General features: G+C 61.3%; 45 protein-coding genes. 13 read left to right on the top strand and 32 right to left on the bottom strand.

The features are described 5' to 3' along the window. The 6 genes from E4M07_RS26385 to E4M07_RS26360 form a co-directional block, all read left to right on the top strand. A partial coding sequence (locus E4M07_RS26385) for a DUF2274 domain-containing protein (RefSeq protein ID WP_136661413.1) occupies nt 1–281 on the top strand: 281 nt, incomplete at its 5' end. A 3-nt stretch (nt 282–284) separates the two neighbouring features. Further along, nucleotides 285–602: a DUF736 family protein gene (locus E4M07_RS26380; RefSeq protein ID WP_136661412.1), complete on the top strand. Its 318-nt coding sequence runs from the start codon at nt 285–287 to the stop codon at nt 600–602. Between the two features lie 110 nt (nt 603–712). Further along, on the top strand, nt 713–1327 hold the full coding sequence (locus E4M07_RS26375) for a type IV toxin-antitoxin system AbiEi family antitoxin domain-containing protein (RefSeq protein ID WP_136661411.1): 615 nt from the start codon (nt 713–715) through the stop codon (nt 1325–1327). Further along, nucleotides 1324–2244, top strand: coding sequence for a nucleotidyl transferase AbiEii/AbiGii toxin family protein (locus tag E4M07_RS26370; protein WP_136661410.1), 921 nt, complete (start codon nt 1324–1326; stop codon nt 2242–2244). Before E4M07_RS26375 ends, E4M07_RS26370 begins: the two co-directional genes overlap by 4 nt. A gap of 155 nt (nt 2245–2399) precedes the next feature. Continuing rightward, complete coding sequence (locus E4M07_RS29680; RefSeq protein ID WP_246660625.1) at nt 2400–3467, top strand: three-Cys-motif partner protein TcmP; 1068 nt, start codon at nt 2400–2402, stop codon at nt 3465–3467. 87 nt (nt 3468–3554) lie between these two features. Next, nucleotides 3555–3839 carry a hypothetical protein gene (locus E4M07_RS26360; RefSeq protein WP_136661409.1) on the top strand — a complete coding sequence of 95 codons (285 nt, stop codon included), beginning with the start codon at nt 3555–3557 and terminating at the stop codon, nt 3837–3839. On the opposite strand, the gene E4M07_RS26355 is transcribed toward E4M07_RS26360, so the two are convergent. Beyond that, nucleotides 3785–6421: a hypothetical protein gene (locus E4M07_RS26355; RefSeq protein WP_136661408.1), complete on the bottom strand. Its 2637-nt coding sequence runs from the start codon at nt 6419–6421 to the stop codon at nt 3785–3787. The genes E4M07_RS26360 and E4M07_RS26355 overlap by 55 nt on opposite strands. A gap of 500 nt (nt 6422–6921) precedes the next feature. Between E4M07_RS26355 and E4M07_RS26350 the strand changes: the two genes are divergently transcribed. Beyond that, the gene (locus E4M07_RS26350; RefSeq protein ID WP_136661407.1) at nt 6922–9894 is read left to right on the top strand and encodes a cold shock domain-containing protein; all 2973 of its coding nucleotides are present in this window, start codon (nt 6922–6924) and stop codon (nt 9892–9894) included. Nucleotides 9895–10141: 247 nt separating this feature from the next. Here the strand turns inward: E4M07_RS26350 and E4M07_RS26345 are convergent, their stop codons facing one another. Continuing rightward, nucleotides 10142–12628: a S8 family peptidase gene (locus E4M07_RS26345; RefSeq protein WP_136661406.1), complete on the bottom strand. Its 2487-nt coding sequence runs from the start codon at nt 12626–12628 to the stop codon at nt 10142–10144. A 9-nt stretch (nt 12629–12637) separates the two neighbouring features. Continuing rightward, entirely contained in the window at nt 12638–13615 is a 978-nt protein-coding gene (locus E4M07_RS26340) for an AAA family ATPase (protein WP_136661405.1), read from the bottom strand. Nucleotides 13616–14094: 479 nt separating this feature from the next. Here E4M07_RS26340 and E4M07_RS26335 point away from each other — a divergent pair, with 479 nt between their 5' ends. The 4 genes from E4M07_RS26335 to E4M07_RS26315 all read left to right on the top strand — a co-directional run bounded on the left by E4M07_RS26335 (nt 14095) and on the right by E4M07_RS26315 (nt 20583). After that, nucleotides 14095–14949 (top strand): type IV toxin-antitoxin system AbiEi family antitoxin domain-containing protein, encoded by an 855-nt coding sequence (locus tag E4M07_RS26335; RefSeq protein WP_246660624.1) that lies wholly within the window; start codon nt 14095–14097, stop codon nt 14947–14949. Continuing rightward, nucleotides 14939–16405, top strand: coding sequence for a nucleotidyl transferase AbiEii/AbiGii toxin family protein (locus E4M07_RS26330; protein WP_136661404.1), 1467 nt, complete (start codon nt 14939–14941; stop codon nt 16403–16405). Before E4M07_RS26335 ends, E4M07_RS26330 begins: the two co-directional genes overlap by 11 nt. Nucleotides 16406–17019: 614 nt before the next feature. Continuing rightward, nucleotides 17020–18804 (top strand): recombinase family protein, encoded by a 1785-nt coding sequence (locus tag E4M07_RS26320; protein ID WP_136661402.1) that lies wholly within the window; start codon nt 17020–17022, stop codon nt 18802–18804. A gap of 90 nt (nt 18805–18894) precedes the next feature. Continuing rightward, a complete protein-coding gene (locus E4M07_RS26315; protein WP_169054412.1) occupies nt 18895–20583 on the top strand; it encodes a hypothetical protein in 1689 nt (562 codons plus the stop codon). Here E4M07_RS26315 and E4M07_RS26310 read toward each other — a convergent pair whose 3' ends face one another. The 28 genes from E4M07_RS26310 to E4M07_RS29215 all read right to left on the bottom strand — a co-directional run bounded on the left by E4M07_RS26310 (nt 20584) and on the right by E4M07_RS29215 (nt 49882). Continuing rightward, nucleotides 20584–21849, bottom strand: a complete 1266-nt coding sequence (locus tag E4M07_RS26310; protein ID WP_136661400.1) for a glycerate kinase — start codon at nt 21847–21849, stop codon at nt 20584–20586. It abuts the gene before it with no gap. After that, the gene (locus tag E4M07_RS26305; protein ID WP_136661399.1) at nt 21850–22866 is read right to left on the bottom strand and encodes a LacI family DNA-binding transcriptional regulator; all 1017 of its coding nucleotides are present in this window, start codon (nt 22864–22866) and stop codon (nt 21850–21852) included. Nucleotides 22867–22872: 6 nt separating this feature from the next. After that, nucleotides 22873–24036 (bottom strand): dihydrodipicolinate synthase family protein, encoded by a 1164-nt coding sequence (locus E4M07_RS26300; RefSeq protein ID WP_136661398.1) that lies wholly within the window; start codon nt 24034–24036, stop codon nt 22873–22875. 24 nt (nt 24037–24060) lie between these two features. Then, nucleotides 24061–24384 carry a Dabb family protein gene (locus E4M07_RS26295; protein ID WP_136661397.1) on the bottom strand — a complete coding sequence of 108 codons (324 nt, stop codon included), beginning with the start codon at nt 24382–24384 and terminating at the stop codon, nt 24061–24063. Next, nucleotides 24381–25973: a GMC family oxidoreductase N-terminal domain-containing protein gene (locus E4M07_RS26290; RefSeq protein WP_136661396.1), complete on the bottom strand. Its 1593-nt coding sequence runs from the start codon at nt 25971–25973 to the stop codon at nt 24381–24383. The genes E4M07_RS26295 and E4M07_RS26290 overlap by 4 nt, the downstream gene beginning before the upstream one ends. A 9-nt stretch (nt 25974–25982) precedes the next feature. Further along, nucleotides 25983–26741: a 3-ketoacyl-ACP reductase gene (locus tag E4M07_RS26285; protein WP_136661395.1), complete on the bottom strand. Its 759-nt coding sequence runs from the start codon at nt 26739–26741 to the stop codon at nt 25983–25985. Continuing rightward, nucleotides 26738–28222, bottom strand: coding sequence for a GMC family oxidoreductase (locus E4M07_RS26280; RefSeq protein WP_136661394.1), 1485 nt, complete (start codon nt 28220–28222; stop codon nt 26738–26740). The genes E4M07_RS26285 and E4M07_RS26280 overlap by 4 nt, the downstream gene beginning before the upstream one ends. A 3-nt stretch (nt 28223–28225) precedes the next feature. Continuing rightward, a complete protein-coding gene (ugpC, locus tag E4M07_RS26275; RefSeq protein WP_136661393.1) occupies nt 28226–29335 on the bottom strand; it encodes a sn-glycerol-3-phosphate ABC transporter ATP-binding protein UgpC in 1110 nt (369 codons plus the stop codon). Nucleotides 29336–29339: 4 nt separating this feature from the next. Continuing rightward, on the bottom strand, nt 29340–30260 hold the full coding sequence (locus E4M07_RS26270) for a carbohydrate ABC transporter permease (RefSeq protein WP_206057405.1): 921 nt from the start codon (nt 30258–30260) through the stop codon (nt 29340–29342). Beyond that, nucleotides 30260–31162, bottom strand: coding sequence for a sugar ABC transporter permease (locus E4M07_RS26265; RefSeq protein ID WP_136661392.1), 903 nt, complete (start codon nt 31160–31162; stop codon nt 30260–30262). The genes E4M07_RS26270 and E4M07_RS26265 overlap by 1 nt, the downstream gene beginning before the upstream one ends. A gap of 58 nt (nt 31163–31220) precedes the next feature. Then, on the bottom strand, nt 31221–32465 hold the full coding sequence (locus E4M07_RS26260) for an ABC transporter substrate-binding protein (RefSeq protein ID WP_136661391.1): 1245 nt from the start codon (nt 32463–32465) through the stop codon (nt 31221–31223). A 46-nt stretch (nt 32466–32511) separates the two neighbouring features. Continuing rightward, on the bottom strand, nt 32512–34044 hold the full coding sequence (locus tag E4M07_RS26255; RefSeq protein WP_136661390.1) for an aldehyde dehydrogenase family protein: 1533 nt from the start codon (nt 34042–34044) through the stop codon (nt 32512–32514). 2 nt (nt 34045–34046) lie between these two features. Further along, a complete protein-coding gene (locus E4M07_RS26250; protein WP_136661389.1) occupies nt 34047–34814 on the bottom strand; it encodes an enoyl-CoA hydratase/isomerase family protein in 768 nt (255 codons plus the stop codon). Continuing rightward, on the bottom strand, nt 34811–36385 hold the full coding sequence (locus tag E4M07_RS26245) for a CoA-transferase (protein WP_136661388.1): 1575 nt from the start codon (nt 36383–36385) through the stop codon (nt 34811–34813). The genes E4M07_RS26250 and E4M07_RS26245 overlap by 4 nt, the downstream gene beginning before the upstream one ends. Before the next feature lie 3 nt (nt 36386–36388). Then, on the bottom strand, nt 36389–37390 hold the full coding sequence (locus E4M07_RS26240; protein WP_136661387.1) for a Gfo/Idh/MocA family oxidoreductase: 1002 nt from the start codon (nt 37388–37390) through the stop codon (nt 36389–36391). A 152-nt stretch (nt 37391–37542) separates the two neighbouring features. After that, a complete protein-coding gene (locus tag E4M07_RS26235) occupies nt 37543–39495 on the bottom strand; it encodes a tetratricopeptide repeat protein (RefSeq protein ID WP_136661386.1) in 1953 nt (650 codons plus the stop codon). A 142-nt stretch (nt 39496–39637) separates the two neighbouring features. Continuing rightward, a complete protein-coding gene (locus E4M07_RS26230) occupies nt 39638–40315 on the bottom strand; it encodes an HAD family hydrolase (RefSeq protein ID WP_136661385.1) in 678 nt (225 codons plus the stop codon). Next, on the bottom strand, nt 40299–42212 hold the full coding sequence (locus E4M07_RS26225) for an NAD-dependent epimerase/dehydratase family protein (protein WP_136661384.1): 1914 nt from the start codon (nt 42210–42212) through the stop codon (nt 40299–40301). Before E4M07_RS26225 ends, E4M07_RS26230 begins: the two co-directional genes overlap by 17 nt. Then, the gene (locus E4M07_RS26220) at nt 42209–42865 is read right to left on the bottom strand and encodes a GNAT family N-acetyltransferase (protein ID WP_136661383.1); all 657 of its coding nucleotides are present in this window, start codon (nt 42863–42865) and stop codon (nt 42209–42211) included. The genes E4M07_RS26225 and E4M07_RS26220 overlap by 4 nt, the downstream gene beginning before the upstream one ends. Before the next feature lie 2 nt (nt 42866–42867). Further along, a complete protein-coding gene (locus tag E4M07_RS26215; protein ID WP_136661382.1) occupies nt 42868–43752 on the bottom strand; it encodes a class I SAM-dependent methyltransferase in 885 nt (294 codons plus the stop codon). Beyond that, nucleotides 43749–44441, bottom strand: a complete 693-nt coding sequence (pseF, locus tag E4M07_RS26210; RefSeq protein ID WP_136661381.1) for a pseudaminic acid cytidylyltransferase — start codon at nt 44439–44441, stop codon at nt 43749–43751. The genes E4M07_RS26215 and pseF overlap by 4 nt, the downstream gene beginning before the upstream one ends. Continuing rightward, nucleotides 44441–45511 carry a pseudaminic acid synthase gene (gene pseI / locus E4M07_RS26205; RefSeq protein WP_206057404.1) on the bottom strand — a complete coding sequence of 357 codons (1071 nt, stop codon included), beginning with the start codon at nt 45509–45511 and terminating at the stop codon, nt 44441–44443. The genes pseF and pseI overlap by 1 nt, the downstream gene beginning before the upstream one ends. Nucleotides 45512–45533: 22 nt before the next feature. Beyond that, nucleotides 45534–46682: a UDP-4-amino-4,6-dideoxy-N-acetyl-beta-L-altrosamine transaminase gene (gene pseC / locus E4M07_RS26200; protein ID WP_136661380.1), complete on the bottom strand. Its 1149-nt coding sequence runs from the start codon at nt 46680–46682 to the stop codon at nt 45534–45536. Next, entirely contained in the window at nt 46682–47680 is a 999-nt protein-coding gene (gene pseB, locus E4M07_RS26195; RefSeq protein WP_136661379.1) for a UDP-N-acetylglucosamine 4,6-dehydratase (inverting), read from the bottom strand. The genes pseC and pseB overlap by 1 nt, the downstream gene beginning before the upstream one ends. A gap of 244 nt (nt 47681–47924) precedes the next feature. Next, on the bottom strand, nt 47925–48419 hold the full coding sequence (locus E4M07_RS26190) for an SRPBCC domain-containing protein (protein ID WP_136661378.1): 495 nt from the start codon (nt 48417–48419) through the stop codon (nt 47925–47927). Next, nucleotides 48412–48783, bottom strand: a complete 372-nt coding sequence (locus E4M07_RS26185) for a metalloregulator ArsR/SmtB family transcription factor (RefSeq protein WP_136661377.1) — start codon at nt 48781–48783, stop codon at nt 48412–48414. Before E4M07_RS26185 ends, E4M07_RS26190 begins: the two co-directional genes overlap by 8 nt. Before the next feature lie 78 nt (nt 48784–48861). After that, nucleotides 48862–49656, bottom strand: a complete 795-nt coding sequence (locus E4M07_RS26180; RefSeq protein WP_169054411.1) for a glutathione S-transferase family protein — start codon at nt 49654–49656, stop codon at nt 48862–48864. Between the two features lie 88 nt (nt 49657–49744). Continuing rightward, nucleotides 49745–49882, bottom strand: coding sequence for a hypothetical protein (locus E4M07_RS29215; RefSeq protein ID WP_169054410.1), 138 nt, complete (start codon nt 49880–49882; stop codon nt 49745–49747). Between the two features lie 325 nt (nt 49883–50207). Between E4M07_RS29215 and E4M07_RS26175 the strand changes: the two genes are divergently transcribed. Then, nucleotides 50208–50780 (top strand): XRE family transcriptional regulator, encoded by a 573-nt coding sequence (locus E4M07_RS26175; RefSeq protein ID WP_136661375.1) that lies wholly within the window; start codon nt 50208–50210, stop codon nt 50778–50780. A 6-nt stretch (nt 50781–50786) separates the two neighbouring features. After that, on the top strand, nt 50787–51311 hold the full coding sequence (locus E4M07_RS26170) for a GNAT family N-acetyltransferase (RefSeq protein WP_136661374.1): 525 nt from the start codon (nt 50787–50789) through the stop codon (nt 51309–51311). Between the two features lie 18 nt (nt 51312–51329). On the opposite strand, the gene E4M07_RS26165 is transcribed toward E4M07_RS26170, so the two are convergent. Next, nucleotides 51330–52505: an adenylate/guanylate cyclase domain-containing protein gene (locus E4M07_RS26165; RefSeq protein WP_136661373.1), complete on the bottom strand. Its 1176-nt coding sequence runs from the start codon at nt 52503–52505 to the stop codon at nt 51330–51332. Between the last annotated feature and the right edge of the window lie 463 nt (nt 52506–52968).

The following is a 52968-nucleotide window of genomic DNA, read 5'->3' as shown; positions in this document are numbered from 1 at the left end:
CAGTCGTGGAAACGCCGCGCCATGATGAGACAGGTACAAAGAGTCCGGATAATGCCGCCCTTTACCGCGCCACCTACGGCGAAACCGAATCCGTCGCCGATCTCATCCCCTTCATGCTCGAAGCGTTCCTCGACAGCGACCGCACTTTTGCAAAAGCGCGCAAGGATGGGTTGCCGGAAACGGACACCGACAGACCGGCCCGCCGCGCCCGCTCGGCCCGCGCAGGCAATACCGAAGCGGCGTCGCCCGCTGTCTCATCCACATCGCAATTTAAGGAGTGACCCATGCAAATCGGCAACTTCACTTTGTCCAATGACGGCGGCTGGACCGGTTCCATTCGCACGCTTACTATCGACGCCAAGGTCCGGCTCGTCCCCAACGACGACCGAACCCATGACAACGCCCCGGCATTCCGCGTCCTCGTCGGCAACGCCCGCATCGGTGACGCCTGGGATGCCCGGACGACGGGCGATCACCCGAAATACTATCTTCGCGTCCGTCTCGACGACCCGAGCCTTCCCGGGCCTTTCACCGCCGCCCTGTTCCCTTCCGAGGAGGGTGATCGGGCGCAACTCGTCTGGAACAGGCGGCGGGAACAGTAGCAGCATGAGCGTCGCACTCGTGGTCGAGCTGTTTGGTTCCGGTTGCAGGGGATCAGGAGGGCGTGATACAAAGTCTCGGCATTTATGTGTTATTGCCGAGCATACGGAACATGGCAGGAACGGCTCAAGGAACGCTGAAGGATCGTGCGATTACCGTCGCCAGGGAGCGCGGTATCGCGCGCGCGCGCGACTTCGATGCGGCGGGCATTCCGCGCGCCTACCTGCGGAGGCTTCAAGATGAAGGCCTCCTAGTCCGCATGGGGCGCGGCCTCTATCAGCTTGCCGATGCGGAATGGTCCGAGTCCCACAGCCTTGCCGAAGCCGCCCGGGCCGTGCCCCACGGTGTTATCTGCCTGCTCTCCGCGCTCAGATTCCACGAACTCACGACGCAACTGCCACATCAGGTGTGGATGCTGATCGGTCACAAGAAGTGGGAGCCGAAAAACCCGCCGGTGTCCCTGCGCATCATCCGCGCCACCGGCGATGCCCTGACCGTCGGGGTGGACCGGCACACAATCGAGCAGGTGGAAGTACCTATCACCATTCCCGCCAAGACGGTCGCCGACTGCTTCAAATACCGCAGCCAGGTCGGTCTCGATGTCGCCATTGAGGCACTCAGAGACTGTCTCCGAAGCCGCCGCGCCACGGTCGATGACATTTGGCATTTCGCCGCCATCGACCGTGTGCAGAACGTGATGCGGCCCTATATCGAGGCCACGGCATGAACCCGAAACCTCCCCTCAAGAATGTCGGTGCCTCGGTCAGGGCACGCCTCACCCGGCGCGCGAGCGAACGCAAGGAAAACGTCCAGCTTGCGCTCACGCGCTATGCCATAGAGCGGCTTCTCTACCGGCTGAGCGTCTCGGCCTATAGCGGGCAATTCGTCCTCAAAGGTGCCATGCTGTTCAGCCTTTGGGCACCCACGCCCTATCGGGCGACCGGCGACCTCGACCTTCTGGGATATGGTGACGCCGCGCCGGAGCGTATCGCCACAACCTTCCAGGAGATCTGCAGCATCGACTTCGCGGATGACGGCGTCGTCTTCAAGCCGGAGACGCTGCGGGCCGAGATGGCTCGGGCCGAGGACGAATATAGCGGCGTTCGGCTCACGATGATCGCCGAGATTGCTGGCGCACGCCTGCCGATCCAGGTTGACATTGGCTTTGGTGACGCGGTGACGCCGGACGTGCTGGAGATCGACTATCCTTCTCTGCTCAACATGCCGGCGCCGCGGCTCCGGGCCTATCCACCCGAGACGGTCGTGGCTGAGAAGTTCCAGGCGCTGGTCGCGCTCGGCATGCTCAACAGCCGGATGAAGGACTTCTTCGACCTCTGGGCTATCTCCCAGACGTTCTCATTCGACGGCGGTGTCCTTGCCGACGCTATCGCTGCAACCTTCGAGCGTCGCCATACGGATATCCCCACAGACACGCCTGTCGCCCTGACGCCAGCCTTCGCCGAAGATGCCGCGAAGCAGGCGCAATGGCGGGGGTTCCTGCGCCGAACTGCGATTGCCATGGCGCCCGGCCCGTTTGCAGAATTGCAAGACAATGTGGCCGCGTTCGTGCTGCTGCCCACCCATGCTCTTGTGGCTGGCAAGGCCTTCGATGGGACATGGAACGCGGGCGGTCCGTGGAGATGAGGCGTTGCTGGTTCGCACGATCACATGGAGGATGCCTCATATGGCTTGCGGTTTTCAGTTTCTGCTCATTCCACGCCTACAGATGTTGAAATTGTTCTCTTTTTGTTCCATTCTGCCGTAATGCCGGGGCGACAGCACGGGGAGGTTGGTCGCAGATGAAGGCAAAGAATTTCTTCGAGGAACGCTCGGACCAGTCCGAGGTAAAGGCGCGAATTGTCACGAAATATTTCTTCGCTTGGGCGCGAGTGATAATGCCGACCGCCGCCAAACATGGCGGCAAAATCGCTTACATCGACCTTTATGCGGGGCCTGGGCGCTACAGGGATGGTGCCGCTTCGACACCTCTTCTCGTCCTTCAGACTGCGCTCGACGACGTCCGTATGGCGCGGATGCTCGTCTCCTACTTTAACGACGCCAGGAACGAGAATACGGCGACCCTTCAAGAGGAGATAAACAAGCTGCCGGGTATCGAGAAGTTCACCTACAGGCCGATCGTAACCTGCGGCGAGGTCGACGATGAAGCTGCCCGGTACTTCAACGAGACGAAACTCATTCCTTCCTTCTCGTTCATTGACCCGTTCGGATACAAGGGGCTTTCTCTGAACATCATCAAGGGCGTGATCAAGGATTGGGGGTGCGACTGCGTTTTCTTCTTCAACTACAATCGCATTAATGCGGGCATCGGCAACCAGTTCGTAGCCCAGCATATGGACGACCTCTTCGGCCGGGAGCGGGCCGAAGCACTACGCAAGAGGCTGCCGGGGCTGAGCCCGGAGCTGCGCGAGGCGGCGATCCTTATCGATGCCATCATCGACGTCCACACCCTCGCTGGCGAGCAGGCCGCGAGTGAAGCTGCGGGCCGAGCCCCGGCGCACAGTCATCGAACGGGTCGGCGGATTGCCCAAGAGTTCGTCCGCCGCGACCAGCTCATCGCGAAGCGCGCGCATCGGGTCACTCTCGATGGCATCCGCATCGATCAGCGACAGAATCCGGCTGAGTGTGCGCCGCCACCAGCATTGCTCCGCCTCGTTGGTAAACAGATCGGGCCGCAACGCCTCGACTTCGAACGCCACGCGCTCTTCTATCGAACGAGAGGGATAAACGGCAGCCAGGAACCGCACCGCGTCCCGAACAATGTCTGCATGCACCAGGATCGTGACATTGCTGGCGAACGGCCAGAGCAAGTTGCTGACCTCACAGACGCGCTCGGCGCCGACGCCTAGAATTCGCGCCCATACGGCCGGCCCGGCATAGTCGCTCGCGGCTGCCTCGACCGTCGCGGCGAACCCCTCTGGCGAGCAGGCACGCAGATGCGCAACCAACCGCGCGAGGACATCGTCATCCTGCGTGCCGTGGTGCGCCTCGCTATCGTCCCACGCCTTGAACGTGTAATCGCGACCCAGCAGATCGAATGGCGCTCGCCCTCCAATCGCCACCCGCTTGCGATCATCGCCGAGCGGCATCGCACGATCGGTCTCACCAAGCGCCGCTTCGACGATCGCGCGCGTGCCGAGCGGCACCGACAGTTCGAGCAGCTGCGTCACGCACCGGCCGAGTTTATAGCGGCAATGGCGGTAATCCTGACTGCGGCTTGACGAGAGCGGCATGATCCGGCTCGCCTGCCCGCCGAAATGAGAGGTACTGTTGTCGGTGATGTCGCGCGAATATAGGACGCGGTAGATTTCGATCGTGAAGTCGGGGTCGACCCGCGCGATCGGCATGATCTGCTCGGAAAGCCAGGTGGCTTCCCGATCGGCACATGCGCCGAAAAATGCGGGTCGCGAAGCATGCGGTCGAGCAGCGTGCGTGATGCGGCGGGATCGGACGCGAAGCTCTTGCCGACGAAACGGATGGAGTTGGTGGCGGTCTGCTGCATTGGCGGATCGGCAGCCCAGGCAAAGGCAAGCAGCGCCGGCGCCGCGCGGCCGAAGACATCGAGCAGCTCGGCCTCGGTGAGATCGCCCTTGTCAAACATCGTGTGGAGCAGGACGCGCGTCGCGTCGGAGAGGCCGCGCGATCCCGTTGCAATCGCGGCATCAGCTACTTGTGCCCAGGCAATCGCCTCGCTCGCTACGATAGTGCCGGCCGTATCGACCGCAAGCCCTACAAAGCGTGCCAGCCGCGAGAGCATCGTCACCAGCGCTTCGTCATTCGGGCGGGCCGCAATCAACGCGACCAGACCAGCGACATCGGACGGCGTTGCCACGCGCTCGATCGCGGTGCGGAGAGCGACATTGGCCAGCACCGGATCGACAGCCGCGTCGGCATAGATTTCTGCGACCAGGCACCAGACTTGCGCCTTACCGTCGGCATCGTGGCGCCACAGCCGCTCGATAGCGAAGCGCAGCGCTGGCGCCAGCATCAGCGCGATCGAGCTATCGCCGCCCAACTGTCCGATCAGCCGGGTTGGATCATCCCATTCAAGAAAGAAGCGGCCGGCGACGTGATCGAACAGCACATGATGGGCAAAGCTCACGAGATCGCCGGAGTCAGTGAGGACGCCAGTCTGGATCACAGTGTCGAGCTGGCCGTGCCCGACAACGACCTTGCGCACCGCGAGCCTGCGCCGAGAAACCATCGCGCCGACGGTCGCTGCCGCGGCCTCATGCAATGATGTGCCTATGAGTCGGCCATCCTCATAGGCATCAATCAAATCGGACTGAGTGGCGACCGTACGAATGCTGTCGGGCTTGGCGCCATCGGACAGCAGTTGCGCAGCGAGCGAGAGGTTGAAGACATTGCGCAGCAGGTCGTGTAGCTTCTCAGGCGCGGCGGCGAGCAAGCTGCCGAGATCGGCTGCAGCGGCGCCTGCGGCATCGAGATCCTCCTCTGCCAGTCGCGGCACCTGAAAATGCCGTACGTTGGCCAGACCCGGTTCCGCAAAGGCCTGATCGGGTGGCGATCCCGGCATCGCGTCTCGAAACCGGCGTCCATTGCACAGGTCGAAACTGCGGATCGACGCGATGATGGTCCAGTCTGTTGCCGAAGCGCCAAGCGTCTCGATCAGCTGCGCGAACACGCCCTCGGCCGGACCACCTCGCGCGGCATCGAGCGCTTCGATGATTAATAGCTTTGCGCCCAAACCCGGCGCCGCGCTCAGTACGTCGACCAGCGGGTGCTCCAACCCCAGTTCGGACTGAAGATTTGCCGCGATGCCGACGCCGGGAAAGCGGTCGACCGAAAGGAACACAACCGTATCGCCGGCCGCGCGTCGCGTTTCGGCTAGCGTCACCAGCGCACCGGTCTTGCCGGCCCCAGGTTCGCCAATGACAATCAGCGAACCGGAAGCGACCGCTGCGCGAAGCGGACCGTCGCTGGCCCGGGCTATAGAGATGCCACCCGCGATTGGCAGGCGGGTGTGCCCGGCGAGGCGCGCAAGCTCGGCGCCGGTCGTCGCCGACAATCGGCCAAGATCAGCGGTATAGTCAGCCGCGCCCACATCCTTGTGGCCGAGCCGGCGAAGCTCGCGCAGCAATCCGGCACGATCCGCAGGCGCGCCGTTGCCAATCATGCTACGGATAATGCCCTTCAGATCGCGCAGCGGCGCGTCGCCGGACGCTTGCGAGCCGTAGAGCCTCCCACCGATCAGCCGCGAAGCCTCGCGCCAATTCTCCTCACACTCGTTCATCGAGAAGCGAGCTATGCGGAACAGCCCCGCCATCATCACGAGATCATCGTCGGTCGGTGGCGTCGCAGACATCGAAGCCCATGCGATCCGGGCGTGCATCTCGAACAGATCGAGCGCGTCGCGCTCCGCCGACGACCGCCCGGCCTTGGTGGTGTCCCAGCTTCCGCCAAGGTCGAAAGCGCGACAACCGCGTTCCAGCGCGTCGAGCGTGCGCGGCGCATCTGCCGCGACCGCCAGCACGGCGCGTGCCTTCGCCGGATCGATCGCGACGCCGGCATCGCGCGCGTCGATCATCAGCCGCGCGAGCTGGCTGATGGTTTTGCCGAGCGGGCTCTTGGGACTTCTCGCAAGACCCGCGCTGGTCTTGCTCTGCAGGTCGATGCGGCTGGCGTCGTCCTGTTCTAGGCGGATGTCATCGAGCCCATCGCCGGTTTCGAGCTGGATCGAGACCGGCAAGGCGGTGTTGGCAAGGCCGAAACGCCCACCGACCGGCATCCGCGCTAGCAGATGGGCAGCAAGCCAAGTACCGACCTCGGCTTGGAAGTCCATCCCGGCTTCGGTTGCCCGCCCACCCGCGTTCATTCTAGATGTCGGTGCCGTTTCGCTAGCCAATTGCGCGCGCCCCTTCAAGATATAGTGTCGCCCAATATATTGTCGGAACTGGCCAAATCTGCAACGTGGCTATCTGCGGAAGATTAAGGCTGCTACCTTCGAGCGCCAGTAGGTGCCAGGCCGAAACCGGCCGTGCCCGCCGATAATGCGCAGATGTCCGCTTTCACGATACTCTGACCTGAAAGCGACCCGTCCGCTCTCGGCCCATTGCGGCCGTTGGTGCGTTTCGTGGTGAACGGCCGGATCGAGCCCGTTTGAGACCTTGGAATTCTGCCAGCTTCTTGCTGAGCCGGCCCTAAGCAGGCGTTAAACGCACTGGTTAGCAATGACGACATTCGGCACAAAATCAGACATTGGTTACGGACCGGAGTTTCTTCCAATGATCGCCGTTTCTGATTAGTCTCACCCCCGAGGGCCGACTAAACAAGGAGGCGCGAGTGACCAGAAGCTTGGATGACGCATTCTCTGCCGCGAAGACAATCTACGATGATTTTGTAGAGCATGGAGAATCCATCCTCAGCGAGGAAGATGCCAAAATCCGGATCATTAATCGAATTCTGACCGACAGTTTGGGTTGGGAATTCGAGTCCATTCGAGCGGAAACGCACCACGAAAACGGTTACTCCGATTACATTTTGTTGATCGAAGATCGTCCCGCGCTTTTGATCGAGGCCAAGAGAATCGGAAGAGTGGGATTGAACACGTCCGACACTTCAAAGCGGAAATACTGGAAAATCTCCGGCCCTGCATTAAAGGAAGCAATGCAAGGGATCGATCAGGCGTTCTCATACTCAGCTGCGAATGGAATTCCGATATCCGTGGTAACGGACGGAGACGCCTGGATAGTCTTCAAAACATTCACATCGGGTGATCCGTACAAAGAAAAACAAGCGGTAGTTTTTCCAAGTCTAAATGCCTTGATCGATAGTTTTGAAGAATTTTATGAAATTCTATCGCGATCAGAGTTCGGTCGAAAAACATACAACGCAGTCTTTGATAAGATTCACAACACCAGACTGCTGTTGACTAATCCACTGGTGGCGCCAATCGAAGAGGACCATATAAAGCTATTACCAAAGAGCCCACTCGCCTTCGACTTAGACGCGGTGTTTAAGGCCTTTTTCGATCGACTATCAGGCGATCAGGACGACGAAATGCTGGTCGAGTGTTTCGTCGAAACTAGGGAAAGTCGCATAGCTGATTTCTCGATGGAAAAAATCACAGCCGGTGTCCTCGGGAATTTAGACCCCAAACTTCTGGATATCGATGTCGAACTCGCGACGCTAATTCAAGCTAATTTAGGTGAGACGGATAAATCAGCAGCCGAAAGCGGACAGACCATATTCATCGTCGGCCCTACTGGGGCGGGAAAAACGACTTTTCTAAACAGGTTTTTTCGGAAGACATTATCGGAAGCCGTGCGTCGACAATGCGTCATGTTGAGAATCAATTTTTTGGACGCCACCGGAAACGGAGACACGTTACATAGTTGGATCACCGAACAGCTAATCAGAGGATTAGAATCCCGTTGCTACGATGGTGGATCGCCATCGTGGGAAGAGTTGCGTGGTTTGTACTTCGACGAGTATCAGAAACGATCGCGAGGTGTTGACGCAAAACTCTATGAGCGAGATAAAGATGCGTTTTATAGTAAGTTTAGCATAATCCTCGAAAGAGAGGTGCAGGAGAATCGAGAGGATTACCTGCGGAAGCTTCTTGCCGACGTCGTAAAAAATCGCAAAAAGCTACCCATAATTGTGGTGGACAACACCGATGAGTTTTCAGAACGTATCAAACAAAACACTTTTCAATTCGCACAAGCGCTTCGTAGACATGCAAATCACTGTCTACTGATCTTCCCAGTCACTGATAAGTCGGCGTGGTCGTTTTCCAAAACCGACATCTACGGTATTTACCAATCGAAATCGTTTTTTCTGCCGACGCCTTCGCCTAGAGAAGTGTTCCGCAAGCGCATCGATTTTATCCAGAAAAGAGTGAACGCCGAGCAAGACGAGGAATCAGCAAGAAGCTATTTTGCGGGAAAAGGCATCAAGGTATCGATCCCAGATATCAGAGCATTTGCAAAGGCAATTGAGGAGGTATTCGTAGAGCAAGAATACACCGCTAAGACCCTCGGACAGCTGACCAACTATAACATTCGCAGGACGCTAAGACTGTCTCAGCGAGTGATGACATCATCGATCCTGAAAGTCGAAGACTTATTGAAAAGCTATATAACGGGGACGGCTGTTGCACCTAATTTCCAGAAGTTTCTGCAAGCCTTAATGAAGGGAAACTACGAGTACTTTAGGCAAAGCGACCAGCACGAGATATTTCCTGTCTTTTCGAGCGATCCCGAGTTACCCCGTTCTCCACTATTGTATCTGAGGATACTTGCCTTGCTGGAGGCCGCTTACAAGGCACACTCTGAAATTGACAAGCAGCACTTAACTGTTCAATCCATTGTCGACTTTTTTGATGGTATTGGATGCAATGAAGCTGCCGTTGATAATGCGCTTTTAACGCTGATGGAGGCTCGATTGATAGAGCCATACGATATGTCCAATCGGAGCGTGGATACAAACCAAAAATTTGCAATCACAAACGCAGGCAGAATTCATCTATTGCTGGCGACGGAGAATTACGTGTTTTTCGAACAGCTGGCACTGACAACTCGAATTTCGAGCTCAGACGTTGCTAATCAGATCTCAAGCTCAATCAAGGGAACTGGCCCTTATAAGAGTCGAGCAGATCGAGTGCGATCAGCGTTTTGTAAGTACTTGATTGAGGAAGATGCAAATTATGTGAATCAGGACGTGAAGTCGGAGCAATACGCAAACCAATCTGAGTTAATCTCAAAACTGATGCGATTTGGTTCGAAAAGCAGCGCTCGAGGTATGGATCATTCATCACAATCTTCAGCGGGTGTGCCTGAATCTGCGGTTGGTTTTTCCAGGGCGGGGGTGGTCGGAACAGTCGACTGGTTCGATCTCGAAAAGGGCTACGGGTTCGTCGAAGTGGATAGTGAAGAAACACTCGAGGATTCGGTGTTCATTCACATGGAACAGGTGCGGCAGGCAGGGTTGGTGTCATTGTCCGAGGGCGATACAATCTTGTGTGATTTATCAACTGGGTCGAAAGGTATCTTTGTTTCCAAGATTCACGAGATCGAAGAACACTCGCCAGATGCTCGCAAGGCAGAATGTCAGATAGTCAAGTTCTTTAGAGATAGGGGTTATGGCTTCGCTTCTCTCAGCGAGAACGCAGCGGACGCCTATTTTCGGATTTCTGTTTTAGAGAACGCTACTAATCGGTTGATAAGTGTAGGAGACAAATTCACCGCAATGGTTGTTCCTGACTCAAAGGGTCGTGGCTTGGAAGTACGCGAAATACTGAAGTTCGAAGACTAGAGCATCTTACCGTTTACCGTTCAGCCCAAACGGATATCTCAACCCAAGTCTGCTTTCGGGATTTTTCCGACATCTCTAAACCCTACAACGATGGTCAACTGTACGCCCTATTTCCCGATGCAGCGTTTTGGGCGAAGGTCTCAAAGTATGGAGACTGCTTCCGGCCCATTGCGGTCATTCGTAAGCGCTTCTGGTCGTTGCGATGCAATCCAGCCAAGCGGACTTAATCCGGGAATCGCAGCTGATATCACCCTGAGCCAATTTCGACCTCAACGGCGATCGCATTTTCGATCTCAGTGTAAAGATCAATAGTGGTTTGTGCGCGAAGCGTCAGGAGAAGTGCGTATCGAACCTCCCGATCGTAGCGCTCCAGGCTGCGCTTCTCACGCCACCAACCACCTGTCGGGTAGACTGCGATGCTGTGACGGTTCGCAAGATCGGTGGCTGTTCCATCCCAGATATCCGAATGCAAAGAGCCCCGATTGCGAAGACGCGGCCCGAGAACCCAACCGTCTTCCTGACCGCCAGTGTAATCACCTTCCTCTTCATCCCGCGCGGCGGCGTTTATTCGACCGCGGAAAGTGGCCACGTCTTCCTCGGGCCGTTTTACTGCAAAGCGCAAACCGTGCGAGGCGTATTTATGACGCTTGGTCCACCCCCGCTCGCCGGGATTAGGCTCGATAAAGTAGCTCAGCGTTACGCGCAGCTGGACGTGCTCTTCGCCGAGCGCTTCTAACTTCTCGGCAGGCCACGGCAGATCATGGAAGATCATGTCCTGGGTCTTGATTTTCGAGCCATCCAGATAGAAGGGCTGCATACTGTTCTCGATCACGAGCGTGACATCATTGCTCAGGCTGCGTGTCGCCCTTTCCAGGTTGGGGACACCGTAGCCGTAGCGTCGCAACAAGAGTCGCTTGTCGTTTTGCGTTGGATTAATCGGCAGATGTCCGCGCATTGCTTGTGTCCAGTCAGCCGAGTGAACGACTAGACCTCTGACTGTCTCCGGCCACAGTTCCTGTCGATCAGCCAGAATCTGCGCCGCCATTCGCGAAGCTAGTGCGGTGGCGGCACTCGTATCTGAAATGACGCTGAAATAGCCGTTTTGAAGATGGTTATTCGTCGTCAGGAGTGCGAGATCATCGAGATGATCGCTGTCATCATTCGCTGGATTAACACCATAATTGCCGCCTTCAAAGACGATGTCTGGCTTTATCGGCCATTCGTGTTGCCACGTGATGGATGTGCGGCTGAGCGGTGAAAGATCGCCGGCGGGTGCAAGAGCACTCCATCCCGTAAAGGTAGGGTCTGTGATTACACACTTCTCGGTGACAGCACTGACGGTCAGCACATTCCATGCCTGCGCCGGGCTTTCGATTGGCGATGCATCATTCTGGTCGAGGTATTCGCCTGCTGGATACAATGCCCCGATATTGCCAGCCGATACCGCTGCAAAACGCTGCAACTCACCATCGCCATATGCAAGTTCATCTAACGCAGCAGACCAGGACGAGGGGCGTCCTTTCCAATGATCACCTTCGCTGGTGGTTGCGAGACAAAACACCCGAGGCCTCTCCGGCGCTTGAATTTCCGCTCGGCTCATCGCCTCCGCGGTGATGTATCCGTAAAGGTCAGGGTCATTCGCACCTTGATCGGGCAGTACCTTGACCGACTCAAGAATGTGACTCAAAACGACGGGATCGTCGCCAGTTAGCGGTTCAACGAGATCGCCATAAAGCGCCAACCCACTCATCTTTGTTCCGTGACCGCGCCATGTCAGGCTGGTGTCGTCGACCAGCCAGAGCCCATTCCATGATTGCTGGTCTGCCGCATCAAGGGCAGGTTCAATAAGCGGATGCGGCCTTGTCGAGCCGGAATCAAGGATGCAGACCGACGGCGCATCGCCTTCAGGCGCCTGAACCCTTTCCGCAATCTCATCGTTCCAATCGCGCTGCTTGTGCGCATCCATTTCCATGAACACGGCAGGCGTGTCTCTTGCGATCCGCAGTTCGGCGATGGCGTCGGTGTTCGCGACAACGCTCCCGATTTGCTCGGGCGTCGCAAGTGCTAGCATCACCTCGCGTTCAGGAAAGCGGACAAAGTGATCGCGCAACACCATGCCCAGTCCATTTACCGCATGTTCGAGGACGGGGCGTGCATCGGTACGAAGCCAAACTTCCCACCAGGTTTGCTGACCCGCTACGGGAAAGGACTCGGGAACATCGGTGAAAAGCGACCGCGCATGAGCGAGGCGGACTTCTTCCATTGACGCAACCAAAGGCTGGTTCTGGGGCTTTCCAGTCCGAGTTTCCTTAGTGCGGTAGTCCTCGACCTTTTTCAGGTAAAGCTCGCGCTTGGCTTCGGGCACAAACACTGTGGCAGACAGCTTGTTCTCGGGATCGGCGTCAGCGGCCCTCACGGCCACAAGTTCGATATGATATTGGCCGCGCTTGTCTTCGAGCCTGTCCAGTATCGCGCTCTGTTCCCAGCCGATATCAAACTCCAGATAGAAGCCGGGTGCACCTCCTGCAATTTCAGTGTTTCGGGCAGCGAATTGCTCATCGGCTGCAGCAATTGCTTCGACAAGGGCCTGTTCCAAACGCGCAGCATGTTGCGCTCGGTTTCGTTCCGGAATCGTTACTTTCCCGCCGCCGCCAGTTGGCCACGTGAACGGTTCACGGTTTCCATGACCCGAAAAATAGATATGCCTTAGATTGCGCTGTTCCCCGTTCGGCATTGTCGGCCTCTACTTGTGTGTTGCCGAACGCCGCTCCTGTATGGAAACCGACAGGTCGTCATTGGTGATGTTTGTGCGATCAGTGAGGATCGCTCTCTTTGCTGCTTCATCAGCAGCACGCGAAATCTCGGCCTGGCTGAGACCCGCTGTCATCTCGGCGGATACCTGCCAATCAATCTCACCTGTCTCGAATCCCACCAGACGTGTCTGCAAAATCTTCAGCGTGACCTCTTTGTCCGGAAGATTGTACTGAATGACGTCATCGAAACGGCGGAAAAGAGCGGGATCGAGCAACTCGACATGATTGGTCGCCGCGATAATCAGGCTATCACTCTCATCTTTCTCAAGGAACTGGAGATAAGAATTCAAGACGCGTCGTATTTCACCCACATCATTTCGTTCAGAGCGTCTGGCACCAATTGCATCGAATTCATCAAAGAAGTACACGCCGCGCGTTTCAGTCATCGCCTCAAAAATGACGCGAAGCTTTGACGCCGTCTCGCCCATGAACCGAGTAATCAGAGTATCGAAGACCACCGTGAAAAGCGGAAGGTGAAGTTCTCCTGCTAACGCAGATGCAGTCATCGTTTTGCCGGAGCCAGGCGGTCCGACAAGGAGCAGCTTCCGTCGCGGTTGTAATCCGCGCTCAAGAATCTTGTGTTGTTGACGTTGTTCGACGATGACGCGCTTGAGCTGCTGCTCCAGTTCATCGGTCAGTGCCATGCTTTTCAGACGGGTCTCTGAAAAGCTAACCGCGACCAAAGAAGCCAGTTCACCTTTGGGCTGTGCGATCGGAACAGGCTGCCTTGAGCGTTCCACCTTTCCGCTGCGTGCCTGGTCCACCAGTTCGCGCACCTGCTGCGCAACCTGACCATGGCCTTTCCGTGCCTCATGTGCAGCCACTTGCATGGCGATCGATAGAAACCGATCGTCGTCACGTGCGATGTGGCTCTTGAGGAGTGCTATGAGATGCTTCGAGGCCGTCATGTCCCGTCAATTTTTCCGTATTGGCCGTGCAATCTAGATACACTGATTCGAACTTGGGCACGGACGAGTGATGTCCCATATAGCCTATAGTTGCAGGTGTGCGCCATCATTCACTGTCACCATTTGGCTGCATCGAACACAAATCTTAGTGGCAAATACTTAACGCAATACTCGGCAAGCTTGTCGTAATCTGCGGGTACAAATTAATGTGTATTTGCACCGTCCGGATTCCAGTGTTCCGAACACAAGTGGGCTCAATTGAACGTCCGCCATTGGAAAACTGTGATCGGCCTTTCGCATCCGCAGCGAAAGACCGCAATCCTCCCAAGGCCGACATTCGCTTTCTTTCCTTCCGATGTCCGCTTTTTTGCTATAGCACGAAACCGGACTTTCGTGTTTCGGCAGTAGTACATCATTCTGGTGCTTGTTCACGAAAAAGGGAAAATTTTGCATTTTTGACATACTAGTATATAGTATTCTTGGAATTTCCCGAAAAAAAGAAATTTATAACAGAATTATATACCATGAGCGATTCGAACCTGCCACGAGGAAGAGCCCGGCTTGCCGCTGTGATACAGGCGGCAGGCGATGTCGTGCGCATCGAAAATGCGGCGCAGGCACTTGGTGTTTCGAGAAAAAGGGCGGCAAAGCTGCTCGCGCGCTGGACCGAGCAGGGCTGGCTGCGCCGCGTTGGCACCGGAATCTATGTGCCGGTACAGCTTGAACTGCTGGATTCGGAGCAGGTTCTGCAGGACCCGTGGATACTTGTTCCGGCCCTGTTTGCACCCGCCTATATCGGTGGCCGCACCGCTGCCGAACATTGGGACCTGACCGAGCAGATATTCCGTGACATCGTTGTCTTCACCGCGCGCCCTGTAAGGCAAAAAACGGTGGAGCGGCAAAGCGCTGCATTTACGCTTAAATATGTCCGTGAAGAGCTGATCTTCGGCACAAAGACCGTCTGGCGCGGCCAGACCCGCATTGCCGTTTCTGACATTCACCGCACGATCGTGGACATGCTCGACGGTCCCGCCGTCGGCGGCGGCATTCAGCACGTCGAAGATTGTTTTTCGCAGTACATGAAACGCAACGACCGTGATCCGGAAAAACTGATCGAATACGCAGACCGTCACGGCAACGGCGCGATATTCAAGCGACTCGGCTTTCTGGCCGAGCGACATCCGGACGGGCAGGTATTGGTCAAGCAGGCCAAGACCCGCTTGACCAAGGGCCATGCCAAGCTCGATCCCACGCTGGCGTGCGACCGACTGGTCACGCGCTGGCGGTTGCGCGTGCCGTCAAGCTGGCTGAAAGGCGGTACCCATGATCGGTAAGTCCGAATTACTCGGCATCGCCAGGGTGCTACGGCTTACGCCACATGTTGTTGAAAAGGACTATGCGCTCGGCTGGGCGCTTGCCGGTATCTTTGCTCATAAAGAGCTTAGCGATAGCTGGGTCTTTAAAGGTGGTACATGCCTGAAGAAGTGCTACTTCGAAACGTACCGGTTCTCCGAAGATCTGGACTTCACACTTAAGGGCGGCTCGCACTTCGATGAGGCATTCTTGAAGCGTGTCTTTGCGGAAATCGCGGACTGGACATACGAACAGAGCGGACTCGAATTCCCCGCCGACCTGCAGGACTTCGACATTTTTGAAAACCCGCGCGGCAACCCGAGTTGCCAAGGCAAGCTCAGTTATCGCGGCCCGGTTTCTCCAAGCTCCGGCGGACTACCCCGCATCAAGCTCGATCTTACCGCCGATGAGCGCCTTGTGCTCGCGCCCGTCAGGATACCGATCTTTCATCCATACAGCGATGCGCCCGATGGCGGCATCGAAGTGCTTTCATACGCCTACGAAGAAGCCTTCGGCGAAAAGGTGCGGGCGCTCGCCGAGCGGGCACGGCCGCGTGACCTCTATGATGTAATCAACCTTTTCCGCAATGAAGAAGCCCGTCCTGCTCCTGCCGTTCTGCTCGATGTCCTGGCCCAGAAATGCGAATTCAAGGGCATCTCCCTACCGCAAGACGGTGATCTCGACGGGCACAGAGGCGATCTTGAAGGATCCTGGGCCAACATGCTGGCGCACCAGCTTCCGGAGTTGCCGCCGGTAGACTCGTTCTGGAATGCGCTGCCGGAATTTTTCGCGTGGCTTGGCGGCGCAGCAGCACCGGCAATCCCGGCGGCCTACACAATGGCTGCCGGTGAAACCGTTCTCCGGGAGCGTACATTGCGCTTGCCGGTCAGCGGGCGCGCCCAGTCTGACCTGGAAGTCATCCGTTTTGCAGCTGCGAACCGGCTCTGTGTCGAACTCGATTACACCGACGAAAGTGGACGCCGCAGCACACGCCTTATCGAGCCCTATTCACTTCGGCGTACCCAGGATGAAAAAATCATCCTGCATGCCTGGAATGTCGACCGGGACCAACACCGCAGCTACCGTGTCGACCGGATACAGGGCGCGCGGACAACGAACCGTAGCTTTACCCCTCGCTATGCCATCGAATTGACGCCGAGTGGGCCAGTGTCGATTCCGCAGACCGATCGCTCGTCTTCAGGTTCACCAAGTGGCGGGTTTGGATCGATGCGCGCGCCTGTGCGGCGCGAAAGGCTCCGGCGCCGCCCCGCAAGGCGCTCGATTTCTTCTTTCGGGCCGACTTACGTCTATCAATGCGGGATGTGCGGCAAGAAATTCAACCGTAAGAAAATGGATGGTCGTCTGAACAAACACAAGGCACCCAGCGGTTTCCAGTGCAGCGGACGGACAGGATTTCTGGTCGATACGAAATACTGAACGCAATTGTCTGCTCTTGAGAAAGCAGCGCAGTTCATCAGCCTTGCCGACTATGCGGAACAGCTCGAATTCAGGTGTGCCTAACGCCTTGCATTCAACTAGGCCGGTGTCGTGGGGAGATCGCAAGGTTCGTCATGTCGACGACAATTGCGGTGGCATGTGGAAAGTCGTTCGCGCAGAACTGGCAACCAACAGAAGGATGGACGACGAAAATGTCGGGTGAGCGTACACAAGGGCTATAAGAGTATATCTCGCCTTGGGTAATCCTTTCCCGGTATGTGCCTAAGTTGGAAAGGTCCTGCCTATGAAGGAGAAAGACGACCGCGCGACGGCTGCTCCATCGCCGGCGAATGACAACGGCCCTGGACGGGAGGCGGTGCAAGAGGCTGAGCGGCATCTCAACACCATCGCCCGAGCCATCGGCCGCCATATCGCCCGCGAACAGGTCAGGATCCGGGAGCGGGAACGACGGAAGTGGGCGGCCAACGACAGTAAGGACCGGTCCGCCAACGGCGGGCGAAACGCTCCGGCGGGACGTTTGGAGGCCCGAAAGCCAGAGCGAGAGGGGCCGGACCCGGACGGATGAAATTTGTGTGTGAAAGAAAGGAAGTCCCATGACCCGCGTTGCGCTGTATGCCCGCTATTCCTCGGACAACCAGAGCGTTTCCTCCATCGAGGACCAGTTCCGCATCTGCCGGGACCAGGCGGCGCGGGAGAAGTGGAAGGTGGTGGGCGCCTACAAGGATGCCGCCATCTCGGGCGCCAGCGTCACCCTGCGGCCGGGCATCCAGGCGCTGCTGCAGGACGCGCAGGCGGGCAAATTCGACATGGTGCTGGCCGAGGCGCTCGACCGCATCAGCCGCGACCAGGCCGATGTCGCCATTCTCTACAAACATTTCAAGTTTGCCGGCGTGACGCTCATGACGCTCGCCGAGGGCGAAATCTCCGAACTGCATGTCGGCCTCAAGGGCACGATGAACGCCCTGTTCCTGAAGGATCTCGCCGCCAAGACCCATCGCGGCTTGCGCGGCCGGGTCGAAAACGGCAAGTCCGGCGGCGGCCTGTGCTATGGCTACGAAGTGGTCAGGCGTCTCAACGATAATGGCGAGTCGGTTACCGGCGAGCGCAGGATCAACGAGGCAGAAGCCGCCATCGTGCGCCGCATATTCCGTGAGTTCGCCGCCGGCAAGAGCCCCAGGGCCATCGCAACGGATCTCAACCTCGACAACATTGCCGGTCCCAATGGCAGGGCCTGGGGCGACACCACCATAAGGGGCCATGTCTGCCGCGGCACCGGCATTGTCAACAACGAACTCTATGCCGGGGTGCTGGTGTGGAACCGGCTGCGCTACATCAAGAATCCTGAAACCGGCAAACGCGTCTCGCGGGTCAATCCGCAGTCCGAATGGATCAGGGCCGAGGTTCCGGAACTGCGCATTGTCGACGATGAACTGTGGCAGGCTGCACGACAACGGCAAGAGGAAATCTCCAGACAGTTCGAAAATGTCACCAAGGGCGTGCGCGCCTACCGCGCCAGGCATGTCAACGAACTGCGCCGTCCTGCCTTTCTGTTCTCCGGGCTGCTCACATGCGGCTGCTGCGGGGGGAATTACGGCATCATCACCCGCGATCGTTATGGTTGTCTCAACCGTTACCGGCGCGGGACCTGCGACAATGGCCACACAATCCGGCGCGATGTCATCGAAGAGCGCATTCTTTCCGGCCTTACGGAAAAGCTGGTTTCCGCCGACAGGGTCGCCGAGGCCGTGCGCGCCTATTCCGAGGAACTCAACAAACAGAACCGCGAACGCCGGGCGCAGGTGGAACTCGACCGCAAAACGCTCGACAAGACCGAACGGGCCATTGCCGGGATCATGGCGGCAATCGAAGACGGCATGTACCAGCCAGTCATGAAGGCGCGGATGGAAGACCTCGAACGCCAGAAGACCGAAGTCTTGGCGCGGATGGAGGAAGCACCGGAAGACGTTCCCGATATCCATCCCAACGTTGCCGAGGTCTACAAGGCGAAGGTTGTCCGCCTCACGGAAGCGCTTGAGGATCCGGAATTTCGAACGGAGGCCGCTGACGCGATCCGTTCGCTCGTGGGCGAGGTGGTGATGTCGCCTGGCCCGAGGCGCGGCGCGGTCAATGCAGTGCTACGCGGTAAGCTGATGGGCATTCTCGACTTCGTTGCGGAACGGCGGAGGCACCATCAAGTCGAAGTTATAACAAAAGACATTGCGGGCCCCCGCAACCAAACAACAACCGCCCGCAAGGGCGGTTTTTTTGTGCCGCAGGTTTTCTCCTCCGCAATTCAGCAGGTGGCGCAGTGGATTGGACCGGCTGCCGGATTGCCGCCGGTGCGTGCGATCTGCTACACCTGCGACAGTATTGCTTGAACCGTTGATTTCATCGTCCCAGGGGCTGCGTATTTCAGCCGCGATCGTGAGAATTTCAGACGTATTGAGGACCCGATGCGCAGATCTCGATTGTCCGCGACTGTCCTGTTCGCCGCGCTGATAACCCTTTCCGCCTGCACCACGCATTTCAACGAATCGCAACAAACGACCATTGCCGAAGGGCCCGCACATTCGCAGTTCCCCTATAACCCGGTGGTCTACCATCTCGACCTTTCGATCCTCGCCTATCAGCTCTACGGGCAAACGCTGGTGTGGCCGTTCGATCCCTACTACGAGGAAGCGGAAGATGCGGGCGCACCCGCAACCGAGCTGACCGACAGGGTCCGGCAGTGGGCGGCCGCCACGGGGCGCCGGCAAATCAGACAAAAACCGTTTCTCGGCGGTTACCGCGGCCCGGGCCTGTTGAGCGGCTTTTCCGACAATCCGCTGCACGATCCGATCGTCTACCGGTATGACGGGCTCTACCCCTGGCAGGACACGCTGAACAATACCGGCGGAAAATGGGTCGATTACAAGACGCCCTCCGAAATCACCTCGCGGATTGCGTCCGTGCACATGTGCTACCGGCGGACCGGCCGTCCCGCGGGCGACATTGCCGTTCGGCACGTCGTGTCCAACCCCGCGGCCCGCGCTTCCGGGGCACGCGACATACTGCTCGCGTTCGAGGGCGGAACGGGCAACAAGGGCGAGGCGGACCAGCCGGCGTCGCAAAGCCTGATGGGCTTTGTCCTGATGCGCCGCCTGGACACGAGCGGCCGTTACGACATCCATATCGCTTTCCGGGGCAGCCGCGGCGGCTCCGTCGTGCACTCGATCCTGCGCGGTGCGAGCACCTCCCATGCATCCGGCAATCCGGACTGGATATCGGACCTTGGATACCGCCTTGTTCCGCCGCAGGACGGGGTGAGCGCGATCACGACCATCGGCACGGTCCACCGCGGCATCGCCCACAGCACGGAGGAGACGCTTCCGCGCCTGTTCAAGTGTCTTGAGACGGCGGCAGCGCTTTCATCGGGACGTCCGCCGGAAAACATCTATGTCACCGGGCACAGTCTCGGCGGCGGTCTTGCGCAGCACTTTTTGAGCGCGGTATTCATGGGCGACCGTTACGGCCCCTCTGCAGCCGGCGCCGCCATGCCGCGCAGCTTGCGCGACTGGCCGTGGCGGCAGGTCAAGCTGATCACCTATGGCGCACCGCGCGTGGGCAACGGCCTGTGGGCCGATACGCTGACCACCAAGTGGCTGGAATCCGATTACGATGCCGGCGGTCCGCTGCCCGTCGACCTGCAGGCGCTGAGCGTCGACGATCCGCGCATTGCGACAAGGCTGGTGGATGCAGACATGCCGGCCGGATACCGTGTCCTGATTTCGAACGATGCGATAACGACGGGCGCCTTTCCCGGCCCCGCCCGCTATCCGGTCGGCACAACCGTCTATGTCGACCGCATCGGGCCGCTGTCACTGGTCAGGCCCTACAGTCCGAAGTCCCACGATCCGGAGGTCATCCGCGACACGATGATCGCCAGGCTGGACGATCCGGCCATTCCGCCGGTCGCCTGGCGCTATTACGCCTTCGGCGCGGCGCCAACGGGAGGCATCAAAAGCCGGCCCGGGGGCGATACCGAATTGGCGGCGGTCGAAACCGAGATGCTGGACTACCGGCTGGCAAACAATCCGCATTTCAGCAAGCGGGTCTATGAACGGCGGGTGCGCCTGTTCAACAGCTTCCTCGACGGCTTGTTGAATTCGGCGGATTGATCAGACGCTATTCACCAGGATAGCCCGGAAATCGTTGACGTTGGTCAGGGTCGGGCCTGTCACCACCTGATCGCCGATCCGTTCGAAGAAGCCGTGGCTGTCATTGTCGGCAAGCATTGCCTTGGCATCCAGACCCTGTGCTGCGGCTTTCGGCAGGGTGTCGGGGCCGACGGTCGCGCCGGCGACATCGGCCGCGCCGTCCACACCGTCAGTATCGCAGGCGATGGCATGAATGCCCGGAGCGCCATCGAGGGCCAGGGCAAGTGCCAGGGCGTATTCGGCATTCGGACCGCCGATGCCGCTGCCGCGCCGCGTGACCGTGCATTCGCCGCCGGAAAGCAGCAGGCAAGGCGGATCGCCGGCGCCGCGCTTGGCCTGTGCGTCCAGGGCAAGCCGCGCGTGCTCAGCGGCGACGTCCCGTGCCTCGCCTTCAATCGCGTCGCCAAGCAGAACCGTTTCAATTCCCCGGCCCCGGGCCTGCCCGGCTGCCGCCTCGAGCGATTTCGAGGGTGCGGCGATCAGAATGTTGCTGGTCCGCGACAACAACTCGGAATCCGGCGCGAGAACGCCGCCGGCGGACGCCAGGACATCCTTCACCGATGCCGGCACCTCGATGCCGTGGCGCGCGAGGATCGTCGCCGCATCCGAGGGTTTGCTGCGGTCGCCGACCGTCGGCCCCGACGCGATGAAGGCGAGATCGTCGCCGGCGACGTCCGAGATGATCAGCGATGTCATCCGCGCCGGGTAGGCCGCGGCGGCGAACTGCCCGCCCTTGACCAGGCTCAGGTGCTTGCGGACCGTGTTCATCTCGTCAATCGGCGCACCGGAGGCAAGAAGACGCTCGTTGATCAGGCGCTTTTCCTCTAGCGATATGTTGCCGGCCGGCCGGACCAGCAAGGCGGAAGCGCCGCCGGATATCAGCGCCAGAACGTGGTCATCCTCGCCCAGGTCCCGTAGCATTGAGAGGAGCCGGCCGGTCGCCGACAGGCCGCGCGCATCGGGAACCGGATGCGAAGCCTCGACCACCTCGATGCCGGTGCAGGGGCGGGCATATCCGTCGCGTGTGATGACAAGCCCTTCGCAGGGGCCCCAGACGCTCTCGACCGCTTCGGCCATCCGCGCAGACGCCTTTCCGGCGCCGACAACCAGGGTACGACCAGCGGGCTTGTCGGGCAGATGGGGCGGAACGCAGAGCATTGGATCAGCCGCCGCAACGGCGCGGTCGAAGAGCTGCCGCAACAGTTTTTCGGGATCGCCGATGCTCATTCAGGCCTCTTGCGCTCCAAGGCTCGACTGCCGGGCAATCAGCTCGACGGTGTAGCGTTTTGTGTCAGGCGGGCGTTTGCCCTCGACCATCCAGTCCAGCATAGCCTCCGCCGCGTTTCTGCCAAACTGCGACGTATTGCAGCGCACGGAACTCAGACGCGGATAGACGAGCGAGCACTCCTCGATGTCGTCAAAGCCGACCAGACGGAAATCCCTTCCGGCCTCGATGCCGATCTCCGCAAACCCGCTCAACATGCCGAGGGCGACCAGGTCACTGAAGCACACTGCGGCGTCGATCCGGTTCTCGTCCTTCACGATCCTGCGCGCGATTTCCCGTCCGAATGCCCTGGAGGGCCGGCCGAAAAACGATCTCGGTTCAAATCCCCGGGACCTCATGACCGCATCGTAACCGGACATTCTTTCCAACGTTATCGGCCGGTCCTGCAGCCCGCCGACAAAGGCGATGCTGCGGCATCCAAGGCCGATGAGATGCTCCGCCGCCATGGCGCCGCCCGAGGCATAGTCGAGCGAGGCGAACGGGAAGATATCGGTTCTTTCATCGAGCTGCCGCAACACCTGCAGCGTCGGAATTGCCGCCATCCGAATGCGGTCGAATGCGCGGCAGTCGCCGCCATAGGCCGGCGAAATGACGAAGGCGGAAACGCCGTGCTCGATCATCGAATCGATGACCTGCGCCTGGATGTCGGGATCCTCGTCCGTGTTGGCAATGACTGTCGAATAGCCCTTGCTTGCGAAGGTCATCTGGGCGCTGGCGGCGAATTCGGTGAAAAACGGGTTGCGAAGATCGTTGATGATCAGACCGATCAGACCGGTCGAAGCACCGCGCAAGCCGGCCGCGGACCGGTTGTAGACATAGTTCAGGTCGGCCATCGATTTCTCGACGTCCTTGCGCGTGGATTCCTTGACCAGCGGAGAATTCTGCAGGACCAGCGAGACCGTCGACTTTGATACGCCCGCGTGCCTGGCAACATCAAGGATGGTCGGTCGTTTGCCCATTTCGGATCAGCCGATTCCGTGCAGTTTCAAGAGCAGGCCCATGCGTTCCTCGGCGATGTCAGGACGGGACAGGAGCCGGGCCCGGTCAGCGAGCCGGAAAACCTCGGCATAGTGCGTGATTTCCCGTGAGGACTGGAAACCCGCGGGCATGATGAAATGGCTCTGCGCATCGTTCAACCAGGCAAGGAACGCTATCCCCGCCTTATAGAACTGCGTCGGCGCCTTGAAGATCTCGCGGCTGAGGGGAACGGTCGGCTCGAACAGGGCGTGATAGGTCTCCATGTCGTTCACCGCCAGCGCTTCCAGCGCCTGGCTGGCAGCGGGCGCGATCGCGGCAAAGGCCCCGAGAAGAGCATGCGAGTGCCGCTCTCCGTCTCCGGCGATGAGATCGGCATAGTTGAAATCATCGCCGGTATAGAGGCGAACGCCGTCGGGCAGCCGCGCCCGGAAAGCCTCCTCATGTGCCTTGTCCAAAAGCGATATCTTGATGCCGTCCACCTTCTCGACGTTGCTTTCTATGATCGACAGCACCGCATCCGAGGCCGCATCCACGGTCTCGCCGCCCCAATAGCCGGTAAGCGCCGGGTCGAACATGTCGCCGAGCCAGTGCAGGATGGCGGGTTCCGAAACCTGTTGCAGCAGACGGCCATAGACTTCCGCATAGGTTTTCGCATCCGCGCCGATGGCCGGAAACGCCCGCGAGGCCATGATGATCACCTGGCCTCCCGCGGCCTCGATGGCCCCGATCTGTTCCTCGTAGGCTGCCCGGATTTCGTCCGCCGATTTCAATTCGGAAAGGATGATCTGATCGGTTCCGGCGCCGCAGGCGACGCGCGGCTTCAGCGGATGCGCCTTGGCTTCCTTCATCGTGCGTTCGATCAGTTCCTTCGCGGTCGGCCAGTCGACGCCCATGCCGCGCTGGGCCGTGTCCATCGCCTCGGCGAGCCCAAGCCCCTGGTCCCAGAGCCAGTGGCGAAACCGCATGGTGTTGTCCCAGTCGACGGCGGGCGGCGCCATCCAAGGATCGCGCTCGGCGATCGGATCCGATACCACGTGCGCCGCCGCGAATGCGGTGCGGGTCAGGGGTATCTCGGGCGCCCGCGGCTCCAGCGGGTTGCCGCGGAGGGAGTAGGCCTCCAGCCGGTTGTCGTGCGTAGGCAGGTTCAGCATGCGTGGCTCCGGTTGTTTACGGCGTCAGGCCGGTTGCGCGTCGACGGGGATATCAAGCACCAGGATGCCGTCGATCCCGCCGGTCGCATGGGCGACCAGTTTCGCGCCGAGGGTCTTGTGGTCCGGATGCGCCTGATAGGCCGCCAGGGCGTCCCAGTCTTCGAAATCGACGACAAATCCGTGCATATAGCCGCGCTCGATCTTCTCCGGGCTTTCGCTGCGCCCGGCGGTGATCGCGATCAGGCCGGGGACCTTGTCCTTTATGGCGCGGAGCTCGTCGAAGAGGCGCGAGACGGTTTCCTCGGGCACATCCTTGCGAAAGCGGATGAGGACGATATGGCGGATCATGCGGATATCCCGTTGTCATGGCGGATCATGTCGGCGGCCTTCTCGCCGATCATGATTGCCGCCGCGTTGGTGTTGGAGGAGATGACGTTCGGCATGATCGAGGCGTCCGCTATGCGCAGCTTTTCGATGCCGTTGAAGCGAAGCCGGGGATCGACGACGGCCGCCGGATCCGATCCCATGCGGCACGTCCCCGCCGGATGGTGGGACGTCTTTGAGTGCTCGCAGATGAAGGCGAAATAGTCGTCATCGGTCCTGACATCCGGCCCCGGCAGCCGTTCGGCCTTGATGAACGGCTTGAGGGGCGACTGCGCGAGGATCTCCTGCGTCAGCTTCAGGCCACGGATAGACATCTCCCGGTCCCGCGGATCCTCGAGATAGTTGGGATCGATCAGCGGCGCCTTTGCGGGATCGTCGCTCTGCAGCCGCACGGTTCCGCGCGATCTTGGACGCAGGTAGCAGGAATTGAGTGTCACGCCGCCGTCGGGCATTGCCGCGACGCCCGATTCGATGCCGGTTCCAAGACCGAGATGGAACTGAAGGTCGGGCGAGCGCGCTTCCCTGTCGGCATACCAGAAGCCGCCCGTTTCGAAGAGGCTGGAGGCGACGGGTCCGGTTTTGGCGAGCAGATATTGCAGGCCGGCGAGGGCCGACATGTGCGGTTTGGCATACCGGTCATAGGTGTGCGGACCGCTGACCTCGCAGATGCAGTAAAGATCGAGATGGTCCTGCAGGTTGGCGCCGATTCCGGGCTGATCGTAGACGGTCGCGATCCCGACCGAAGCCAGATGTTCCGACGGACCGACCCCGGAAAGCTGGAGCAGACGGGGCGAGCCGATGGCGCCGCAGGACAGGACGACTTCCGCATTTGCCGCAAGCCATGAGCCGTCTGCAAGCTCAACGCCGGTTGCGCGACCCTTTTCAACGGAAATGCGCCGGACCTGGACGCCGGTGCGGACATGCAGGTTCCTGCGTTTCCGGTTCGGCGAGAGATAGGCGATCGACGCGGAGGATCGGCGGGCATCGCGCTGGGTCAGCTGATAGTAGCCGACGCCATCCTGGATTTCGCCGGTCAGGTCATGGTTGCGCGGGATATCGAGTTCGCCGGCAGCCTCGAAATAGGCCTCGCAGATCGGCAGCGGCGCACGCGGCTGCGATACGCCGAGCGGTCCGCCCTTTGCGTGATACGCATTGTCGAACGTGTCGTTGTCCTCGGCCTTTTTGTAATAGGGCAGCACGTCCTCGTAGCCCCAGCCCTCGCAGCCCATTTGGCGCCATTCGTCGTAGTCGCGCGCGTTGCCGCGCGTGTAGATCTGCGCGTTGATGGAAGAGCCGCCACCGATGACCTTCGCCTGCGTATAGCGGAAAACCTTGTTTTTCATATGCGTTTGAGGAACGGTGTGCCATCCCCAGGAGCCGATTCCCTTGGTCATTTTGGCAAAGCCCGCGGGCAGATGATAAAACGGATGCCAGTCCCGGCCGCCGGCCTCGAGAAGCAGGACACTGACGGCCGGATTCTCCGACAGCCGTGCCGCGAGCACGGAACCCGCGCTGCCGCCACCGATGATGATGAAGTCGTAACCCTTGTCCATGACGGTTTCTCAGAGGCGCGCGATCGAGAGACCGCCGTCGACGGCGATCGATGATCCGGTGGCAAAGGCCATCTCGCCATTGGCGATGGGAACGACGCTGGCGCCGATATCCGCGGGCTTGCCCCAGCGTGCGGCGGGGACCAGCCCGCCCTCGATCCTTGCGGTGTATTTGTCCTTCACGCTCGCCGTCATGCCGGTTTCGATGATGCCGGGCCGCAGTTCGAAGACGCCGATGCCGTGCGGCGCGAGGCGAACGGCGAACAGCTCAGCCATCATCGCCGCGCCCGCCTTCGAGATGCAGTATTCGGCGCGCTCGATGGACACCATCGTGGCACTGACGGAGGTCACGAAGGTGATGGAACGGTAGGGATCGTCCGGCAGGTCCAGCATGCGCCGGGCCGCTTCCTGGGCCAGGAAGAATGCGCCGCGCAGGTTAACGCCGAGCACGAAGTCGAAGCTGTCCTGCTGAAGGTCGAGCATGTCGCCGCGAACCCTGGCCGGAACGCCGGCATTGGAAACCAGCGTCGATACCGGACCGAAATGTGACTCCACCTTGTCGAGAAGCCCGGCGTGGCGGTCGACGTCCTGCAGGTCGTGCGAAAAATAGGCCGCATCGGCCCCAAGGTGCGACAGCGCTTCCTCGACCTCGGGCGCCGTCTCCTTGCTGCGCGCCGCGAGCGCGACCTTGTATCCGGCGCCGATCAGCGCCTCGGCAATGCCGAGCCCGATGCCTTTCTGTCCTCCGGTCACGAGGGCAATCCTGCTCATTGCGCGAGCTCCTGCTTGATGGTCTCAGCGGCCCGGAGCGACAGCGCGGCGACCGTGAGGGCGGGGTTGACGGCGGCCGATGTCGGAAGGGCGCCGGCATCGGTCACGAAGAGGTTCGGATGATCCCAGGACCGGCACTCGGGATCGAGCACGGATGTCGCCGGATCATCGCCGAGACGGACCGTGCCGCACTGGTGGGACGGAACCCGGCCGTCAAACAGGCGCGACAGGACAAACGGAAAGCCCGCGGCCTTCAAGGCCTTTTTCGTCTTGGCGAGCAGTTTTTCATGCGCCGCCATGTTGGAGCGGCGCCAGATCAGCTGGACAGAGCCGTTCTTCAGAACCACGCGGTTTTCGGGATCGGGCAGATCCTCCGAAATGAGGTAGAGGTCGAGCGCGTGTCCGGAAATCCAGCGCGCGGCGATCATCGGCAGTTGCGGAACCTGTATCTTCAGAATGTCGGGCGTCACCCTTCCGAGCAACTGCACGTTTCCGAGCGGCTTTCCGCCATTGCCGTCAGACAGGTACCAGTCGTTGATGCCGAAGGTCTTCTGGTAGACCGCGTCGTTCCGGAACCCGGGATCGATGGCGATGGCCGCCGTTGCGTTGTGGTTCATGAAGCAGCGCCCGACATGGTCGGAACTGTTAGCGATCCCGGACCGCAGCAGCAGGGCGGCCGACTGGACGGCGCCGGCACACAGGGCCACGACCCCGGGGCGCAGCGTGTGCTCTTCGCCGTCCTTTTCGTAGACGACCTCGCCGATCCGCCGGTTGTCGGAGCCGATCCTGAGACCGGTCACACGCGCGCCGGTGATCAATTCGACATTGTCGTGGGCGAGCGCCGCCGCCAGGCCGCAGGTCTCGGCGTCCATTTTCCCGCATCTCTGGTCGGGATAACCGTCCCAGCCGGTATTGCCGGCGGCAAGCCAGCGATCGATATCGACTCCCAGCGGAAGGCAGAACGGCCGCACCCCGGCGTTTTCCAGGCGCTCCCTTGCCCCTTTGACCGCCGGTTCGTCCGGCACCGGCGGAAAAGGGTAGGGCGCGCCGTGCGGCGGCTCCGTCGCATCGGATTGCGCATCGCCACGGACCTCGTAGAGCCGCTCGGCGGCGTCATACCAGGGCGCCATTTCATCGTAGCGAAAAGGCCAGGCCGGGGAAACGCCGTCATAGTGCTCCATTTCGTCGAAATCCGCCTCGCGGTAGCGGATGAGCACGGCGCCGTAGAGCTTCGAATTGCCACCGACATTGTAGTAGTTGCCGGGTTCGAACGGGCGCTCCTCCTCGTCCAGCCATGTCTCGCGGGAGCGGAAGGCGCTGTTGGTGTAGATGCGCCAGGGATCGCGCGCCGGCGCGCTGTCCGGAATCCGGTGGCCACGCTCAAGGATTGCAATGCGCGCGCCGGACGGCGCAAGGCCGGCGGCGAGCGTCGCGCCGCCCATGCCGCTGCCAATGATCACGATATCGGGCGCATTGCTCATCGGTCAGGCGATCCGCTGCTCGCTTTCGGGATCGAAGGCGACGGCCTTTTCCATGTTGAAGGCGAACGGGAAGACGTCGCCGGCCTTGACCGCGACATCGGCGCGGAAGCGCCCGGTTACGTCCTTTCCGCCGATCTGGCTGACGACGAAGGTATCGGACCCGGCGGGTTCGGTGACCTCGACCGGCGCCTCGACGATATGGATTGCCTTGGAATTGCGGTCCGCGCCGTCGCGGTCGGTTATCGCTTCCGGGCGGATGCCGAGGACGATATCACGCCCGACACTTGCCGACATGCGATCGCCGGCAAACGGAATGGTCGCGGCACTGCCGTTCGCCAGGCTGATTTCGGCTGCCGCGGCGCCGTTGGCCGACACGACCTTCGCCGGAAACAGGTTCATCGAGGGCGAACCCATAAAGCCGGCGACGAACATGTTGGCCGGGTTGTCGTAGATCTCCTTGGGCGTTCCAAGCTGCTGCACGTAGCCGCCGAACATCACCGCGATGCGGGTCGACAGCGTCAGGGCCTCGATCTGGTCGTGGGTGACATAGACGATCGTCGTTCCCAGTTTCTGATGCAGCTTCTTGATTTCCGTGCGCATGTCGACACGCAGCTTGGCGTCGAGATTCGACAGCGGCTCGTCGAACAGGAAAACGTCAGGCTCGCGCACCAGAGCGCGGCCCATCGCGACGCGCTGGCGCTGGCCGCCGGAGAGCTGACCGGGCTTGCGGTCGAGCAGGTGGCTGATCTGCAACAGGTCCGCCACCTGGCCGATCCGCTTCTCGCGCTCGGGCTTGGCGATGCCGTGCATCTCCATGCCGAAGGCGATGTTCCCCTTCACCGTCATGTTCGGGTAGAGCGCGTAGGACTGGAACACCATGGCAATGTTGCGGTCCGCCGGCTTGACGCCGTTCATGCTTCTGCCGCGGATGGCGATCTCGCCCGAGGTGATGGCCTCCAGGCCGGCGATCATGTTGAGCAGGGTTGATTTGCCGCAACCGGAAGGGCCGACGAGAACCAGGAACTCGCCCTCCTCGACGGCGATGTTCGTTTCGTGAAGGACCTTGACGGAACCGTAGGTCTTCGTCGCCTGTTTGATATCGAGAAAGCCCATTTTTCTATCCTTTTACGGAGCCAGCCATCAGGCCGCGGACAAAGAAGCGTCCGGCGACGATGTAGACGAGGAGTGTCGGCAGTGCGGCCATGATCGCTCCGGCGAAGTGAACGTTGTATTCCTTCACGCCGGTCGACGACTGGACCAGATTGTTCAGCGCGACGGTCATCGGCTGACTGTCGAAATCGGAGAAGGATGCGCCGAACAGGAAGTCGTTCCAGATGTTGGTGAACTGCCAGATGATGCAGACGACCGCAATGGGGCCGGAAGACGGCAGCAGGATGCGCCAGAAGATCGTGAAGAAGCCGGCGCCGTCGATCTGGGCGGCACGCACCAGTTCGGTCGGGAAGGCGGCGTAGTAATTGCGGAAATAGAGCGTCGAGAAACCGATGCCGTAGACGAGGTGGACGAAGACGAGGCCCGGGACCGAGCCGGCAAGCCCCATCAGGCCGAGCATCCGCGCCATCGGGATGAGCACCATCTGGAAGGGGATGAAACAGCCGAAGAGCAGCAGGCCGAAGAGGATCGTCGAGCCGCGGAATGCCCATTTGGTCAGCACGTATCCGTTGAGCGCGCCGAGCAGGGTCGAAATCGCGACCGCCGGGACCACCATCAGGATGGAATTGATGAAATAGGGGCGAAGGCCCGTCGCCTCGACGCCGACCTGCGCCGTCGACCAGGCGCTTCCCCAGGGGGCCAGCGTCCATTGCTGCGGCAGCGCCATCATGCCGCCGGCGGTAATCTCCGACAGCGGCTTGAGGGAATTCACCACCATCACGTAGAGCGGCAAGAGATAGTAGATGCAGAAGATCGCCAGGATCGCATAAAGGACGATCCGCGCCGGGCTGAACTGAAAGAGCCGGCTGCGGTTCTCGACGGCGGGGGCGGCCGTGGCGCCAGTTTCGACGGAGGGAGCCGTTGACATTATCTCTTCTCCCTCAGTTCCGACCACAGATAGGGAACGATGATCGCCGCGATGGTCATCAGCATGATGACAGCAGACGCCGCGCCGATGCCCATCTGGTTGCGGGTGAATGTGTAGGAATACATGAAGGTCGCCGGCAACTCGGTGGCCGTTCCCGGCCCGCCTCCCGTCAGGGCAATCACCAGGTCGTAGGACTTGATGGCCATGTGGGCGAGCACGACGAACGCCGACATGAATGCGGGGCGAAGCTGCGGTATGACGATCCGCCGGTAGAGCGCGAATGTCGATGCGCCGTCGATCTGGGCGGCCTTCATCATTTCGCTGTCAATGCCGCGCAGGCCGGCGAGGAACATCGCCATGACGAAACCGGAGGTCTGCCAGACGGCGGCAATGACGATGGTGTAGATCGCCATCTCGCGGTCCTTGATCCAGCCGAAGGTGAAGCTCTCCCAGCCCCAGCCCCGAACGACGGCCTCCAGGCCGATGCCGGGATCGAGGAACCATTTCCAGGCGACGCCGGTCACGATGAAGCTCAGGGCCATCGGGTAGAGATAGATGGTGCGGATGAAGCCCTCGGCGCGGATGCGCTGGTCGAGCAGGATCGCCAGCAAAAGGCCGAGCGCACAGCAGATGATGATGTAGAGCGATCCGAAGATGATGAGATTCGTGACCGCCGTATCCCAGGCGCGAATGCGAAACAGGTTCTCGTAGTTCTGCCACCCGACCCAGCCGAATTGCGGCAGGATGCGGCTGTTGGTGAAGGACAGGTAGAACGTGAAGACAATGAAGCCGTAGACGAAGATGGCGACGATCGCCACCGTCGGGCTCAGAACCAGCTTGGGCAGGGCGTCGCGCAGCCGGTCAACGGGACCGGGGCGTGTTGCCGTCTCTGTAAAGGCCATCTTGGATCTCCCGGGGGTGAGAGGCGGCCAAACCCGGCCGCCTCCCGGTACTCTAAGATCACTTGTTGATCTGGACTGCGGTTACGAGTTCCTCGACCGCCGTCGCGCTGTCGTATTCACCGTTGAAGTGCGCGGTGATGACATCGTACATGGCGTTCTTGATCGCAGCCGGATTGGCATGGCCGTGAGCGAAGGAACCGTACAGGTTGCCGCTCGCGGCAGCCGCCTTGAATTCCTCGTAGCCCTGCTGTCCGCAGGCATCGAGCTCGGCAACATCAAGGTCGGTGCGCGCCGGAACGGAGCCCTTGACCTTGTTGAAGGCGATCTGGAAGCCCGGAGACAGGATTGCCGATGCGAGGGCCGCCTGCTGATCGGAGACCTTGCCTTCCTGATCGAACATGGCGAACTGGTCGGAGTTGAAGGTCACCTGCTGCTGGGTGCCGGGGAAGCGATAGCACAGGAAGTCCTGGCCCGGCGTCTTGCCGGCATTGAGGAACTCGCCCTTGGCCCAGTCGCCCATCAGCTGGAATGCGGCATCGCCATTGATCACCATGGCCGTGGCGAGGTTCCAGTCGCGTCCGGAGAAGTTGTCATCGACAAAGCCGCGCAACGTGGCCATGCGGTCGAAAGCCTCCTTCATGGTGTCGGAACCCAGCGTGTCCTCGTCGAGTTCGACAAAGGCCTTCTGGTAGAATTCCGGACCGCCCGCGGCCATGGCGACGGCGTCGAAGATGGTTGCTTCCTGCCAGGGCTGGCCGCCATGGGCCAGCGCGGTGTAGCCCGCGTCCTTGGCTTTCTGCATCGCCGCGACGAATTCGTCCCAGCTTTGCGGCTGGGATATGCCGAGCTCGTCCATGATCGCCTTGTTGGCCCAGACCCAGTTCGTCGAGTGGACATTCACCGGCGCGGCGACCCACTTGCCGTCATGGGTGGCGAATTTCTGCAGGGCGGCGGGGATGACGTCGCCCCACTTGTTCTGGTCGGCAAGGGCATTCAAGTCCGCCAGGGCGCCTTCCTTGGCCCAGTCGGTGATGTCGAAGCCGAGCATCTGCACCGCCGTCGGCGCGTTGCCGGAGGTTACGCGTGCCCGCAGGACGGTCATGGCCTGCGTGCCGCCGCCGCCGGCAACGGGCATATCCTGCCAGCCGATGCCCTGGCCGGAAAGGTCGTCTTTCAGAACGTTGAGAGCAGCGGCCTCACCGCCCGATGTCCACCAGTGCAGAACCTCCACGTCCGCCGCCTGGGCGCAGGTGGCAGCCGCGAGAGCAGTGGCGGCAGTTAGTGTCGTTGTCAAAATACGCATGGAATACCTCCCTGGTTTGCGCAATCTTTATGTCCACCGCAGACCATCATGCTGTCTGCGGTTCGATCCAAGGCGCGCGCGTGCGGCCGATCCGCATTGCGACTGTTTTCGCCTCGAGAAACTCTTCCAGTCCGTAGCGGCCAAGCTCCCGGCCCTGGCCGCTTTCCTTGACGCCGCCGAAAGGCATTTCGGCAAAGCCGTCCATCCATGTGTTGGTCCAGACGGTGCCGGCATGCGCACGTCGCGCAAATTCGAGGCACGTGTGGACGTTGTCGCTCCAGACGCCGGCCGACAAACCGTATTCGGCATCGTTGACCAGTGCAATTGCTTCATCGAGCGTGTTGAATGTCAATACCGACAGGACCGGCCCGAACACCTCTTCGCGCGCGATCGACATGTTGCCACTGACATTAGCGACGACGGTCGGCTGGTAGAACTGGCCGTTCAAGCCGGGAACGGGAAGGCCGCTTCCACCGAGCCGGATGTCCGCGCCGCCGGCCGCCGCATCGCGGACATGGCGGTCGATCTTTGCGTGGTGCTCGGGGGTTATGATCGCGCCGACCTTGGTCGCGGGATCCAGCGGGTCGCCGAACGGTACCCGGCGCGACAGGTCCACGGTGCGGGCGACGAATTCGTCGGCAATATCCTCATGGACGATGATGCGCGATCCGGAGTTGCAGCATTCACCGGCGTTGAAATAGACGCCGAAGACCACCGCGTCGAGCGCATCCTGCAAATCGGCATCGGGAAAAATGACCTGCGGGTTCTTGCCGCCGAGCTCCAGCGAGACCTTCTTGAGCGTTCCGGCCGCCGCCGTCACGATCGCCTTGCCGACGCCGGTGGAGCCGGTGAAGGTCACCATGTCCACCCGCGGGTCCGCCGTCATGGCCATGCCGACGGGATCGCCATGGCCCAGGACAATATTGACGACGCCGGCGGGCACCCCGGCCTCGACAATCAGTTCGCCGAGGATCACCGTGGTGGCCGGCGTCATCTCGGAGGGTTTTATGACCGCGGTGCAACCGGCAGCGAGTGCAAAGGGCAGCTTCTGCGAAACGATGAGGAACGGAAAGTTCCACGGCGTGATGATGGCGGCCACGCCGACCGGTTCCCTCAGAACCAGGCCGAGCATGTCGCTTCCGAGCGAATTGTGGCTCTCACCGTGCATCGTGCGCGCCAGAGAGGCCGCGTAGCGCCACAGGTCCGCGGCGCCCTCGATTTCCGATTTCGCCTGGCTGATCGGTTTTCCGGACTCCAGCGTCTCCATCAGCGCGATCCGGTCGCGCTCCCGGTCGATCAGGTCGGCGACCCGCAACAGCAGAGTTGCGCGCTCCTTGCCGCTGGTGCTGGACCAGGTGCCCTTGTCGAAGGTGGATCGTGCGGCGGATACAGCCCTTTCAACATCCTCGGAGCCACCCTTGCTTGCCAGCGTGACCACCGATCCGTGCGAAGGCGAAACGCGCTCGAACGTCGCGCCGTCCGCGCTCGTGCGCCACTCGCCGTCGATGAGATGCCGTGCGACGAATGGCTGCGCTGGAATGGCCCTGTCGCCGGCGGCGACAACATTGAAATCCGTCATGCTCATTTGCCCGAAAAATCCGGTTTGCGTTTCTCGCGGAAGGCAGTGACGCCCTCATCGCGATCGTCGGTCGGGGAAATCATGCCCGCCCCCAGTGTCTCGATCATCGCGCCGCGATCCTCGCCGGCCGCCGCGTGGATCATGTATTTCGCAACCTCGATGGACCGGGGCGACTTGTCGGTGAGGCTTTCCGCCATGGCCATTGCCGCCGTGCGCGGATCGTCCGACAGTTCGGCCACGAAACCCGACGCAAGGGCGCGCTCAGCGGACAGGCGGCGGCCCATCAGCGCCATCTCTTTCACGAGAGGTTCGCCCAGCAGGCGAATTAGGCGCTGGGTGCCCGACCAGCCCGGAACGATCCCGACCCCAGCTTCGGGGAGCGCAAGCGTTGCATCAGGCGCCATGATGCGGATGTCGGCGGTCGCGGCGAATTCCAGTCCGCCGCCGAAAGCGTGTCCCGCGATTGCGGCGATGGTCGGCCGGGACAGGCGCGCGAGGCGGTCGAACACCCGGTGGCCGTCGCGGACCCAATGCCTGGCGAAATCCCACGGCTCCAGTTCCGACCAGGCAGTTATGTCGGCGCCGGCGCAAAACGCCCGGCTCTTTTCGGCGGAGATCACCACCGCCCGGACGGCGCCGTCTCTCTCCAGTTCCGCACAATGATTATCCAGCGCCTCCAGCATTTCGACGGTGAATGCGTTGAGTTTCGCCGGATTGTCGAGGCGCAGTTCGGCGACGGCGCCGTGCCGGATGAGATGCAGCGCGCTCACAGGTTCAGCTCCATGGGCGCGCTGCCGAGCAGCGCCTTCGGCATCTCGATCGGGTCGGCGGCGAGCCGCACGCGGCCCTTCGATGCATCGACAATGTCCTTGTCAGGATTGATGCCGGGCATGATCTCGGTGGCGACCAGCCCGTTCTCCGTCAGCCGGATAACGCAACGTTCCGTCACGTAAAGGACGTCCTGTCCGGTCTCCCGGGCCCGCCGGCCGGAAAACGTGACATGCTCCACCTCGTCCACCATCTTGGTGAATTTCCCGGGGGACCTGACGGTCATGCCGTCGTCGGCCAGGTGCAGGTCCGCGCCTGCTTCGAAAAGGCCGGAAAAGACGATCTTCCTCGCGTTGGCGGTGATGTCGACAAATCCGCCGCAGCCGGCCGTAAGGTACGGCTTCTTGCCCAGCTTGGAGACGTTGACATTGCCTTCGCGGTCAATTTCGAGAAACGACAGGAACGAGACGTCGAAACCGCCGCCCTGGAAGTAGGTGAACTGTTGCGGGGAGGGCACATAGGCGTCGGCATTGGATGCGCAGCCGAAGGCGAAACCGGTCAGCGGCATGCCGCCGGTGGCGCCTTGTTCGATGGCCCAGGTCACAGCCTGTTCCTTGCCCGCCTGCAAGAGGATGCGCGGCACCATGGCCGATATGCCGAAACCGAGATTGGCGGTCTGTCCGGTTTTCAATTCCATTGCCGCACGCCGCGCCACGACGCTCTCGACGCCGTGTTCGGCGAGGGTGAAACTCGACCAGGGCCGCATGATCTCGCCGGCGATCGCCGGATCATAGGCGGTCTCCGTCGTCTGGAGCTGATGCGGATCGACGACGATCAGGTCGACGAGATGACCGGGCACACGCACATCATGGGGGCGCAGCGAGCCGCAGGCCGTGACCCGCTTGACCTGCGCGATGACCAGGCCGCCGTGATTGCGCACGGCTATCGCCTGTTCCAGGCCGCCGAGATAGGCGCCCTCGTGCTCGTAGGTCAGGTTGCCGCGCTCGTCCGCCGTGGTCGCCCTAATGATCGCGACGTCGGGGACGATATTGGGGAAGTGAAGCCAAGTCTCTCCGCCCATTTCCACCCGCGCGACGATCGGCCTTTGCGCCGCCGTCTCGTTCATGGCGCATCCCTGGCGAACGGGATCGACAAATGTGTCGATGCCGACCTGCGTCATGACGCCGGGGCGCCTGGCCGCGACGTCGCGGTGCATGTCGAAGAGAATGCCGGAGGGCACATTGTAGGCGGCGACGCGCTCCTCGACGAGCATCCGCCAGATCTCGGGCATCGGCAGCGAGGACGGCCCCGACGGATAAGAGCCGGCAATGATGGTGGAGAGCAAACCGTCCCGGGCGATATGATCGATGCCCTTGATGCCGTACATGTCGCCGGCCGCGATCGGGTGGAGCGTCGTAATGTTCCTCGGATGTCCCTCCCGCTCGAAACGGTCGCCGATCGCCTGCAGAACCTTGTCCGGGCATCCGAGCCCAGACGAAGACGACACGGTCACCACCGCACCGTCCGCGATGCGGCTTGCTGCTTGCCCGGCAGAGACGACTTTGGCGACCATCGGCTAGAAGCCCCCGTAATCGACGTCGACGGCCCTGCCTGTTCTCGCCGCTTCTCGAACGGCCAGCGCAACCGCCAGCGACTTTATGCCGTCGACCCCGTCCGCAGAGGGGCGCCCCCGGCCTTCGACGGCCGCCTGGAAAAGCCCGAGCGAGCGGATGTACAGGTTGTGCGTCTCAAACGGTATTTCATGCTGGCCGGCCCCGTCGACGAGCCGGATCTCGCCCACCGGCTGCTGGGTCATGACATCGCGTGCAATGACGGATCCTTCGGTTCCATGGAACTCGACCCCGGTCCCGGCAAAACGGTGGGTGAAGCTCTCGTGGGTCTCGACCATGATACCGGAGGGCATTGTCCAGACGGACATGACGCTGTCTTCCACACCCTCGCCCATTCCGGAGATGCCTGCTTGCGCGACGACCATTGCGGGATCCTCGTCGAGATGGAAGCGGATCGTGTCGGCGTCATGGACAACGATGTCCGGGATCACACCGCCGCCCGCGGCGGCGTCGTTGATCCGCCAGCCCCGCAATTGTTCGGGCAGGTTGACCGCGTGGAAAACACGGGCGCTCAGAACGTCACCAATACGGCCCGTTGCGATCAGTTCCTTTATCGCAAGGTGCGAACCCGCGTTGCGCAGGTGGTGGTTGGTGGCAAACACGACGCCCTTTTCCGAAGCGGTGCGAACCATCTCGATCGCCTCGTTCAGGCTCATTGCCAGCGGCTTCTCACACAGGACATGCTTGCCCGCCGCTATGGCGGCAAGCGCCTGCGGGTGGTGCTTCTCATTGGTCGTGGAGATGTAGACGGCGTCCAGGTCGGGATCGGCAAGCAGCGCATCGAGATCGGTATGGCTTCGCGCGATGTTGTTTTCTTCAGCGAATTCCCGGCCGCGTGCCGCGCTGGAACTGAGGACCGACAGGATTTCCGTATCCGCCTGCGCCCGGATCGCATCGATCATGAAACCGGACGCAATTCTGCTCGCGCCAACGAGGCCCCAACGCATAAAATCCTCCCGGTTTGGTATTTGGATCGTTCCAATTGTTAAATCTGAATTACTGGAACGTTCCAATAATGTCAAGCAGTCGATTTTCGTCAGGGCGTCGAAAAATGCGGGAAATGCAAAGAAGCGGCGCGATTTCGGGCGTTTATCCCCGGTTACGCGGCCTGCATCTCATATTCGAGATTGAGAGCCGCGGTGGCGGTCCCGCGCGGCACGGCCGCCCCGGACTCAGCATCCAACCACGGCCGCTCGGCGGTCGTCACGCCCTTCGCCCATTCCACGATCGACGGCCAGCGTTCGACGATTTCGGCGATTGCCGCGTCGCCGCCATGCGGTTCCATGCGGATGGACATGCAGGTCGGGAACCAGGGGACATGGTCGGTTCCGAGAAACACCTCGGCGTTTTCCCGGGCGATCTGAATGACCGGAACGCCGAGACCGGCCGCAAGGTCCGAGACCGAGACCCCGACGGAAATGACAATGTCGCAGGCGCCGAGCAGGCCGCAGGCGCCGGCGAGATCGTTCTTCTGGTCGAGGTTGGCGTAGTGGTGCAAAGGAAGACCGAGCCCGCGGACCGTCTCGACCTCCTCGTCGCTGCAGTCATACTGCACGTTGACCCACCGGCAATCGGGCAGCGCCTTGAGCGGCTGCAATTGCTTGGCCTGCAGGAAATACCGGTCGCGCGATGTCGCCTGGTGGGACGAGCGCCAGCACACGCCGACAAGCGTCTCGCCGGGTTCGATCCCGAGCTGGGCGCGCAGCAATTCCTCGACGGGCTGATGCCGCCGGATCCACGGCGCCTGTTTTTCTGCGAAGTCCTCGAGCGCCGGGCGGAAGATCGCGCCGAGCGAGCCGACAGGGATCTGATAGTCGAAATGCGCATAGGCCTCGTCGCCGCGGCATTCCGTCGGGCCCTCATGGGCGATTGCCGCCCAGGGAAATGAATGTTCCCAGACCGGCGACAGCTTGGGCGAGCACTCGAATGTCACGTCACCGCCGCGATCCTTCAGGTCGGGGATCAGGGAAGCGTATCGCACCTCGTCGCCGATGCCCTGTTCGCGCCAGACAAGCAGCTTCTTGCCGTCCAGCGGCTCGCCCGTCCAGCGCGTTGCGCTGAACTGGCGGCGCTTTGAGGGAAATTCGGGACGCAGCCAGCGGGTTTCGTAGTTCTCGTAACCTTCGGCAATGTCGCCGTTCTTGATCTGGAGAAGGCCGAGATTGTAGCGCCCGATCGTGTGGCCGGGGTTCTTCTCAAGCAGCGCCTTGTGGTATTCGATGCCGTCGCCGAGGCGCCCCGCCTCGGCGTAGCACAGCCCGAGCAGCATCATGTAGTGATCCTGGAGTGACGTCTCGACATCCACCCATTTCCTCAAAATGGCGATCGCCTCGTCCATGCGGCCGTTGATGCGCAGATAAGAGACCTGGACGCTGTCGAGCTCGGCCTGTTCGTCGACGCTCAGCATTTCCCGATCGATCGTGTCGAGATGCGCGACGATGTAGTCGAAATCCTCGAGGCGTTCCGCGATATGCAGCCTCTGGAGCAGGAGGCCGGGCGTGATCCTGCTGCAGGCCGCCAGCAGCTTGTCCATCGCGGTCTCAGCGCGCTTGTACTGGCGGTTGTCGATCAGGATTTCGACGATGTTGAGCATCGGATCGACCTGGGTGCGGTCGAGATGATGGGCGCAGTCGAATGCCGTGAAGGCGGCCTGGTAGCGTTCCGCCTTTCTCAGTGCGATGCCGAGGTTCTTCCAGGCATCGTAAAGTTTCTGGTCTGCCTTGGTGGCGCGCTTGAACTGCGCGATCGCCGGCTCGACCTCGTTCATCTGGAACAACACGACGCCGAGCGAATTCAGCATCAGCGCGTTGTCCGGTTGCTGCTCCGTTGCCGCGTAGATCTTGACGAGGGCGCCGTTCAGGTCGTTGCAGGCGCGCAGGGCCAGCCCGTGAAAATGCAGAAGATCCGCGCTCACGTAGCCCTGGGACGCGAGCCGGTCGCAGAGCGGCCGGCTTTCAGCGAATTTGCCGCGCTTCTGGAGCGAATGGATCTTCTTCAGCAGCTTCGCCGGAGGCGCTTTCGGGGCAGCGGATTTGAGGGCAAGATTGGTCATGGTTTGCAAGGGCCGGTCGTTTGCTCGCGTTTCGCGAAGGGGACAGGTCGCTCCGGACCGGGATAAGCCCGCATTCCCGAGCCTGTCCTACGGGTATGATTAGTGGACGTGGCTTGCGCGTGGCTGATCCGGGCCAGCCGGTTCAGTGCCGGCAGCCGATTCCGTCGAGCAAATCCGGCAACGCACGAAGGTCGGCGATCGTGTGTTGCGCATCGTAACCGGAGCCCGCCTTGTGCCCGCGATGCATACCGGTCAAAACCCTGACGGTCTTCGCACCCTTTTTGTTCAGGTTGACGAAATCCTTCTGCGGATTGTCGCCGACATAGATCAGGTCGGGCCAGCCGCAGGCCTCGATCTCGCGAATCCTTTGGAAACAGTGTGTGGAAGGCTTGGCATTGCGCCGGCCGAAGCGATGGGTGATCATCACCCGACGGAATTCCCCCCACAGATCCAGCGCATCGACCTTGTTCTTCTGGACGATCTTGTGCCCATCGGTGACGAGATAGAGCGGGTGGGCTGGCCCGTAACGGTCAAGCACCGTCCTCGCGGCGGGAAACAGGGAAAGCGCCGGGCGGTGGTGGCGGTAGATCCTGACGCAATCCCGAACGCGCCCGCGCGTGTTCTTGCCGCGCGCTGCGAGCCAGTCGTCGAAAATACGGCCGCGGCCCTGGCGATCGAGACGCTCCGTCATGAAGGCCAGGGACCGGTCCGCATCCCAACCGAACTCGGTCTCGCCGTATTGCGCCACCGCACGCAAACCGCCGAGCACGAAACTGCGTTCGTCGTAGAGCGTGTCGTCGAGGTCAAAGATCAGGATCATGGAGGATCATGTCCTGCGGCATGCGCACCTGGCGCAGTTCGCCGGCAATGCGGCGGAATTGCCTCGGTGCGTCCGGCATGCGGCCTTCGGCAAGGCTCCAGTAGAGAAGATCGAGACCGGCGGCAATGGAAGCGGTCGACGCGCCGCCGAAGCGCGCGTTGCACTCGATGACATTCAGTTCGCCGTTTTCCGTGACAATGGCCTGGAGCACGGCCGGGCCGCGGAGCTTGAGCGCACGCAAAACATGCTCGGCCTTCTCCTCAAGCAACGGGTCGCGGAAGGTCGTCGTGATCTGCGATTCCCCGGCGACGACCCTGTCGCGGCGCCGCAGGACGAGGCCGCACGGCCCGCCGGTGCCGTCCATCCATGCGTCGATGCTGATCTCGGGACCGGAAACAAACGGCTGGAAAACCGGTGTGTCGAGACCGGCGGCGTGCGCGATGGCCGCCTCCCGGTCGAGGTTCAGGCCGATGCCATGCGATCCGGCGCCGAAACGTTCCTTGACCACATAGGCGGCGGCGTCGAGCGCATCCGGATCGGTTGCCGCCGGAATGACCGGCAATCCTGTTTCCACACCGAACTTTGCGAATGCGAGCTTGTCGAGGCACCGCTCGACGCTTTCGGAGGGCGAGATAATGACGTCGATCCCGATGGCCGCGAATGCGGCCCGCGCCTTCGCCCAGAACACGAGTTCGCCGTCGCGTGTCGGCAGGACGGTGCCGATGCCGCGCTCTCTGCAGGCTGCGATCAGCTCTTCCGGCGACACGGCATCGAGGCGCGGCATCAGCCAGAAACCATCCGCAGCATGCCGTGCCGGTGCGCCGGGATCCACATCTCCCGCGATCACCGCGGCACCGGGTGAAATCCGCGCCGCGGCATCCTTCATTGCACGGACCAATGGCGCCTTTCGTGATGCGCTGGTCACAAGGACGTTTTGGCCAGTGTCTTCGTCAGCCGCGGTTTCCAGCCGCGACCGCTCATGGGCGATAATTTCCGGGATGGCAGTCTCTAGGTCGTACCGGGGCAACCAGCCCAGCGCCGTGTCGAGCAGCGAAATGTCCGCCTGCGAAGCCTCGTACGAAATCTCCGACGGCTCGGTTTGCGCGTTCATGCCGGGAAAATGTTCACGCAGGGCCGAAACCACGTCCGCGACCCTGCGGGCGCGGCCGGTTCCCAGATTGATGACGCCGGTCACGTGGTCCGCGTCTGCCAGCCGGATCAGGCCTTCGGCCGAATCTCTGGCGTAGATATAGTCGAACAGGCCCTCGGGTCTGAAAACGGCGATCGGTTCATCGCGCAACAGCGCGCGGATCCAGCGCGAGATGACATCGCGCGAATTGCGGCCGTATCCGCGAAAGATGCGCGCGAGCACGGTGGTGAAGGGATAACGATCGAAGCCGCCAAGAAACTGCAACTCTGTCTCGTGGGCGAGCTTCGCCATGCCGGTAAGATTGCGCGGGCGGACCGGATCGTCTTCCGCGAGGCCGACCGGTGTCTCCTGCGCGGCATCAAACTGATAAAGAGCCGGGTCGTAGATGAGATATGACGATGCGAAGACGACCCGTCTGAGGCTCGCCACATCGCGCGCGATGGTCATCAGGTGATGGCTGAGCCGGACATTATGCCGGAAGTTCTCGCCCCAGAATTCCGCGGACTCGGAGGAGCGCTCGAAGGTCGCCGCGAGGTGTATGAAGATGTCGGGCGCGAACGCATCCAGTTCCGACAAGGTCATGCCGTTCAGGTCGCCCTGCCGGTACTGAACGCTGGCGGGAAACTGCCGCGGTCGCGGCTTCAGGTCCCCGACCAGCACCTCGGCGCCGCGATCGACGAGCCCGGAAACCAGCTCCACACCGATCACGCCAGCGCCGCCGCTGACGAAGACCTTTTTACCCCTCATGGATGGCGCTCCCCTTCATCGCCGGCGATGCATCCATGCAGGATGGAATCGACGCGTGTCCCGTTGATGCGCACGTGCTGCCTCAGGCAACCCTCTGGGCGAAAGCCGGCCTGCTCCAGCGTTTCCATGTGACGCCGGCGGGTCGCGAATGTCTCGGTGTATAGACGGTTCAGCCGCAGGTCCTCGAAGGCGAGGCGTTTCAACAGCAGCAGAAAACGGCCGAACAGGTCGGCGCGGCGTTCGCTCGGGCGTTCGTATTGCGGATCGAGCAGGAAGGAGAGCTCTGCGCGCTCCTGTTCCCAGTCCATGTGGACGAGCCCTCCATAGCCGATGGGCTCGCGCTCGTTCAGGTAGATCAGCAGGATATTGCGTGGCCGTTCGGCCTGCTTGTCGGGCCAGATGGTCCGCTCGAAGTATCGCTGCTGTTCTTCACGCGTGATCGGCGCCGGCTGGCGCAGGATGTCGATCTGGTCGTTGCGCCATTGCCGTATCGCATCGATATGGCCCGGTTCAACGGCCCGCACCGCATAGGCGCCGTCCCGCAGCTCGGCATGCGGCATGCACCGGTAGGGGCCATCGCCCGGGGCACCCTGGCCGGCGTTCTGCCCCTGGTTCTTGAGCGGGCTGTTTTCATGGACGCTTGCTTCTCGCATTGTCAGCTCCGTGGCGACAGGAATGCGGTGATGTTGCGGCCGAGGCCGACATCAGCAAGGGCCGAATAGAAGCGGTTTGCCGCACCGACGCCCGCGGCGCCGATGATCCGCTCCAGCTGCAGGCGCGCGCGGTGCGCTGCCGGCCCCTTTGACCGGTCGCGCGCATAGTTGGAACCGTCATGCGCAAGAAAGAAATCGATCGGAAAATCGGCCTGTATGTCGCGGCAGTCCCATCCGGTCGCCGCGGCCGCGCGTTTCAGGCTGTCGGCCGTGAAATAGGACATGTGGTCGGGGATTGCGATCCAGAACCGGTCGGGGATCGAACCGCGCTCATAAAGCGCGTCGTGAAAGGCGTTTCCGTCATTTGGAACCGTGACGACAAGCAGGCCGCCGGGCTTTACGAGCGCGTGCAGCAGCTCGAGCAGTTCGACCGGGTCGAGAACATGCTCGAGCACATTGCCGAGCCAGACCAGATCATGGCGGTCGTCTTCGGCGATGCGGCGGCGGAGGATGGTGAAGAGATCGCCGTCTTCGACGCGATCCGCGACGGCAGGATTCATCGCTTCCACGCCGGCGCGGCTGAAATCGACGCCGGCGACCTGCCAGCCAAGCCGGTCGAAGGCGGCAAGAACGAACCCTTCCCCACAACCGACGTCGAGCAGGCGCCCCGGCCCGTCCCGATCCAGAAGCTCGAGCGCCCGTTCGCGGCGGTGCGCGATGCGAAGCCCGATGACCTCGTGCTCCTCGGGCGGATAGGCTGCGCGGTAGTTGCCTTTCTCGTTCTGGAAATAGGCTTCCCTGTAATATGCGGCGAGCTCGCTCGCCGAAGGCTTGGCGGCAACTTCCAGGAAGCCCAGTTCATGACGCCGAAGACGCGGATCGTTCATCCGAATATCCTCTCGTGCTTCCACTCGGCGATCGTCCAGTCCTCCTCGGTGTCTATGTCCTGCACCTGTGTGGACGGCAGCATGACCGACCCGGTGTTCGGCCCCAACAGTACCCGGTCGCTGAGGAAAGCGGCCGTCCTGAACCAGTACCACTGGCCGGCGTCGTGGAAGGCCGGCGGCAGGTCCTGCGATCTTGCGTTGAGGTTCTCCGGAAAGTTCATTTCCAACCTTCCGTCATCGTCGCGCCTGAGCGAACGCCAGACAGGGTAGCTGAAGGCGGCGATCGGCATGATCACGTCAAATCCATCGTCGGCGAGGCGTTGTTTTCCGTGGGCCAGATCGCTTGCGCGCATGAAGGGTGCGGTCGGGTAGATGCAGCAGCCGAAAGCGAATTCACGCCCCGCCTTTCCGTAGCATTCAAGGACTTCGAACAGGACATCGCTGGTGGTTGCGGTGTCGTCGGCGGTTCGTGGCGAGCGCATGAATGGAACGTTCGCGCCGCACGAGCGGGCAACCGATGCGATCTCCTCATCGTCCGTGCTGACCATCACCTCGTCAAAGGCGCCTGATTCCAGGGCGGCCTCCACCGACCAGGCGATGATCGGCCGGCCGCGGAATTTGCGGATGTTCTTGCGCGGGATTCGCTTGCTGCCGCCGCGCGCGGGAATGATCGCGACGCTTGTTGCCATCACGTGTCCAGCCCGCCGGCGATCATCGACACGTCGAGCGGCTCGCCGAACTTCAGATCGCGTGCGGCCTTGCGGCCAAGCACCGCGTCGAGATGTTTCGGCTTGAGGCCAAGACCCGGACGGATCGAGCGCACGTTGTCGCTGGTGAAGGCCTCGCCCTCGTTGACGGGTTTCATGATGTAGAGCGAGCGCCGGTTCTTCAGAACCGAAGCCTCGGACAGCGTCGGTTGATACATGGGCCTGCCCATTGCCGCCTGCGCGATCCTGGCGTTCTCGACAAGTTCGGCAAGCTCCCCGGGTTCCAGTGAGAAGGCGCTGTCGACACCGCCCTCCGATCTTGCGAGCGTGAAGTGTTTTTCGATCACCGCCGCGCCCAGCGCGACGGCCGTCGTCGCAACCGTGGTGCCCAGCGTATGATCGGAAAGTCCGGTGATCACGCCGAAGCGGTCCGCAAGGTCGGGAATTGTCGCAAGGTTCGCCTCTTGCGGCGGCGTTGGATAGGCCGAGGTGCAATGCAGGAGCACGATGTCCTCGGCGCCGCCGGCACGCGCGGCAGAAAGGGCCTCGTCAATCTCCTCGACGGTGGCCATGCCCGTCGATATGATCATCGGCTTGCCGGTGCCCGCGATCTTGCGGATCAGGTGCAGGTCGATGATCTCGGGCGAGGCGACCTTGAATGCGGGCGCATCCAGGCTTTCCAGAAAGTCCACCGCCGTCGGATCGAAGGGAGAGGAAAAGACCGTGATGCCGAGTTCATGCGCCCGGGCGAAGATCTCCGGGTGCCATTCCCAGGGCGTGTGCGCCTCCTCGTAGAGTTCGAAGAGCCGGCGCCCGTCCCAGAGACCGCCCTCGACGATGAATTCCGGTGCGTTGTGGTCGATGGTGATCGTATCCGGGCGGTAGGTCTGGAGCTTGACGGCGTCGGCGCCGGCTTGCTTCGCCTCTTCCAGGATCCGGAACGTCCGCTGAAGATCGCCGTTGTGATTGCCGGACATTTCCGCAATGACATAAGGAGGCTGGTCGGGGCCGATCCGGCGGCCGGCGATTTCGATCGATCGTGGCTGTTTCATCGACATCTCCGCTCGCGTTGCCTCACCGGTCCAGGAGCCCGGCCAGAACACCGGCAACTTCGTCCTGCGTCGCCTCGGTCATCGTCGGGAAGAGGGGCAGGCTGATGGCTTCCGCGTAATAGCGCTCGGCTTCCGGAAATTCGCCCCCGGAAAACCCGAGATCGCGATAATAGGGCTGGAGGTGCACCGGAATGTAGTGGAGGTTGACGCCGATGCCGGCGTCACGAAGTCCCTCGAAAACCCGACGATGCTGACCGGCGGGAACACGAACCACATAGAGATGAAATGCCGACCGGCTGTCTTTGTGGCGCCCCGGCCGGGCGACGGGCATTGCCTCAAGGATGCTGTCATAGCGTTCCGCCAGCGCGTTGCGCCGCGCCACATAATCGGTAAGCCGGGCGATCTGGGCGTGGCCGAGCGCGGCCTGCAGATCCGTCATCCGATAGTTCCAGCCGAGCTCGCGCTGCTGATAGTACCAGGGCCCGTCCGGTGAATGCGTCATCAGTTCCGGGTCGCGCGTAATGCCGTGGCTCCTCAGACGCGCCATGTGGGACGCGAGGGCTGCATCGTTGGTGACGGCAGCGCCGCCTTCACCCGTCGTGACGATCTTGACCGGATGGAAGCTGAACACGGTGATGTCGCTGAACCGGCAATTGCCGACCGGCTCACCCCGGTGGGATCCGCCGATCGCGTGTGATGCGTCCTCGATGATGCGTACACCGTGGCGCTTGGCGAGGGCGCCGATGGCGGCCATGTCGCAGGAAAGGCCGCCGAGGTGGACCGGAACGATGATTTTCGGCAGCCGGCCCGCAAGGGCGGCCCGCTCGAGCTTTTCCTCCAGCCGGGCCGGGCACATATTGCCGGTCGCCGGATCGATGTCGACGAAGTCGACACCGGCACCGCAATAGCGTGCGCAATTGGCCGAGGCGACAAAGGTGACCGGCGACGTCCACAGGATATCACCCGGGCCAAGGCCGAGGGCGATGCAGGCGACATGCAGGGCGGAGGTGGCGCTGTTGACCGCGACGGCGTGGGTCGCGCCGGCGGCGGAAGCGACCGCGACCTCGAAGCGCTGGACGGCCGGCCCCTGGGTCAGGAAATCGGACCGCAGCACATCGACAACCGCATCGATGTCATCCTGCCTGATATCCTGCCTGCCGTAGGGGATCATCAGATGGCGCCGATCCTGTTCTGGTTCACTTCGATCCAGTTGTCGAGGTCCGCGTCGCACATCCATTCGGAATTGTTGTCGCTGGCATAGGTGAAACCCTCGGCCACCCGGGTCCCGTCCTTTATGCGGTAGGGATCGGACGCCCAGTTGTTGATCGCCGGCAGGATCTTGAAATGCCCGGGATACTCGTAGGTGTAGGGCGCGTCCTCGATGCCCACCATCTGCTCGTGCACCTTTTCCCCGGGGCGGATGCCGATGATCTCCTGCTCGGCGTCCGGGGCGATCACGCGGGCAATGTCCGTGACCTTCATGGACGGGATCTTCTTGACGTAAATCTCGCCGCCGACCATGTCCTCGAAAGCGTGCCAGACGAGTTCCACGCCCTGTTCGAGCGAGATCATGAAGCGCGTCATGCGCGGGTCCGTTATCGGCAGCACGCCCTTTTCGCGCACCGACATGAAGAACGGAATGACGGAGCCGCGCGAACCCATGACATTGCCGTAGCGAACGACCGCAAAGCGGGTGTCATGCTCGCCGGCATAGGAGTTGCCGGCGACGAACAGCTTATCGGAGGCCAGTTTCGACGCGCCGTAGAGGTTGATCGGGCTCGAGGCCTTGTCGGTGGACAGTGCGACGACGCGCTTGACGCCCTTGTCTATGCAGGCATCGATCAGGTTCATAGCGCCGTTGACGTTGGTCTTGACGCATTCGAAGGGATTGTATTCGGCGGTCGGAACGATTTTCGTGGCCGCGGCATGGACCACGTAGTCGACGCCGTCGAGCGCCCGGTAGAGCCGGTCCTTGTCGCGTACGTCGCCGATGAAGAACCGCAGCCGCCTGTCGCCCTCGAACTTCCTGGCCATTTCCCACTGTTTCATTTCATCGCGGGAAAAAATGACGAGACGCCGGGGATCATATTTTTTCAAGGTCAGCGGAACGAAAGTGTTGCCAAAAGAGCCCGTGCCGCCGGTGACGAGAATAGAGGCGTTTGTCAGCATTCCAGTCGTTCTGTCCCAAATGATTGTCCGTCGTCCGGGTGTCCGGACAGGCGGCGGTCCGAACGAACGGCAATCAGGTCCGTCAGGGCGCACCGGTCAGCGCCGCCGGCGCGCCGCATACGCCGCCCGACAGCATCCGCCCTTGCTGCCAGGCATGGGCAATCTCGCACACCGGGCTGGAGCGAGCCTTGCGTTTCGGGCGGTTGCCCAGGGGTTCGGAACTGTTTTTGATGCGCTTGGGATCCTAAGACTGCAGTTCCGCGATAATCTCGGCAAGCAGATCCATGCCGGCGCCCCAGCCCTTGCCGATTCCTTCCATGGCGGCAGCGAAGCAGGCAAATTCGGCTTCGCTTGCTTCATGCGGCACCCAGGTCAGGCGCAGTTTTGTGCGGCTGCCGTCTTCCTCGAACGTGACCGTCGTCAGTAGCACGCGCGGCCAGTCGGGCATCATCGGATTGGTAACCACGTTCCAGTCGGCGTCGGTAACCGAATGCAGCCAGACAAGCCTTTCGGGCGGGTTTACCTCGGTGTATTCGACGCGTTCGTAGTTCGAGTTGCCGTCCCACCGCATTTCGTTGAGCCACAGGCCGCCCGGCCTGACGTCAAGGTGATGGACGATGGTCTCGACATTCGGGCCATACCAGCGGGCAAGCAGTTCGGGTTCCGTCCAGGTGCGCCAGACGATTTCCCGCGGCGCATCAAACTCCCGCTCCAGCACATAAGTCGGTATGTCACTCATCTCCGGCTCCCTTCGGTTCGGCCCGTTTCAATTCTTCGAGAAGGCCATCGAGTTCGTCAAAGCTCGACGACCAGAACCGTTTGAACTCCTCAAGCCAGGCCACGGCAGCCGCCATGGGGGTGCCGTTCAGCCGTGCCGGACGGCGCTGCCGGTCAATGTCGCGCACGACCAGACCGGCCCGTTCCAGGACCTTCAGATGTTTGGATATCGCCGGCTGGCTCATGTCGAACGGTGCGGCGAGCTCGCCCACCGACGCCTCGCCAGTCGACAGGCGCGTCAGGATTGCGCGGCGCGTCGGATCGGCGAGGGCGGCGAAAACGGCGTCCAGGTTCCGTGGTTGCGTTTCATAACCGATTTGTTCCATAACTTATTAGTTATATAAAATGCGCAGCCTGTCAACCCGCACCGGCAAAGATGCGGATGCGGGTGCTTTAACCGCCCGTCAGGCCAGGTATGCGGAGAACCGGTCGGTCGAAAGAAACGCCTGCTGTCCCTCGGCCTTGATCGTGGCCAGCTGCGTCTCGTTGAGATAGGGGCCGACCGCCTGCTCCATGGAAGGACGCGCCGTGACGCGGCGGTACCAGTCGGCGACGCGCGGAAAGCGTGCCTCCCACAGGCTTTCCAGGCCGAGACATTCCAGCCGGTACATGTATGCAACGGGCAGCGCGTCGGCGAGCGAAAAAGCGTCGCCCATGAGCCATGGGCCGTGTTCAAGACCCGCCTCCATGCCGGCACACATTTTCGAAAGGCCGCCGAAGGCGACCGGCACATAGTCCGAAGACGGACCGTTCTCGATGAGGTCGCGCAGCTTGCGCGCCCGGATCCGGTTCGGCAGCTTGGCGTAGCGCGCCTCGAGTTCCTCGGCGGGCTTCTTGAGAAGCATGGTTCTTTGATAGCTGGCAAAGGTCAGCGTGTTGACATGGTCGTGGTATTCGAGGGTGTTGACGCCCCAGACACGGGTCTTCGACTGCAGGTAGGCATCCTCGGGCATCAGCTTGTTGGTATCTGAAAGCGCGTCCAGATATTCACAGATGATGCTGGATTCATAGATGCGGCGCCCGTCATGCTCGAGGACCGGGACGACGCCCTTCGGATTGATCTTCAAAAATTCCGGCGTGAGCTGTTCACCGTCGGGAAGGCTGATATGGACGCCGTCCCAGTCGAGTGCTTTTTCCGCCAGCACGATGCGGACCTTTATGGAACAGACGGAGTTTCCGTTGTGGTAGAGCGTGAGCATGGGAAATCCGCCTTTCATCTCGGGTGGAGGGGACTGGAACAGACAATTTGTGCGTATCGCGATATGATACAATTGTACCACTTATTGGTCAATTGCGCTTTGTGGCGGGAGCAGCAGGCGTAAACCCGGCAATGATCTCGGACGCTATGCGGGTTCGCTGCATCGGCAGGATACCGGCGAGGGGACGCAGCCGCAGATTCACCGCCGCTTCACGGATCGCCGTCATGGATGACCCCGGTCTGCATTTCTGAATTCCCGCTCCGGATCGCTTCGGGAGACAGTTGCCATGGTCGTGTAGCAGATGGCGAGGGAAGGGACGGGGAACAGACCCGTCCGAAAACGGCAACGACAGCGGTCATCAAAACCGGATCACCCAGGCGCGCGGTATGGCCGGTGTTTCGATGTCCGCTGTCGCAGGGTGTTTTCTTAGACTGCCGGGCCGGTCCGACTCTGTGGCAATACCCACACAACTGAAAGAAGCTTCGGCGCGAAACCGAAATCCGCGCACGCACTGGTTTACATTCGACCATAACTGGAATAAATTCCCGTATATGAGAAACACCTCCAATCCGGCCGATACGCTCGACCACGACATTGCGGACCGATTGAAGACGTTGCGGCTGGAGCGCGGATGGTCGCTGGAAGCGCTGTCCGGGCGCTGCGGCGTGAGCCGCGCGACGCTGTCGCGGCTTGAGAATGCCGAGGTCAGCCCGACGGCGTCGGTCCTCGGAAGGCTCTGTTCGGCTTTCGGTTTGACCATGTCACGTCTGATGTCGTTGGTCGAAGCCGATTTCGTTCCGCTGGTCGAGCACGAGAGTCAACAGGTCTGGCAGGATCCGAAGGGCGGCTTCCAACGCAGCAACATTTCACCGCCGTCCCAGGCGCTTGCGGCCGAGATGATCGAATGCAGGCTCGCCGCGGACACGACGATCGACTATCCCGAGCCGCCGAATGCCGGGATCGAGCATCATCTTTATATGCTTGAAGGCCGTTTGACCCTGAAGGTCGGGGATTCGGTCCACCGATTGCGCAAGGGCGACTGCCTGCGCTACAGGCTGAGCGGACCAAGCACCTTCAACACGGAAAAGGACCACTCCGCCCGCTACATTATTGCCATGGTGTGAGGAAGCATGAGCGGTTTCGAGATCGTCCGGATCAATGATGGAACGTTCGACCGGTATGTTGACGGTCTTGCCGCCGTCCTCAACGCCGGTGTTCTGGGGGGCGCCGGTGTCAGTTTCGTTCTGCCGCACACGATGGCCGACTCCAGGCGGTTCTGGCTCGACGTTGTCAGACCGGGGCTCAAGGCCGACAGCCGGACATTGCTTGCGGCAATGTCCGGCGATGCTGTGGCGGGCACCGTTCAACTGGATTGCGACACGCCACCCAACCAGCCACACAGGGCCGAGGTGCTGAAGCTGATCGTTCATCCTTCCTTTCGCCGACAGGGTATTGCGAGGGCGCTGATGCTCAGCCTGGAAGAAAGCGCACGCGCTCGCGGACGGACACTCTTGACGCTCGATACGGCGAGTGAAACGGCCAAACGGCTCTACCTGTCGCTGGGTTTTCGGCGTGTCGGCGACATTCCCGAATTTGCCAGGCATCCGATCGACGACCGATACGATGCAACGACGATCATGTACAAGAAGCTCTAGCCGTTCGGCAGCGGCACTTCATTCAAGGCTGTGTATCTCGACGGGGGCATCAAGACCCCTCACGGAATGCGAACCCTGCGAACGGAACGCACCCGGGGCCAGGGCAGCAACGGACGCCGTTGCCAGCACCGGCTCACCGACGACCTTGCATAGATCCTGGACCCGGCTTGCGAGGTTCACGGCCTGGCCGAGTACGGTGAAATCGAGGCGGTCGGGGCTGCCGATATTGCCGTGGGTGACATGGCCGATGTTGATGCCGGTGCCGATACGCAACGGTTCAAGTTTCCGCCGCTGCCGGTCCCTGTTCAACTCTTCCAGTGAAGCCGCCATCTTTTTTGCGGCGGCTACCGCATCGATACACCTTGTCGCGCGGCTTGCCGTGTCGGCGACCGGGAATACCGACAGGACGCCGTCGCCTATGAATTTCAGGACTTCGCCGCCATGCTCGCGCACCGCGTCGACGACCAGCTCGAAATAGCCGTCGAGTGCTTCCATGAGTTCCGCTTCCGGCCATTGCGCCGACATGGTCGTGAAGCCGCGCAGGTCGCAGAACATGATGACCGCCTCGATATGCGTGTGTTCGCCGCGGCGGATGGTGCCGCCGGTGACCGCGTCGGCCGGGCCATCGCCGAGATAGGTGCGCAGCAGGCTGACGGAAGAGCGCCGCATGGCGACAGGTTCCATGGCGCAGGCGAGCGCGTGCCGGCAGGCAAAGATGAGGTCGAGATCCTCCTGGCTGAAGCCGTGGTCGCTGTCGGTGGCGAAGCTGCAGCCCTGAACCGATCCGTCGCCATAGGACAGTGTCATGGCATAGAAGTCGGTGCCGCCGGCCTGTGCCAGTTCAAGGTAGACGCCGTGGTCGCGCCGCGGATCGAGATCGACCAGCGGCTTGTGGAGCGTGGTGCGGTTGGAGATGACATGTTCGAACGGGCTGCCGTGCCAGGCGTCGGTGCTCAGCACCGTGCGCTTGACCGTATAAAGGCGCGCTTCCTCCCGCGTCCAGATGACGCCCCAGGCCGATAAAAGCGGGTTGGAAAACTGCTGCGCGACGCGTGCGCGCCACAAGGGAACGCCGGCACTGATCAGGCGTTCGGCAAATCCGCCGACGATTGCGACGCCGTCCCCGGAAAGCCGGCCGTCCGAGACAAGCCAGTCGTTTATCGCTTTTGCGTTCGGTCCGCCGTGCTTTGTCATTGTCGCTGTTCCCGTTGCCCTGAAGGCAAGGATTTCACCAAAGACGCCGCCGGACAAGGCGGCCCTCAAAGGGAACCGGCGCCGCGATCGCGCGCCGTCAGCCGGGCAACATCACGGAACTGCACATTGCCTTTGCCGTTTGGGCGGTGCGGCCCGGTCGAACCTTGAGGCCGCCTGTCTTTTCCTGACCGAAATTTAACGTTCGGCCTTTTGAAACGGCCGTCCGGCATCCCTATATGGGTATGGGCGCAGTCGAGTCCGACACCGTTTTTTTAACGGAAAATTCAGTCATTGTTCCCGACCGGAATGCAGCGGCAAAAAATTTGTATTTTTTGTGAAATTGCTGTTGACTGATTTTGATTATAGGCCTTATAAGCTGCACACCAACGAGGGCGGTTGTCCGCTGGCGGCGGATTTGTTTGCTCTTGTTGTTCTCTTGATTTTGCGCTTTGTGCGTTTGATT

The organism is Nitratireductor sp. XY-223, assembly GCF_004959855.1.
Taxonomy (GTDB): domain Bacteria; phylum Pseudomonadota; class Alphaproteobacteria; order Rhizobiales; family Rhizobiaceae; genus Hoeflea_A.
This window is presented reverse-complemented; position numbering and strand designations above follow the sequence as displayed.

Coding starts and splice junctions, on each gene's coding strand:
- E4M07_RS29680 (WP_246660625.1), top strand. CDS start 2,400: ATGAAGGCAAAGAATTTCTTCGAGGAACGCTCGGACCAGTCCGAGGTA.
- E4M07_RS26280 (WP_136661394.1), bottom strand. CDS start 28,222: ATGAGCAATGCGCCCGATATCGTGATCATTGGCAGCGGCATGGGCGGC.
- E4M07_RS26185 (WP_136661377.1), bottom strand. CDS start 48,783: ATGGAACAAATCGGTTATGAAACGCAACCACGGAACCTGGACGCCGTT.
- E4M07_RS26360 (WP_136661409.1), top strand. CDS start 3,555: ATGCGCAACCAACCGCGCGAGGACATCGTCATCCTGCGTGCCGTGGTG.
- E4M07_RS26295 (WP_136661397.1), bottom strand. CDS start 24,384: ATGATCCGCCATATCGTCCTCATCCGCTTTCGCAAGGATGTGCCCGAG.
- E4M07_RS26310 (WP_136661400.1), bottom strand. CDS start 21,849: ATGAGCATCGGCGATCCCGAAAAACTGTTGCGGCAGCTCTTCGACCGC.
- E4M07_RS26355 (WP_136661408.1), bottom strand. CDS start 6,421: ATGGACTTCCAAGCCGAGGTCGGTACTTGGCTTGCTGCCCATCTGCTA.
- E4M07_RS26340 (WP_136661405.1), bottom strand. CDS start 13,615: ATGACGGCCTCGAAGCATCTCATAGCACTCCTCAAGAGCCACATCGCA.
- E4M07_RS26320 (WP_136661402.1), top strand. CDS start 17,020: ATGACCCGCGTTGCGCTGTATGCCCGCTATTCCTCGGACAACCAGAGC.
- E4M07_RS26260 (WP_136661391.1), bottom strand. CDS start 32,465: ATGCGTATTTTGACAACGACACTAACTGCCGCCACTGCTCTCGCGGCT.
- E4M07_RS26285 (WP_136661395.1), bottom strand. CDS start 26,741: ATGAGCAGGATTGCCCTCGTGACCGGAGGACAGAAAGGCATCGGGCTC.
- E4M07_RS26165 (WP_136661373.1), bottom strand. CDS start 52,505: ATGACAAAGCACGGCGGACCGAACGCAAAAGCGATAAACGACTGGCTT.
- E4M07_RS26380 (WP_136661412.1), top strand. CDS start 285: ATGCAAATCGGCAACTTCACTTTGTCCAATGACGGCGGCTGGACCGGT.
- E4M07_RS26180 (WP_169054411.1), bottom strand. CDS start 49,656: ATGCTCACGCTCTACCACAACGGAAACTCCGTCTGTTCCATAAAGGTC.
- pseI (WP_206057404.1), bottom strand. CDS start 45,511: ATGAAACAGCCACGATCGATCGAAATCGCCGGCCGCCGGATCGGCCCC.
- E4M07_RS26370 (WP_136661410.1), top strand. CDS start 1,324: ATGAACCCGAAACCTCCCCTCAAGAATGTCGGTGCCTCGGTCAGGGCA.
- E4M07_RS26190 (WP_136661378.1), bottom strand. CDS start 48,419: ATGAGTGACATACCGACTTATGTGCTGGAGCGGGAGTTTGATGCGCCG.
- pseC (WP_136661380.1), bottom strand. CDS start 46,682: ATGATCCCCTACGGCAGGCAGGATATCAGGCAGGATGACATCGATGCG.
- E4M07_RS26220 (WP_136661383.1), bottom strand. CDS start 42,865: ATGCGAGAAGCAAGCGTCCATGAAAACAGCCCGCTCAAGAACCAGGGG.
- E4M07_RS26175 (WP_136661375.1), top strand. CDS start 50,208: ATGAGAAACACCTCCAATCCGGCCGATACGCTCGACCACGACATTGCG.
- E4M07_RS26230 (WP_136661385.1), bottom strand. CDS start 40,315: ATGATCCTGATCTTTGACCTCGACGACACGCTCTACGACGAACGCAGT.
- E4M07_RS26270 (WP_206057405.1), bottom strand. CDS start 30,260: ATGTCAACGGCTCCCTCCGTCGAAACTGGCGCCACGGCCGCCCCCGCC.
- E4M07_RS26305 (WP_136661399.1), bottom strand. CDS start 22,866: ATGGGCAAACGACCGACCATCCTTGATGTTGCCAGGCACGCGGGCGTA.
- E4M07_RS26265 (WP_136661392.1), bottom strand. CDS start 31,162: ATGGCCTTTACAGAGACGGCAACACGCCCCGGTCCCGTTGACCGGCTG.
- E4M07_RS26225 (WP_136661384.1), bottom strand. CDS start 42,212: ATGAGGGGTAAAAAGGTCTTCGTCAGCGGCGGCGCTGGCGTGATCGGT.
- E4M07_RS26240 (WP_136661387.1), bottom strand. CDS start 37,390: ATGCGTTGGGGCCTCGTTGGCGCGAGCAGAATTGCGTCCGGTTTCATG.
- pseF (WP_136661381.1), bottom strand. CDS start 44,441: ATGGCAACAAGCGTCGCGATCATTCCCGCGCGCGGCGGCAGCAAGCGA.
- E4M07_RS26255 (WP_136661390.1), bottom strand. CDS start 34,044: ATGACGGATTTCAATGTTGTCGCCGCCGGCGACAGGGCCATTCCAGCG.
- E4M07_RS26375 (WP_136661411.1), top strand. CDS start 713: ATGGCAGGAACGGCTCAAGGAACGCTGAAGGATCGTGCGATTACCGTC.
- E4M07_RS26330 (WP_136661404.1), top strand. CDS start 14,939: ATGATCGGTAAGTCCGAATTACTCGGCATCGCCAGGGTGCTACGGCTT.
- E4M07_RS26170 (WP_136661374.1), top strand. CDS start 50,787: ATGAGCGGTTTCGAGATCGTCCGGATCAATGATGGAACGTTCGACCGG.
- E4M07_RS29215 (WP_169054410.1), bottom strand. CDS start 49,882: ATGACGGCGATCCGTGAAGCGGCGGTGAATCTGCGGCTGCGTCCCCTC.
- E4M07_RS26235 (WP_136661386.1), bottom strand. CDS start 39,495: ATGACCAATCTTGCCCTCAAATCCGCTGCCCCGAAAGCGCCTCCGGCG.
- E4M07_RS26345 (WP_136661406.1), bottom strand. CDS start 12,628: ATGCCGAACGGGGAACAGCGCAATCTAAGGCATATCTATTTTTCGGGT.
- E4M07_RS26245 (WP_136661388.1), bottom strand. CDS start 36,385: ATGGTCGCCAAAGTCGTCTCTGCCGGGCAAGCAGCAAGCCGCATCGCG.
- ugpC (WP_136661393.1), bottom strand. CDS start 29,335: ATGGGCTTTCTCGATATCAAACAGGCGACGAAGACCTACGGTTCCGTC.
- E4M07_RS26215 (WP_136661382.1), bottom strand. CDS start 43,752: ATGAACGATCCGCGTCTTCGGCGTCATGAACTGGGCTTCCTGGAAGTT.
- pseB (WP_136661379.1), bottom strand. CDS start 47,680: ATGCTGACAAACGCCTCTATTCTCGTCACCGGCGGCACGGGCTCTTTT.
- E4M07_RS26290 (WP_136661396.1), bottom strand. CDS start 25,973: ATGGACAAGGGTTACGACTTCATCATCATCGGTGGCGGCAGCGCGGGT.
- E4M07_RS26300 (WP_136661398.1), bottom strand. CDS start 24,036: ATGCTGAACCTGCCTACGCACGACAACCGGCTGGAGGCCTACTCCCTC.